Source organism: Microbacterium sp. HJ5, assembly GCF_054824025.1.
The window spans coordinates 1-57,671 of sequence record NZ_JSYE01000014.1; the positions used below are offsets into that span (position 1 = coordinate 1).

Annotated in this window: 35 protein-coding genes (1 of these 35 running past the window's edge); 19 read left to right on the forward strand and 16 right to left on the reverse strand. The window is 69.8% G+C overall.

Annotation, left to right across the window (positions count from 1 at the left end; all coding sequences use genetic code 11):
* Window positions 1-140 precede the first annotated feature (140 nt).
* Window positions 141-1,706: an SLC13 family permease gene (locus tag OB08_RS07890; protein WP_461473858.1), complete on the reverse strand. Its 1,566-nt coding sequence runs from the start codon at window positions 1,704-1,706 to the stop codon at window positions 141-143.
* A 116-nt stretch (window positions 1,707-1,822) separates the two neighbouring features.
* On the opposite strand from OB08_RS07890, the gene OB08_RS07895 reads away from it, so the two are divergent.
* Window positions 1,823-3,472, forward strand: a complete 1,650-nt coding sequence (locus tag OB08_RS07895; protein WP_461473860.1) for an MFS transporter — start codon at window positions 1,823-1,825, stop codon at window positions 3,470-3,472.
* Window positions 3,469-4,974 (forward strand): leucyl aminopeptidase, encoded by a 1,506-nt coding sequence (locus OB08_RS07900; protein ID WP_461473862.1) that lies wholly within the window; start codon window positions 3,469-3,471, stop codon window positions 4,972-4,974. Before OB08_RS07895 ends, OB08_RS07900 begins: the two co-directional genes overlap by 4 nt.
* A 199-nt stretch (window positions 4,975-5,173) precedes the next feature.
* On the opposite strand, the gene OB08_RS07905 is transcribed toward OB08_RS07900, so the two are convergent.
* A complete protein-coding gene (locus OB08_RS07905) occupies window positions 5,174-5,755 on the reverse strand; it encodes a hypothetical protein (RefSeq protein ID WP_461473864.1) in 582 nt (193 codons plus the stop codon).
* 92 nt (window positions 5,756-5,847) lie between these two features.
* Between OB08_RS07905 and OB08_RS07910 the strand changes: the two genes are divergently transcribed.
* Complete coding sequence (locus tag OB08_RS07910) at window positions 5,848-6,501, forward strand: amidohydrolase family protein (protein ID WP_461473946.1); 654 nt, start codon at window positions 5,848-5,850, stop codon at window positions 6,499-6,501.
* A 79-nt stretch (window positions 6,502-6,580) separates the two neighbouring features.
* Here the strand turns inward: OB08_RS07910 and OB08_RS07915 are convergent, their stop codons facing one another.
* Window positions 6,581-8,698: a M60 family metallopeptidase gene (locus OB08_RS07915; RefSeq protein ID WP_461473866.1), complete on the reverse strand. Its 2,118-nt coding sequence runs from the start codon at window positions 8,696-8,698 to the stop codon at window positions 6,581-6,583.
* Between the two features lie 146 nt (window positions 8,699-8,844).
* Window positions 8,845-10,233 (reverse strand): Ig-like domain-containing protein, encoded by a 1,389-nt coding sequence (locus OB08_RS07920; RefSeq protein ID WP_461473868.1) that lies wholly within the window; start codon window positions 10,231-10,233, stop codon window positions 8,845-8,847.
* Between the two features lie 279 nt (window positions 10,234-10,512).
* Here OB08_RS07920 and OB08_RS07925 point away from each other — a divergent pair, with 279 nt between their 5' ends.
* On the forward strand, window positions 10,513-11,550 hold the full coding sequence (locus OB08_RS07925; RefSeq protein ID WP_461473870.1) for a hypothetical protein: 1,038 nt from the start codon (window positions 10,513-10,515) through the stop codon (window positions 11,548-11,550).
* A gap of 28 nt (window positions 11,551-11,578) precedes the next feature.
* Here OB08_RS07925 and OB08_RS07930 read toward each other — a convergent pair whose 3' ends face one another.
* Complete coding sequence (locus OB08_RS07930) at window positions 11,579-12,394, reverse strand: hypothetical protein (protein WP_461473872.1); 816 nt, start codon at window positions 12,392-12,394, stop codon at window positions 11,579-11,581.
* A gap of 421 nt (window positions 12,395-12,815) precedes the next feature.
* On the opposite strand from OB08_RS07930, the gene OB08_RS07935 reads away from it, so the two are divergent.
* The 5 genes from OB08_RS07935 (at window position 12,816) to OB08_RS07955 (ending at window position 34,145) form a co-directional block, all read left to right on the forward strand.
* Window positions 12,816-14,585 carry a sigma-70 family RNA polymerase sigma factor gene (locus tag OB08_RS07935; protein ID WP_461473874.1) on the forward strand — a complete coding sequence of 590 codons (1,770 nt, stop codon included), beginning with the start codon at window positions 12,816-12,818 and terminating at the stop codon, window positions 14,583-14,585.
* A 464-nt stretch (window positions 14,586-15,049) separates the two neighbouring features.
* Window positions 15,050-24,196 carry a beta strand repeat-containing protein gene (locus OB08_RS07940; protein WP_461473876.1) on the forward strand — a complete coding sequence of 3,049 codons (9,147 nt, stop codon included), beginning with the start codon at window positions 15,050-15,052 and terminating at the stop codon, window positions 24,194-24,196.
* A 225-nt stretch (window positions 24,197-24,421) separates the two neighbouring features.
* Complete coding sequence (locus OB08_RS07945; RefSeq protein WP_461473878.1) at window positions 24,422-31,168, forward strand: DUF5979 domain-containing protein; 6,747 nt, start codon at window positions 24,422-24,424, stop codon at window positions 31,166-31,168.
* A 150-nt stretch (window positions 31,169-31,318) separates the two neighbouring features.
* Window positions 31,319-31,936: an RNA polymerase sigma factor gene (locus OB08_RS07950; protein ID WP_461473880.1), complete on the forward strand. Its 618-nt coding sequence runs from the start codon at window positions 31,319-31,321 to the stop codon at window positions 31,934-31,936.
* 43 nt (window positions 31,937-31,979) lie between these two features.
* Window positions 31,980-34,145 carry a LuxR C-terminal-related transcriptional regulator gene (locus OB08_RS07955; RefSeq protein ID WP_461473882.1) on the forward strand — a complete coding sequence of 722 codons (2,166 nt, stop codon included), beginning with the start codon at window positions 31,980-31,982 and terminating at the stop codon, window positions 34,143-34,145.
* Between the two features lie 69 nt (window positions 34,146-34,214).
* Here the strand turns inward: OB08_RS07955 and OB08_RS07960 are convergent, their stop codons facing one another.
* Window positions 34,215-36,413, reverse strand: a complete 2,199-nt coding sequence (locus tag OB08_RS07960) for a LuxR C-terminal-related transcriptional regulator (protein WP_461473884.1) — start codon at window positions 36,411-36,413, stop codon at window positions 34,215-34,217.
* A gap of 837 nt (window positions 36,414-37,250) precedes the next feature.
* On the opposite strand from OB08_RS07960, the gene OB08_RS07965 reads away from it, so the two are divergent.
* The gene (locus OB08_RS07965) at window positions 37,251-37,517 is read left to right on the forward strand and encodes a DUF7241 domain-containing protein (protein WP_461473886.1); all 267 of its coding nucleotides are present in this window, start codon (window positions 37,251-37,253) and stop codon (window positions 37,515-37,517) included.
* Here OB08_RS07965 and OB08_RS07970 read toward each other — a convergent pair.
* The 4 genes from OB08_RS07970 to OB08_RS07985 form a co-directional block, all read right to left on the reverse strand.
* Window positions 37,475-38,923, reverse strand: a complete 1,449-nt coding sequence (locus OB08_RS07970) for a rhamnulokinase (protein WP_461473888.1) — start codon at window positions 38,921-38,923, stop codon at window positions 37,475-37,477. The two genes, OB08_RS07965 and OB08_RS07970, sit on opposite strands and share 43 nt — an antisense overlap.
* 109 nt (window positions 38,924-39,032) lie before the next feature.
* The gene (locus tag OB08_RS07975) at window positions 39,033-41,069 is read right to left on the reverse strand and encodes a bifunctional aldolase/short-chain dehydrogenase (protein WP_461473890.1); all 2,037 of its coding nucleotides are present in this window, start codon (window positions 41,067-41,069) and stop codon (window positions 39,033-39,035) included.
* A gap of 83 nt (window positions 41,070-41,152) precedes the next feature.
* Window positions 41,153-42,319 (reverse strand): L-rhamnose isomerase, encoded by a 1,167-nt coding sequence (gene rhaI / locus OB08_RS07980; protein WP_461473892.1) that lies wholly within the window; start codon window positions 42,317-42,319, stop codon window positions 41,153-41,155.
* Entirely contained in the window at window positions 42,316-42,699 is a 384-nt protein-coding gene (locus tag OB08_RS07985; RefSeq protein WP_461473894.1) for an L-rhamnose mutarotase, read from the reverse strand. Before OB08_RS07985 ends, rhaI begins: the two co-directional genes overlap by 4 nt.
* A 100-nt stretch (window positions 42,700-42,799) precedes the next feature.
* Here OB08_RS07985 and OB08_RS07990 point away from each other — a divergent pair, with 100 nt between their 5' ends.
* A complete protein-coding gene (locus OB08_RS07990; protein ID WP_461473896.1) occupies window positions 42,800-43,819 on the forward strand; it encodes a LacI family DNA-binding transcriptional regulator in 1,020 nt (339 codons plus the stop codon).
* Between the two features lie 19 nt (window positions 43,820-43,838).
* Here the strand turns inward: OB08_RS07990 and OB08_RS07995 are convergent, their stop codons facing one another.
* A complete protein-coding gene (locus OB08_RS07995; RefSeq protein WP_461473898.1) occupies window positions 43,839-44,843 on the reverse strand; it encodes a LacI family DNA-binding transcriptional regulator in 1,005 nt (334 codons plus the stop codon).
* Window positions 44,844-44,979: 136 nt separating this feature from the next.
* Here OB08_RS07995 and OB08_RS08000 point away from each other — a divergent pair, with 136 nt between their 5' ends.
* The 5 genes from OB08_RS08000 (at window position 44,980) to OB08_RS08020 (ending at window position 50,360) form a co-directional block, all read left to right on the forward strand.
* Entirely contained in the window at window positions 44,980-46,506 is a 1,527-nt protein-coding gene (locus OB08_RS08000; protein ID WP_461473900.1) for a sugar ABC transporter ATP-binding protein, read from the forward strand.
* Window positions 46,503-47,543, forward strand: a complete 1,041-nt coding sequence (locus OB08_RS08005) for an ABC transporter permease (RefSeq protein ID WP_461473902.1) — start codon at window positions 46,503-46,505, stop codon at window positions 47,541-47,543. Before OB08_RS08000 ends, OB08_RS08005 begins: the two co-directional genes overlap by 4 nt.
* Window positions 47,540-48,601, forward strand: a complete 1,062-nt coding sequence (locus tag OB08_RS08010) for an ABC transporter permease (RefSeq protein WP_461473904.1) — start codon at window positions 47,540-47,542, stop codon at window positions 48,599-48,601. Before OB08_RS08005 ends, OB08_RS08010 begins: the two co-directional genes overlap by 4 nt.
* A gap of 72 nt (window positions 48,602-48,673) precedes the next feature.
* Entirely contained in the window at window positions 48,674-49,729 is a 1,056-nt protein-coding gene (rhaS, locus tag OB08_RS08015) for a rhamnose ABC transporter substrate-binding protein (protein WP_461473947.1), read from the forward strand.
* Between the two features lie 247 nt (window positions 49,730-49,976).
* A complete protein-coding gene (locus OB08_RS08020) occupies window positions 49,977-50,360 on the forward strand; it encodes a RidA family protein (RefSeq protein ID WP_461473906.1) in 384 nt (127 codons plus the stop codon).
* A 9-nt stretch (window positions 50,361-50,369) separates the two neighbouring features.
* Here the strand turns inward: OB08_RS08020 and OB08_RS08025 are convergent, their stop codons facing one another.
* Window positions 50,370-51,032: a hypothetical protein gene (locus OB08_RS08025; RefSeq protein WP_461473908.1), complete on the reverse strand. Its 663-nt coding sequence runs from the start codon at window positions 51,030-51,032 to the stop codon at window positions 50,370-50,372.
* Window positions 51,033-51,066: 34 nt separating this feature from the next.
* Window positions 51,067-51,693 carry a hypothetical protein gene (locus tag OB08_RS08030; protein WP_461473910.1) on the reverse strand — a complete coding sequence of 209 codons (627 nt, stop codon included), beginning with the start codon at window positions 51,691-51,693 and terminating at the stop codon, window positions 51,067-51,069.
* A 113-nt stretch (window positions 51,694-51,806) separates the two neighbouring features.
* Here OB08_RS08030 and OB08_RS08035 point away from each other — a divergent pair, with 113 nt between their 5' ends.
* Window positions 51,807-52,796 carry an NADP-dependent oxidoreductase gene (locus tag OB08_RS08035; protein WP_461473912.1) on the forward strand — a complete coding sequence of 330 codons (990 nt, stop codon included), beginning with the start codon at window positions 51,807-51,809 and terminating at the stop codon, window positions 52,794-52,796.
* A gap of 29 nt (window positions 52,797-52,825) precedes the next feature.
* Here OB08_RS08035 and OB08_RS08040 read toward each other — a convergent pair whose 3' ends face one another.
* Both OB08_RS08040 and OB08_RS08045 read right to left on the reverse strand, forming a co-directional pair.
* Window positions 52,826-53,680, reverse strand: a complete 855-nt coding sequence (locus tag OB08_RS08040; RefSeq protein WP_461473914.1) for a hypothetical protein — start codon at window positions 53,678-53,680, stop codon at window positions 52,826-52,828.
* Between the two features lie 118 nt (window positions 53,681-53,798).
* Window positions 53,799-54,554, reverse strand: coding sequence for an alpha/beta fold hydrolase (locus OB08_RS08045; protein WP_461473916.1), 756 nt, complete (start codon window positions 54,552-54,554; stop codon window positions 53,799-53,801).
* Window positions 54,555-54,658: 104 nt separating this feature from the next.
* On the opposite strand from OB08_RS08045, the gene OB08_RS08050 reads away from it, so the two are divergent.
* Entirely contained in the window at window positions 54,659-55,414 is a 756-nt protein-coding gene (locus tag OB08_RS08050) for an EI24 domain-containing protein (protein ID WP_461473918.1), read from the forward strand.
* Here the strand turns inward: OB08_RS08050 and OB08_RS08055 are convergent.
* On the reverse strand, window positions 55,411-56,172 hold the full coding sequence (locus OB08_RS08055; protein WP_461473920.1) for a hypothetical protein: 762 nt from the start codon (window positions 56,170-56,172) through the stop codon (window positions 55,411-55,413). The two genes, OB08_RS08050 and OB08_RS08055, sit on opposite strands and share 4 nt — an antisense overlap.
* A gap of 287 nt (window positions 56,173-56,459) precedes the next feature.
* Between OB08_RS08055 and OB08_RS08060 the strand changes: the two genes are divergently transcribed.
* Window positions 56,460-57,671, forward strand: the 5' portion of a protein-coding gene (locus OB08_RS08060; RefSeq protein ID WP_461473922.1) for an MFS transporter. It continues 93 nt past the right edge of the window; only the first 1,212 of its 1,305 coding nucleotides appear in the window; the start codon lies at window positions 56,460-56,462; its stop codon lies off the right edge, out of view.

The window sequence follows — 57,671 nt, forward strand, 5'->3', positions numbered from 1 at the left end:
TTACGAATTCGTTACACAGTGGACAAACGGACGCGGACACTCAGCACGATCCCCAGCGCGAGGGCGATGACGGACAGCGCGGCGTTGAGCCACAGCGAGACGCGGAGCGCTCGGACTTCATCTGCGCGCGCCACCGTTGTTCACCCGAAAGGCCAGACGAGCGGGACGAGGAACACGGCGACGAGCACGAAGAGGATGGCGAGTGGCAGTCCGAGCCTCCAGTAGTCGCCGAATTTGTACCCGCCTGGCTCCATCACCATGAGGTTCGCCGGGGTGGCAACAGGCGTGAGGAACGATGCGGCTCCTACGACGGTGAGTGCCATCATGAATGGCTGAACCGACAGCCCGAGCGTGCTGGCGATGGCGACCGCGACGGGTGCGACGATCAATACCGTCGCGGTATTGCTGATGAGCTGGCCGAGGACGAGTGTCAGGACGCACGTGGCAAGGAGCGCCGCGTGAGGGCCGGCAGCACCCACCAGGGTCAGCACCCACCCGGCTACGAGGTCGGCGGTGCCCGTCTCGATGAAAGCGGTGGACAGCGGAATCATGCCAGCCACGAGGACGACGGTCGTCCAGGAGATGGCGTGATAAGCCTGCGTCACGCCGACCGCGCGGGACAGCACGAGCGCGCATGCCGCAAGAAGCGCCGCGACGGCAGGAGGAACGGCTCCAGTGGCGAGGAGGAGGACCATCGCGGCGAGGATGATGAGGGACCGCTTGGCGCCACGGCCCAGAGGCACGGAGCGCCGGATGCGCTCAGGCTCGTCCACGACGAGCACGTCCGGGGAGTCGGTGTGCCGGGAGAGGTCCTCCCAGGTGCCCTGGAGAAGGAGGGAATCGCCGGCCTGCAACGTGAACTCCTGGCCCCGCAGCTGGTCGTCGCCTCTACGGGCCGCGAGTACGACCAGGTCTCCGCTGGGCGTCGTCATGCCCGGGCACAACCGCTTGCCGATCAGCGGCGAGCGGGGCGCAATGACCACCTCGGTGACCCCGTTGACGGGACCGAGCAGCACTCCGGTGTCCAAGGTCAGCGCGTATTGCGTGCGAAGGAGCCGGGCGTGCCGTGCAAGGTCGACGGGCATCATCGCACCCGTGCGCCTAGGGAGCAGTGACCTGCCGAAGAGGAGGACCACGATGACGGTTCCCGCCAGCAGCGGCACGCCGACGACGGCGAACTCGAAGAAGCCGAACGCCCTGCCGCCGTTGTCGGCCGCGAATTCCGACACGATGATGTTCACGGGCGTGCCCGTCAGCAGCAGCAGTGAGCCGGCGTGGGCGGCGAATGCGAGCGGCATGAGCAACAGCGACGAGGGGAGTCCCGCGCGCGCGGCGACGACGACCACCAGGGGCAGGAGGGCGGCGACGGCGCCGTTGACACTGATGAGTGCGGTCGTGGCCGCCACGAGGAGGCAAATCACCACCGTGAGGACGTCTCGGCGGCTGCCGGCTTTGCCGATGACCTTCTGTCCCGCCCACGCCGTGACACCGGACGCGTCCAGCGATTCGCTCACGATGAAGAGCGCGGCGATGAAGAGCACGGTCGGGTCGCCGAAGCCGGCGAGCGCCTGGGGGAGTGTGAGCACGCCTGTGAAGTAGAGCGCGAGGGACACCCCGATGGCGACGATTCCCAGAGGGATCCGGTTCGACACGAAGCCAGCGATGGCCAACATCAGGATCAGCAGCGTTGCGACGACGGGGTCCACGGGCATCACTGTAAGACAATGAGCGTTATTGCATCATCTTGATTGTGAAAGGCATTTCAATGTCAAGGCAATCCCTCGCCGGCGAGACCACGCGCGCGTCGTGGCTGCCCCTTATCGTGGTCGTGCTCACGCAGATCCAGGCATCGTTCGCCGTGAATGCGCTGACCGTCTCCATGGCGGGCATCACAACGGACTTGGACACGCCGGCCACCTCTGTGGGCACCGCTATCACGGCGGGGACATTCGCGATGGCGGCATTCATCCTGCTCGGCGCGAAGCTCGGCTCGCGGTTCGGCACGCGCGGAGTGTTCCAGATCGCCGTGGCAATCCACGCGGCGGCGATGGCAGGTGTCGCACTGAGCCTCAGCCCGGCCATGCTCTTCATCGCCCAAGCGTCATCCGGCGCTGTCATCGCTCTCATCGCGCCAGCGCTGACAGTGTTCATCGCCACGAACTATCACGGTGACCGCCAAGCCAAGGCGATCGGGCTTCTGGCAGCCGCCATCCCGTTGGCTGGCGTGCTGGCGCTTGTCATCGCCGGCTGGTTCGCCGAGACGATCGGCTGGCGGTGGTCCTTCGCTCTTATGGTGGCGCTGGGGGCGGTGAACCTTCTGCTGAGCTTCGGGATCCGCAAGGTCCCCGCCCAGAAGAACCTCTCCATCGACTGGACCGGTGCCCTCCTGGCCGCAGCGGCCATCGTCCTGCTGAGCTTCGGATTCTCAGGCCTCAACTCCTGGGGCATCTGGCTCGCCTCCGAGCAGGCGCCGTTCAGCATCCTCGGTGTGTCGCCCGCGCCGCTGCTCGTCGTCGCGGGGCTCATCGTCGGTCAGGTGTTCTTCGTGTGGGTCTCCACGCGTCAGCGGAACCATCGTCCGCGCATCTTCGACCTGCGGGTGCTCGCAACCCGCAGCGAGCTCGCCATCACGGCCTGCATGGCGATCATGCTGTTCGTCGGCACCGCTGCGAACTTTCTGATTCCGCTCTACATGCAGGTCGTGCAGGGATTGTCGGGCATTCAGACGTCGTTCTCCATCATCCCGTACACCATTTCCATCTTCCTTGCCTCCACGTTCGTTGCGTACCTGTACAAGTACGCCACCCCGCGAGTGCTCGGGTCTGTCGGGTTCGTCGTGGTCGCGGCGGCGCTCACCCTCATCGCGTTCACGATCCGTGCCGACTGGGGGCAGTCCTTCATCGTGCTGGGGCTCGTGCTCTTGGGGCTCGGCCAAGGGGCGATCGTCGCGCTCGTCTTCACCACGCTCCTCTCCTCCGCGCCGAAGGAGCTTGCTGGCGACGTCGGGGCTTGGCGCGGCTTGGTCCACAACCTCTCCGGCTCGATAGGCATCGCCGTGGTGAGTGCGTTCGCCGTGGGCATGCTGGCCATCACCCTTCAGACTTCAGCCGAGGAGCACCCTGAGATCTCGTCGCAGCTGATCAGCGAAGTGAACTTCGACAACGCCGACTTCCTGACCAACAGTCAGGTGGAAGCGTTCCTCGAGTCGACGAGCGCCACATCGGCCGAAGCAGCCGCGGCCCTCGTCATCAACGAGGAGGCGCGGCTTCACGCCCTCAAGGTCTCTCTGCTGGGCTTGGCGGCATTGGCGCTGCTGGCGATCGTTCCCGCGACGCGCATGCCCGGGCGTATCGCCGGCGAGCTGCCCGAACGCGTCGAACCCGACGACAACGACGCGATCGACGAGACGCTGCCGCTGAATCCCACCATGCAGGACGAGTCCGCACCGACACCTGAGAAGAGGGCCCGATGACCCGCAACCCCGCAAAGCTCATCCCCGCGGACTTCCCCGCACTGCCTGGCCTCGACTTCCTGGAAGGGGTGAGGGTCATCTCGACGCCAGATGGAGGAGCCGAGGCGCTCGGGTTAGCGGTGTTCGAGGACGGCGACGTTCCCGGCCAGTTGGAGCTGTCACGCGAGGCGCTCACGCGAGCCGGCTTCGACCCCAAGGTCGGCAAGACCCTGGTTGTCCCCAGGCCGTCGGGGCCCGACCTCGTCGCCGTCGGTGCCGGCAAGCGCGCCGACCTGGACGCGACCGGCCTCCGGGACCTCGCTGCATCGTTCTCTCGCGCAACATCGCGTCGGGAACACGTCGAACTCGTCATCGACCACGAGTTCGCCGATCCCGCGGGGGCTTCCCAGGCTCTCACCGAGGGCGCGGTTCTCGCGCGGTACCGGTACACGCCGCTCAAGTCCGAGCGCAAGGACGTACCGCTGCGCACCCTCTCGCTCGGGCTCACTCGTGCCCTCGACGCGCATATCGCGAAAGGAGCCGCTGCGGGCCTCGTGTCTGCCCGAGCGGCGGTCATCGCGCGGGACCTGGCCAACACACCTCCGGGGCACCTCACCGCGACCGATATCGCTAACATCGCCGACCGGCTCGGACCGCGGTTCGGGTTCGACGTGGAGGTCTTCGATAGGAAGGCGCTCATCGAGCTCGGGTGCGGCGGCCTTTTGGGCGTCAACCAGGGCTCGGCCGAAGAGCCACGGATGGTGAAGCTCACATACCAGCCTCAGGGAGCTCCGTCAGCCCATCTCGGTCTGATCGGCAAGGGCATCATGTACGACTCTGGCGGCATCAGCCTCAAGCCATCCGACCCGATGCATCTGCTCATGAAGATGGACATGGGCGGGGCCGCCGCCGTACTAGGAGCATTTACAGCCCTGCGCGACGCGGAGGTCACCGCGAACGTGACCGGCTGGCTGATGTGCACCGACAACATGCCTTCCGGCACCTCCTACAAGCTCGGCGACGTGCTGGTCGCCCGCGGCGGCACAACCGTTGAGGTCAAGAACACCGACGCTGAAGGTCGCCTCGTCATGATGGATGCCATCGTCCTCGCCAACGAAGAGAAAGTGGATGCGATCATCGACATCGCCACGCTCACCGGCGCCGCGCTGATGGCGCTCGGCCCGTCGACGGCAGCGCTCTTCGGCAACGACGAGACCACCGTGCGCCTAGTGAAGGAGGCATCCGCCCTCACCGACGAGCCGGTCTGGGAGCTTCCGCTCGAGCAGAAATACCGGGCCCAGTTGGACTCGGCGGTCGCAGACATCTCCAATCTCGGAGGCAAGTACGCGGGCGCCACGACCGCCGCACTGTTCCTATCGCATTTCGTCGGCGAAACGCCCTGGGCGCACCTGGACATCGCCGGCACCATGCAGACCGAGAACGACGACTCGTGGAGGTCCGCAGGCGCCACAGGCTTCGGAGCGCGCCTGCTCCTGCAGGCAGCGAGCGCCTTTCGCCGCTGACGGCGGGTGGATGAGAGATCCTGGATCGGGGTCGCCTTTCGCGTAATGCGATCGGTCTCGAGCGATCTGGAGGGCAGGGAGTCCCGCGACTCCCCGTCACCCTGTTCGGCAACGAGTGACGGTCTGCGCCCCGGGGGATACGCAGACAGCGGCCCCGCCTACTGTGCACCGTGGGCGGGGCCGCTCCTCTCGCGTCGCCTCAGCCTTGGGGGACGGGAAACGCGACCTGGCTGATCCTCGTCTCGGTGAGAAAGTCCCAGCTCTCGACGACGACCTGATTGCCGTATACCTTCACACGAAGGCCGGTCGCGCTCGCGCTCGTGATGTTGGTCTCGCTGTAGTCGCCGGACGGGCCGTACACGTTCGCGAGCGCCCCCGTGTTGACCATCGGGATGCCGCGCACGCTGGCGGCGTTGGCGGCGCTGCCGCGGTAGTTCACGGCCCAGTCCTGCAGGTCGAGTCGCCAGTGCGTGTGCGAGACGAACGTGATCACGTTCGGATGCTTCAGCAGGAGCTGCTCGAAGGCGTCGCGAGAAGCACCGAAATCGTTCTTGTAGAACGTCGTGTAGCTGCCCGAAACGGAGTTCGCGAACAGGTGGTGGCTGAAAAGCAGGACCGGCTTGTCCTGCGCCGACCAGTAGTCGAGCCGGCTCTCGAGCCAGTCCAGCTGGGCCGCTGTGAACTCAGCGAACGGGGCGTTCCCGGTCTTCGCGACGTAGTCGTAGAACTCGACGCCGACGGTGATGAGCGGCACGCCGTCGACGATCCGCTCCTCCCACACGGTGTCCCTTCCGCGGCGCCCACGATCCCGCGCAGCTGCGCGGAATCGACCTGGCCGACGTCGACCGACTGATCCAAGCCGGAGCCGGTGCACTGAGACAGATCACGCTCGCACCAGAGCTCACCGGCGCGCTGGCAGCGGTCCACCGCTTCGCCGACAGCGGCATCGCCGTCGCCCTCGGACACACGTCGGCCGACGACGTCGTCGCGTCCGCTGCGTTCGTCGCGGGGGCGTCGATGCTGACACATGCCTTCAACGGAATGCGCGGCATCCACCATCGCGCGCCCGGTCCTGTCCTCGCCGCCGTGCGGTCGGCGGGTGTCACGCTGGAGGTCATCAACGACGGCGTGCACGTGCATCCCGACATCGTCCGTCTGGCCTTCGATCTGGCACCCGAGAGGGTCGCCCTGGTGACCGACGCCATGGCCGCGGCGGGAGGCGCCGATGGAACCTACGTGCTCGGATCCGTCGACGTGGTCGTGTCGGACGGGGTCGCGCGGCTCGCCGACGGCAGCTCCATCGCGGGGTCCACGCTCACCCAGGACCTCGCGCTCCGGCGGGCGGTCATGGACTGCGGCATCGCGATCGAGAGCGCCGTTACGGCGGTCACGTCGACGCCCGCTCGAGCCATCGGGCGCGCGGGCGACCTCGGGCGGTTCGAGGTGGGCTTCGCGGCCGATGCGGTACTGCTGACGGACGACCTGATCGTGACCGGAGTGTGGTCGATGGGATCACGCATCGTCTGATGCCGCCCGGTCGCCGGCAGGCACACAGTGAAGCGGCGCGCAGCCCCGGATGTGCTGCGCGCCGCTTCGGATCATGCGGTCAATCGCCGGTCCACGACTCGACTTCGTCCCACGATCGGGTCTCCGTCACCGGCTCGACCTCGTCGACCTGCACGAACGTCCCGTCGACGATCCTGAAGAGGGCGTCCGTGTCATTCTCCGCGTTCGCGGGGTAGGGGATGCCATCGGCGTAGACGCGCAGTGCCGAGGAGGCGTTGGCGTGGTAGACCCTCACGTACCCGCCCTCGATGTACTCCGCGCCGTCCAGCGCATTCGCCAACTGGTCGGAGTAATCGGTGCCGCGGATCGAGTGGCTCTGCACCGCGAATCCTTCGTGGTCGAGGAACTCCAGCCGCAGGAACTCCTCCTTGAAATTCCTGTCTGCCTGCCACGCGCCGCCCTGTGCCCGGTAGTAGCCGGGATTGTCGGGATCGATCGTGAGCGAGAGGACGAGACGACGCGTGCCATCCGAGTACGCGATTCCACGGGCGATCAGGCTGTGCCCGTGGTGTGCGGAGGTCGCGAGGCTGACCACGTCCCGCGTGCCGGTGTCGTTCACGACCGCCACCTTCGCCGGCGAGGCGGACACTCCCGTGGTGCTGAGCTTCGTGGTCACGCGGCCCGATTCGAAGCGCGCGGGCCCGCCTGCGGCGTTCGGGTCTGACACGAGGAGCGGGTCCACCTGCTCGGCGGTCAGGTTCTCCTGGTGGAGCGGGACGGCAACTGTCCCGCCGGGAACGACGTCGGCTGCGGGAACCACGTACGGCGCCACATCGTGATCGTGACGAGCGGGGAGCGCGTCGGTGAACGAGCGCCAGATCTCGGTCGCCAGCGCCGGATGCTGCGCGAGCTCATCACGCGTCTCCTGCGTGAGCGGGATGCCCCACTCTCGGAAGAACTGCGTCAGGTCGCGCTCGGCGACCTTCCCCGCCGTCCGGGCGAAGAGGTCGACCGAGGTGATCCGTGTGGGCGCCGGGGTGCCCAGTGCCTGTTCGACGCGCAGCTCTTGGAACAGGCGGGGATAGAACCCCGGCCCGAACGCCGAGCGGAGTTGCTCCCACATCGCCAGACGCGTGAAGTTGTCGTTGAGCTCCCCCTCGCCAGGGAAGTCGGCCTCTGTCGTGAAGTAGCTCCGCTCGTCCACTGGGCGGGCGAAGAACTTGGCGACGTCCGCACTGTTGAGCAGGCGCGGTGGGTTGCCTGCTCGCTCCCGCAGGAACGAAGCGCTGATGTTCACTGTCACCTCGCCATTGAGATTGGCGCCGCGAGGTGCGGTGACGTCGTCCCATCTGAGCCACGGGCTCTGGTACGTGTGCCCGATCTCGTGATCGGTCATCCACCGGTCGCTGTAGCGCAGGAGCTTTCGCGCGCCCTGGGTGCTGACGGGGAAGATCATGCGGTACTCGGTCGCCGCTGCGAGCGCAGTGGGACTGTCGTAGGTGTCCGGGGTCGTCATGTGCAGGAGATGGCCGCTCTTCGACGAGGCCCCGGTGGAGCCTCGTTCGAACCCGTAGACCTCCTCGGTGCCCTCCACTGCCGCGTCGATCTGCTCGAGGTAGAGCGTGGGCGATCCCGCCGCGCCGAGTGCGTCGACGTACGTGCTCCATCGAATGGTGGTGAGCGTCTTGTCGCTGACGAGCTCGACGAATCGCTCCGCCGCCAGTCCGCTGGTCTTGGTCGTCCACTCGTGGATGTCGGTCTCGCCGAGGGTGAAGGTAGGCAGATCGGCCTCGGTGTCGAGCGTCGCCAAGGCGTTCGTCGACGAAGACTTGTTGACGAGGTACACCGGGCCCGTCATGGGCGCCGTCACGCGCGCGCTGCCCACGGACAGTGGGACGCGCTGCAGCGCGCCGTTCTTCGCTCCGTCGTACAGGTCGTTGTATGCACCGTAGAGACCGAAGGCGAGCTCGACTTTCCCGGCTTCGCCGGCGGTGAGTTCGACGTCGAACACATCCCCCTCTTCTGCCCAGACGCCTGTGGGAGTCAGATCGCTGTGTGGGAAGCTCCGCAATTCGGCGGCTGCCCGCGCCTTCACGTCACCGTATGCGGGGGCGGTGACCTCGACGCCGCGCTCGGCTGCGTAGGCCGCCCCGACACCTCCGACGACCAGCCCGGCAGTCAGTCCGAAGACACCTGACGCGCGGATGATTCTGTGCATGTGGTTCCCTCCCGAGGCCGAGGCCGCGCGGAAAGCGGCCGATACGCATCCCTGACGACAGGGATGCGTATCGGCGCTCACGCTAGCGGAGGGGAACCGTGTTGCGTCTCACACGATTCTTGCGAAGCGGCGCACCGCGTGTGCGGCTATGCGCGTCGGCGAACGCTCGCGACCGCCGCGATTCCGAGCAGCAGAACCAGGCCGCCCGCGGCAGGGATCGTCCATGCGACACCGCCGCCCGTCTCGGCGAGCGTGGTCGCATGGCCCACCCGCTCTGTGGCCTCGCCCGCCGGCGTGCGCACCGCGCCGTGGCCGACGCGCTCGGGCTGCGGGCCGGCATCGGGAGCGGCATCCGCCTGATCCTCGCCTGGCTCGGGCGCGATCGCGCCGCCCTCGGGGATCTCCGGCGCGTCGGCCTCGGGCGAGCTCGGCGCGGACTCCGCGGGCACCTCCGGAGCATCCGGCTCGGGGGTCGGTGCGATGGGCGTGGTCATGTCGGGGGCCGGCGCGGCGGGGGCTCCGGCGTCGGGTGCGGGGGTGGGCGGAACCGTGCCGCTGCCGTTCCCGCCACCGGCAACCGTGTACTTGTATGTCGAGGTGAGCCGGATCCCGCTGACGTCGGCGGAGTTCCGGTAGCGCGTTCCCGTCGTCGCGTCGCTCGGTGTCGTGTCGTACGAGACCATGTAGCCGTACGAGGGATCGAAGGGTCCGGCGATCGTGATCGTGAATTCGGTGCCGGTGCTGTTCCAGCCGCCCGTGAAGGGCATGCTCGTCCAGTAGATCGACTCGGGCGTGCGGTACTTCACCCGGATCTTGCCGTCGGTGTTGTGGTGCTCCGCCAACGCCTGATCGGGGGCGGCGATCACATCGTGCACGACGACCTCGTCGAGTCCTGCGATGTGCGAGCCGCCGAAGAGCACCTGCCAGCAGAGGTTCCCCGCCCGCGTCTGGTAGGCACCCTTCGAGGGCTTCTGGTTGACCGGAGTCGGCTTGTCGACCACTGCGCCGATGCCCCCGCCCGGAACCTCGACGAGCACCTCATCGCCGGCCACCGCGAACGCGACGGCGCTGGCGGTCGTCGTCTTCTGCGCCGATGCGGTGAACCAGAACACGCCGCCGACCGACGTCCGGCCGTTCACGTAGTCGGTCAGGGTGCAGGTGAGCACCGATGGGGAGCCCGCGACGGTGCAGGTCGCCGCGGTCAGGCTCGGATCGTCGGCAGCGGGGAGCGTGATCGTGCCCGCGTACGCCTCGAGCTCGGCGGGCAGTGTCATGCCGAAGGTATCGCCCGCGCGGGCGCCATCCGGCACGGACCACGCGGCATCGACGCGGAGCTTGTCGCCCTTGATCACAGTGCTGTCGCCGTCCGTCGTCGACAGCGTGATCGACGACGGATCGATCGCCGACGGGTACGTGTACTCAGCGGCGGACGCCGCCTGGACCGGAGCGGCGGTGACGAGCAGCACGATCACGGCGGCCGGGACGGTCATCGCCATCGGGCGGCGACGGGCATCGCGAATTCGGGCGCGTTTCATGGAGGTTCCTTTCGAGGGCGCGCGTCAGCGCGGATGCGCGTCAGCGGCTCGGCACCAGCGCGTCTTCGGGTCTGAGTCGGATGGCCGCTGCTGGGCGGCTTGCTGATGCTCTGGAGATTGAGATATCGGACGCCGCTGTCCGTTACGCGGAAAGAGAGAGAAGTTCTCGCATCGACGATCACCGACATCGTGCGTGGTGCGGATTCGCGAAGCGTGAGTACGATGCCCCAACCGCGGCCGGCCGCATGGCCGGCGCGGCCCGCGACATCGGAGTCGGTGATGACAACGTGGTACTGGAGACCCCTTGTGGCGATGGCGATCGTCGCGACCGCGGTGGTGTCGGTGGGAAGCGAGGTCTCGGCCCGCCAGCGGGTCGTCGCCCGAGCGGCAGAGGCCGCTGCGGCCTCGGCGGTCGCCGACATGTCCGCCCGGTTCGATCGGGCAGCGACGGCGGCCGGCGCGGCGGTGCACGCGCACGACAGCGCACTGGAGGCTGCGCGCGCGGCGGTGGCGTCGACCGAGGGGAGGGTCCTTCCCGACGACGAACCGGCGCGGGAGCGATTGGCGGCCATCGTGGTTCTGGCGCACGTCGAGATGGCGCGCGACCTGATGGACGCCGTCGCGATGCGCAACGCCGCGATGCGCACGCCGCGGATCGTGCGGGCCATAGCGGACCCGGTCGAGCGGGCCTACGCCGCCGCACGGAGCGTGCCAGCGTCGCTCGACCCCGTCTCGCCGTGGCTGCTCGCCCAGGTGGCCGCCGTTCCCGAGGAGGCTGCCGAGATCGTCGGCCGATGGGATGCCGAGCAGGCCCGCCTCAAGGCGGAGGCCGAGCGCAGGGCCCGGGAGGCCGCCGAGCGGGCGGCGCGCGCCGCCCGGCAGCAGGCGGACGCGGCAGCGCGCGACGCGCGCAGCCCCAGTCCGCCCACCGCGGCAACCGGGTCACCCGCGCCACTCGCCGCGCCCCGGATCGACAGGACCGCCGAGATCGCCGCGCTCGTCCGCAGCCTCAGCGGCAGGACGGTGACCGTCGTCCTGGGCGGGGGTGGGATCTCAGCGGTGGTGCGCGAGGGGGGCACCCTGACCATTTCGCAGGCCGCCGTGGACGCCTGGCCTCGGTCGGATGTGCGAGCGCTCGTCGCGCACGAGGCCGCGCATCTCTACGCGTGGGCCCGGTGCGATCTCGCAGGGCTGGACGGCGAGCAGGTGGCGCAGGCGATCGCGGGCTACGCCTGGGGCTTCGACGTCGGCGTGCTGGTCTACGGCTGGCCCCCTCGCGCCGTGTACGACGCCCTGTCCGCGCAGGGCTGCGTCTGAGTCCCGGCCGCCGCCGGCCGGGTACGGATCACCGCCCGCTCCCACGCGGGGCGGCGCTCGCGAGCTCGCAGTCGAGGTAGCGGAAGAGCGCCAGCGCGACCCCGGCGTGACCGGGCGGGATGCCGATCAGGTCGATCGCCCGGGCGACAGCGCCGAGCACGCCCACGCTTCTGTGCGTGTGGTCCCGCTCTGGGTGCGCCTCGGCGTGCGCGGTCTCGACGATCCGTGCGAACTCGTGCGCTGTCGGAGCGAGACGGCCCGTGGGGGCTACTCGTCGCACGACGTCGTCCAGCGGGATCCGCGTCGCTCCCGCCGCGTCGACCGCGCCCCGCAGCAACCGGTGCAGATCCGGCGCGGAGTCGAGACGAGCGCCGCGGGGAAGACGGTCGCGGTCGATCGCGTCGAAGATGCGATCGCGCATCGTGGCCGACTCCGCCATGTCGGCGACGACCGGTGAAAGGTGGGCGTCCCGGAGCATCGGATCGGCAGAGCTGACGACCCCGGAATCCACCCAGCTCCATACGGCCTCCGCGGCCTGTGCGAAGGTCCAGCAGGCGTCCTGCGGCAGCGCACGGTCCATTCCCGACCAGCAGCAGGCGGTCGTGCGGCGGGGGACGGGGCGCAGCAGGAATCGGCACGTGAGGGATGCCGCCTCCACCGCCAGCAGAGCGGGTCGCGCGACGGCCGGCCCGATGGTCAGGATCGCGGCGGTGCGCGGCCCTGACGGCGAGATCTCGAGCCGTCGCACCCGCTCCCACGGAAGACGGCTCAGTGCCTCCGAGAGCCCCTCGACCGGCGAGGGGAGGTCGCGAAGATCGTCGACGGCGAGCGGAATGACGGTCACGTGGCTCTCCTGTCGGTCGGGTGCGGGGGTGTTCGGATCGGCAACTCTGCGGACGACGGCGTGCGCGCATCGATGACCGCCCGCTCGCGGGGGTTCGGGAAGGGGGCGGTCCGGAGCCCTCGGCTCACGGACCGCCCGGTGCGTCGAAGCGCACAGATGTCCTCTTGGGGAGTTGGACATCGCGGAAGTGCTCTGGGGATGCGCTTCCGCCTGAAGAGAGACGGCGACGGCGCTTCTGTTACGCGATTCGCCGGAACGGCTTCTCGGTGATCGGCTTGCCAGCAGCGTCCGCCGGAACCCGTCGCCGGTTTCGCGTAACGAATCGCCCACGACGGAGTCCTTCTTCCGAACCTTCCGCACGCCCTCTTCCGACAGGCCACGCCATGACCCTCGCGTCTCCCCAGCGCAACGACGGATCGCTGTGACAGACCCGACCACCGAACCCGGCGCGGAGACCGTCAGAGTCTCCGACGCCGATCTCGTCGACGCGACACGACGCGGCGATCAGGCGGCGTTCGCCGAGCTGTGGCGTCGCCACCACCGTGCGGGTCTCGCCGCCGCGCGGTCGGTCACGAGCACCTTCGATGCCGACGATCTCGTGCAGGAATCGTTCACCCGCATCTACGAGGCCATCCAGCGCGGAGGCGGCCCGACCCTCGGGTTCCGTGCCTACCTGCTCACGTCGATCCGCAATACGGCCGCCGGGTGGGGCAAGGCTCGCCGCGAGGTGGCCTTCGAAGAGCTCGACCTCGTCGCCGAGCCGCAGGTCGACAAGGCGATGACCGACGAGGCGCTCGACGGCAGCTTCACGGTCCGCGCGTTCCGCTCGCTGCCCACCCGGTGGCAGGAGGTGCTCTGGTACTCCGAGATCGAGCAGCTGAAGCCGGCCGACATGGCACCGCTCCTCGGTATGAAGCCTTCCGCGGTCGCGCAGCTCGCCTTCCGGGCGCGCGCCGGGCTGAGGGATGCCTGGATCCAGGCGCACCTGCGCTCGCTCGATGACAACGAGGAGTGCCGCTGGACCGTCGAGCGGCTCGGAGCGTATTCGCGTCGCAACGTCTCGAAGCGGGACTCCGCGAAGGTCGAAGCGCACATCCTGGACTGCGCCCGATGCGCGATCATCTTCGAAGAGGCGAAGCAGGTCGGCAGTCGGCTGGCTCTCGTCCTGCTGCCACTGGCGCTCGGCGGCGTCGGCGCGACAGGGTACCTGTCCTACCTGCAGGGCGCCGCGACCGAATCCGTGGCCATGGCTTCGGGCGAGGGCGCCTTCTCCGGCCCGGCCCACAGCACCCCGTCACCGGCTCCGTCGCGCCCGTCGAGGTTCCGCCGTCCGCGGCGTCCCGACGGCCAGGGCGCGGGCGCGGCGGGAGTCGCCGGGGTGGCGGGTGCGGCCGGCGTGTTCGCCTCCCTCACATCAGGCGGAACGGCGCACGCGGCCATGATCGCGGTCGCGGTGGTGGTCGCTGTCGGAGGGGCGGGCGTCGGCGGCGCCGCGATCATCGCCGCGGTGAGTTCGGCATCGTCCACATCGCTCGACGCCTCCGGCGCCACCTCATCCGGCCCCGACGCAGACTCCGACCGATCCTCGGGCTCACCGGCGGTCACGCCTGGCGCCGTTCCCACGGCGACCCCGGAGCCCGCGCCCAACGCGACGCCGACCGAGCCGGTCCCGCCCCTCGAGCAGGTCCCCCCGCCCGCCCCCCAGCCGCCGGCCGTGCCCGGGCCAGGCTCGGCTCCGCCGCCGCCGCACGCCGAGGAGCCGGCGCCGACGGAGCCCTCCGAACCGGCGGAGCCCTCCGACCCGACGGAGCCCTCCGACCCGACGGAGCCGACCGACCCGGAGGAGCCGGAGGAGCCGGTGCACCCCGAGCCGCCCGTCGACCCCGAGCCCACGGATCCACCCGAGCTCCCGATCGACGCCCCGATCATCTCGAGTTCGCAATGGTGGTGGGACGCCACGCCGAGCCTCAACGTGCACGTGGTGGTCGCCGGCGTTGCAGGCGAGAGCGTCGAGCTGGCGATCGACGGGCGGATCGTCGCCGTGCAGAGCATCGACGAGACCGGAACGACCGGATTCACCTTCGTCCCGGCCATCGCGGAGTTCGTCGCGAACGCGCCGGTGAGCTTCACGTACGTCCGCGGCGACGTGCGCGGCGCGGTCGTCACGGTGCCGCTCGCCACGCTGCTCTGAGCGATCGGGAAAAAGTTCTCCGAGATCGCGTAATGAAGTTCGGGGCGCGCGCTCTTTAGGGTCATGAAGCTCAGCCCCAGTGACCTTCATCGGAGGGTCGCACTCCCACCGCGAGCCTCCGCGCGCTACAGCGCGCCGGAGCGGTCCGCAATCCGGGGGGATGCGGACCGCTCCACATCAGCAGGGCTCTGCCGCACTCCTCACCGACCGGAGTGCGGTGGCGTCCGTGGACGCGACGACGGGCGCAGTGACGCGTGCAGTGAGAGCTCGATCCACCCGCACCACCCGCAGGCGCTCGTCAGCGCCGACAGCGGATCCCCCACGGGCACCGGGCTGCGCAGCTTCGCAGCGATGAGAGGGCAGGGAACACCATGAGGCGACTCGTCAGCACTTTCCCCAGGTTCGCGGCTGCGGGCGGCGGTGCCCTCCCAGCCGACCGAACCTCGCCTCCCCGCCATCGTGCGATGCGTATCGTCGCGATGGCGGTCGCGACGGTGCTCGTCGCTGTGGGCATCGCCGTCGTCGCGCCCGCAGCGCCCGCCACCGCCGCCGACAACACGTACCTGATCGACGACTACCGCATCCTGAACGACGCCGTTCCCGGCAACGGCGTGTGCGCGACCTCGTCGAACACCTGTACGCTCCGCGCGGCGATCCAGGAGGCCAACGCGACGCCGGCCGAGACGACCACGATCGGTGTCGCGCCCGACGTCGATCCGCTCACCGCGGGCGTGCAGTCCACCGGGACGGTGTGGCAGGGGCGCATCATCCAAGGTGACGCGCCCGCCCCGCTCGCGACGTTCAACCCGGGCGCCCTGCTGCCCATGGCCAGCCTGACGTCCCCCGGCACTCTCGACGCCTCGGCGTGGAACGTCATCTCGGCGCCTGTCACGCTCGACCTGGGCAATCGCCTGGCCGTCGCACCCGTCGACGATGTGTGGGACGCCGGAGCCGCCTTCTACGTGAATGCGCCCGACGTCACGATCCGCAACTTCCAGCGCATCAGTGCCAGCGAGACGGCGATCGTCGCGGGCCCGAACGCCGACCGGCTCACGATCGAGAACGGCCGTACGGCCGACACCACGTCGAGCTACCTGGAGCGATTCCTCTACCTGAACGGCGGGGCGGACGGCACCGTCGTCCGTGAGGTGACCCTCGCGAGCCTGTCCGAGTCGGCCGTGATGGTCGCCGCCGGTGCCACGATCAACGGCCTCACGCTCGACCGGATCACTCTCGACAACATCGCAGACACCCCGGCCGATGCGTACGACGGCCTCGAGAAGCTCTTCGGCGCAGCATCCACCCTCAACGATCTCGTCGTGACGGGATCGCGCTTCGCCGGCTCGCGGACGGGAAAGTCGGTCTTCAACATGGACGACCTCGTGCTCAACGACGCGGTCTTCGAGGGCAACAGCTTCGTGGGAGGCCGCTACGGCCTCACCGACAACCTCGTCGCGTACATCTACTACTCGTCGAGCTCGGGTGCCAACAACGTCATCCGCGACAACCTCTTCGATGTCGGCGACAAGATCAACGGACACGCGATCACGCTGGACGGCGACCTGGCCATCACCGACGGTCGCCGCGGGGCGTTCGCGATCGTCGACAACACCTTCACGGGTGAGACGATCTCGAGCTGGCCGATGATCCAGCTGTACTACACCGGGCTCATCGAGGTCCGCCGCAACATCTTCACCAAGACGAACAGCGGCGACGGGCCGGCGAGTGAGAACCGCACGTATCAGGACACCGTTCTCTACAACGAGAACTATGCCAACAACCGACCCGGAGCGACCCTCGGGTCCGGCATCGACACCTGGTACCCCGTGGCGACGACCGTGAGCACCACCGACTGCCTGGTCGACCTGACCCTGCGCTACCCGGCCGCGAACATCTTCTATCCGAACACCCAGCCAGAGGCGACTGGCACGAGCGAGATCGACGTGTACTGGACGCCGACGACGAGCGTCGACGCCGACCTGTTCCTGGGTACGCGGACGATCCCGGCGGGTACCGCCGACGTCGTCCTCGACGACGTGCCCGTGCCGCCGGGCGCCGGCAAGCTGCGCGTCCAGACGTACGACTCGGGGGGCCGCACCTCCCAGCACTCGCGCTCGATCGCCGTCGACCTCATCGACGTCTGCGCGCCCGATGTGCAGCTCGAGCAGGCGGCTGCGCAGGCGGATCCCACGTCGGTCCGTGACCTGCGATTCGTCGCGACCTTCACCGAGCCGATCGACGACGGCCAGCTGGTCCCGGCCGATTTCGCGGTCGTCGGCTCCACTGCCACCAACGCCCGCGTCACGGGCGTCACCCGAATCGGCCCGTCGTCGTTCGAGATCGTCGCGCGCGCCGACGCGAGCGGTGACGTCGTCCTGACGCTTCCCGCCGGCGTCGTGCAGGATCCCGCGGGCAACCCGTCGACCGCGTCGACATCGACCGACAACACGGTCGCCTACGTCTCGCCGCTGTCAGTGACCCCCGCGTCGCTGACGGTGGCTGAGCCCACTGGCTCGTCCCCGTACACCGTCACCCGCAGCGGCCTGCCCGCAACGGCCGACATCGTCGTGACGCCGACGGTCGCCCCTGCCCTCGCAGCGGCCACCCCCGCCACGGTCGTGATCGCACCGCTCGCGGACTCGGCGCAGGGGGCGATCACCGCCGTCGACAACCTCGTGATGGACGGCACTCGCGCGACCGTGCTGTCGTTCGCCGTCGCGTCGGCCGACCCCAACTTCGACGGGCTGCTCCTTCCGCCGATCTCCGTCGACGTCCTCGACGACGACGTCCCGGATGCGACCACGAGCTCCCTCACGGTCGACCCCGACCCGACTGCGGGCGAGGTCGTGGCCGACGGTGCCTCCGCGTACACGCTGACCGCGACCGCCCGCAACGCGGCCGGGACGATCGTCCAGGGCGCGCTCGTCTCGTTCGACCCGCAGGACGCTGAGGCCGAGCTCTCCGTCAGCTCGTGCACGACGTCTCCGGCGGGCACCTGCTCGATCACGGTGACGAGTTCCGTCCCGGGCGTGTGGGACGTGAGCGCCCGCGTCGTGGGCGCCGACATCGCCGACAGCCCGGTCGCTCTCGAGTTCACGCCGCTTCCGGCGTCCGCCGACGACTCGCGCCTCGACGTGCTGACTGCCGGGCCGCTCGTCGCCAACTCCGGTGACGCGTACGACGTGCGTGCGACGCTGGAGGACTCGCTCGGCAACCCCGTCGCGGGCGAGACGGTGACGTTCTCGGGCGCGGGCGTCGAGTTCTCGGCAGTGACGTGCGACACGGATGCCGCCGGCCAGTGCGTCGTGCAGGTGAGCGGCCTGGCCCCGGGCACCTTCTCGGTCGCGGCATCCGTCGCCGACGGCGCTCTGGGCAACAGCCCGGTCGACGTCGTGTTCTCCGTGGGGGCGCCCGACGCGGCCGCGTCCTCCCTCACGGTGACCGCCGGCGACCGCCTCGCCGACGGCGCGGCCGCGCACGAGGCGACGGTCGAGCTGCGGGATGCCTCAGGGAACGCGCTGACCGGAGCGGCATCGTCCGTCGAGTTCGCACTCAGCGGAGTGGGCGTGCTGGGCGCGGTCGTAGAGACCGTGCCGGGCACCTACCGCGTGACGATCACATCCGACGACATCGGCACGGCGACGGTCACCGCCCAGGTGGGCGGCGAGGACGTGACCGGCAGCCCGGCCGACGTGGACTTCGTCGCCGGGTCCGCCTCCGCCGCGGACTCGGTGCTGTCGATCAGCAGCGGTCCGCAGACGGTGGGCAGCGGCGCGTACGACGTGACCGCGACGATCCTCGATGCGAGCGGCAACCCCGTCGAGGGCGTGGAAGTGACCTTCGCCACCTCGGGCGACGCCGACCTCGCGCAGACTACAGCCACGACCGACGCCGCAGGTGTTGCCTCCGTGGTGCTGACCAGCGAGCGCGCGGGCACGCACCCGGTGTCCGCGACCATCGTCGACGCGGGCTCCGGCTCGGCCGTCGACATCGGCGGCAGCCCCGTCGACGCCGTCTTCCAGGCGGGTCCCGCCGACCTCGGCAACGCCGGCACGGCTCTGTCCGTGACGGGCAACCCGGCGGAGGCGAACGGAACCGCGGCGGTCACCGCACGCGCGACCGTGGTCGATGAGTTCGGCAACCCTGTGGCGGGTGTTCAGGTCGACTTCGCCGTGGACGCGCCGGCAGTTCTCGGCTCGGCCTCGGCGACCACCGATGCCGACGGGCTGGCCACGACGACGGTCACGTCGTCGACTGCCGGATCGTTCGATGTGACGGCGCAGATCGCGGGCAGCGCGCTCACGGGCAGCCCAGCGGCAGCCCAGTTCGTCAACGGCGCCGCCGACCCCGGCTCGTCGTTCTTCACCGTCACCTCGGGAACGCGCACGGCCGATGGCGCCGACGCGCACACGATCACCGTGACCCTCCTCGACGCGAGTGACAACGCCGTCTCGGGCGGCGAGGCCGGCATCGCCGTACAGCCGGGGCCGTTCACCGTCTCCGGCTTCACCGAGACGGCGGCTCCGGGCGTCTACGAGGCGACGGTGACGGCGACGCAGGCCGGGACGAAGAACCTTACGGTCGTGGTGCTCGGCAGCACCCTCACCGGCGGCGACGGCGTCAATCCGAAGTCCGTCGCGTTCATCGCCGGCCCGCCGTCGGCGGGTGACTCCACCCTCACCACCACCACGGGGACGCGCGTAGCGGGCGTGGGCACGCACACCGCGACGGCGAGGGTGCTCGACCCCGAGGGGAATCCCGTGGCGGGCGCCTCGGTGACCTTCACGGTCTCGGGATCCGCGGTCGCGACGCCTGCGACAGCGACCTCCGATGCCAGCGGCAACGCTGTGGCCGCCATCTCCTCGACGGCGGCCGGAGCCGTGATCGTCTCGGCGTCGCTGGGCGGCGTCACGGTCGGCGGAGACGGGACCTCGCGCACGGTGACCTTCGTCGCCGGCCCGGTCTCCGCGGCCGCCTCCGGGCTCGCCGTCTCGCCGGCCGGCCCGATCGTCGTGGGCGCCGACTACACCGTCGTCGCGACCACTCGTGACGCTTTCGGCAACCCGGTCCAGGGCGCCTCGGTGACCTTCGGCGGCCCGGCTGCGCTCGACCTCTCCTCGACGAGCGGCACCTCGGGTGCCGACGGCACCGTGACCATCACGGTCACGTCCGAGGTCGCCGGATCGCACTCCCTCACCGCGCAGGTGGCCGGGGCCCCCATTACGGGCAGCCCCGCGCCGCTCGCCTTCGTCGCGGGCGAACCGGATGCCGCGGCATCCGCCCTCTCGGTGACGACGGGCGACCGCGTGGCCGACGGCACAGCGACCCACGTCGCCACCGCCGCGGTGGTCGACGGGTTCGGCAACCCGCTGCAGGGAGCCGTCGTGGACTTCGGCCTTCCCGCCGCCCTCACGGGCGCAGCCACGTGCACGACCGACGCAGCGGGCACGTGCGACGTCGCGCTGACCAGTGCGACGGCCGGCGCGTTCGCGCTCACCGCCGCGATCGACGGCGAGCCGATCAGCGGGTCCGGTGCGACCGTGCGCTTCGTCGCCGGTGGCGCCGACGCGTCGCAGAGCTCGCTCACCGTATCGACGGGGACGCGCACAGCGGACGGCGTTGCCTTCCACACCGCGCAGGTCACCGTCCGCGATGCGAAGGGCAACCCGGTCGGCGGGCACACTCCCGTGGTCACGGCCACCGGACTCACGGCGTCGGGCGGCTGCACGACCAACGCCGCCGGCGTCTGCACGGTGCAGCTGCGCACCACGGCCGCGAGCGACTACCCCGTGACGGCAACGGTGGCGGGGTCCGCGGTAGGCAGCGGCAGCCCGTCGTCCGTGCAGTTCGTGGCCGGCGCACCGTCCGCCGCGCAGTCCACCATCGCCGCACTGCCCACCCAGATCACGGCGGACGGCGCCTCGACGAGCGAGCTGACGGTGTCCCTGGCGGACGCGTTCGGCAACCCCGTGACGACAGACGCCGCGGTCGTCGTCATCGCCGCCTCGGCGTCCACCGGCACCCCGGGAAGCCTCCTCGGCTCGCCCATGTACGTCGGGAACGGCATGTACCGGCAGACGGTGGTCGCTCCCATGACGGTCGGCGTCGACACGTTCTCGTTCACGGTCGGCGGAGCCGCGTCGGGCGACACGGCGACGGTGTCCTACACGGTGGGAGCACCGTCGGCGGCGACGTCGACGATCGTGGCCGCCCCGTCGGTGCTCACCGTCGGCGGCAGCGACGGCAGCGTGACCGTCACACTCCGTGACGCGGCCGGCAATCCGATCACGACCGGCGGAGCCGATGTCGACATCGTCCAGTCTTCCGGCACGGCCGTCCTCGATCCCGCCGGAATCGTCGATAACGGCGACGGCACGTACTCCCTCGCCTTCACGTCTCCCGCCCTGGTGGGCACCAGTGAGTTCGGCTTCACGATCGGCGGCGTCCCGGGCACGGCGACGGCGTCGGTGACCTACGTCGCCGGACCGTCCTCGGCGAACGACCACTCCACCATCGAGGCCACGCCCACCCAGATCGAGGCGGACGGCGCGACCACCAGCGAGATCGTCGTGACGATCCGTGACGCATTCGGCAACCTCCGCGCGACCGGCGGCGACTCCGTCGTCTTCGCGCTCGAGGCGGGTTCCACCGGGATCCTCGACCCTGCAGGAGCGACCGACAACGGCGACGGAACCTACTCGATCACCCTCACCTCGCCGACCGAGATCGGAACGGCCACCGTGACGTTCACGGTGAACGGAGAGCAGGCGGACGCTACCGCAGCAGTCGACTTCGTCTCGGGCATCGCGGATGCCGCGACCTCCGAGATCGCCGCGTCGCCGACCTCGATCGACGCCGACGGCGCATCGACGAGCACCGTGACCGTGACCCTGCGGGACGCGAACGGCAACCTGATCGGCGGCGACGTCGACGATGTCACGATCGGCCTGAGGTCGGGAACCGGCACGGTCGGCGGCGTGACGCCGCTCGGCGACGGCCGCTACCAGGCCACCGTCACGGCACCGCTGGCAGTGGGCTCCGGCGAGTTCGAGTTCACCGTGAACGGTGCCGCAGGCACCGCCACGGCGACGATCGACTACGTGGCCGGCGCCCCGAGCCTCGCGCAGTCGCTGATCACGGCCGACCCGGTGACGACGACCGCTGATGGTGCGGCCACGAGCACCGTGACCGTGACGCTGAGGGATGCCGCGGGCAATGTCGTGACCGACTCCGCCGCCGCAGTCGTCATCGTCGTGACCAACCCCGGCGGCACCGCCGGAACGGTCGGCGCGACCACCGACAACGGGGACGGCACCTACACGGCGACCCTGACAGCGCCGGTCCTCGTGGGCGGAACGGTGGTGGGATTCACCGTCGACGGCTCGAACGCCGACGCGACGGCCACCGTGAGTCACACCGTCGGAGCTCCGTCGCCGTCGGAGTCGACCATCTCCGCCGCGCCGGGCAGCATCACCGCGAACGGCTCGGCGACGAGCACGGCGACCGTGGTCCTGCGCGACGCGAACGGCAACGCGTTCACAGCTTCGGCCGGAGTGCCTGTCGTGATCAGCCTCGTGAACGGCACGGGAACGGTCGGCGCGACCACCGACAACGGCGACGGAACCTATTCGGCGACCGTGACGGCGCCGTCCGCTCCCGGCTCGGGTGAGGTCGGCTTCACGATCGACGGGGCGAGCGGCACGACGACGGCGACGGTCGACTACACGATCGGCGCTCCGTCCGCTGCCACCTCCACGATCACCGCGGCGCCCCCGACCATCACCGCGGACGGAGTGTCCACGACCACGGTCACCGTGCAGTTGCGCGATGCCGCGGGGTCGGCTCTCGGCGCCGGCGACGCCGACTACTCGGCGCTCACCGTGACGATCGTGTCGGCGGGCGGCACCGCCGCCGGTGCGATCGGGGCGGTGACGGACAACGCGGACGGCACGTTCTCGGCCGTGGTGACCGCGCCCAGGACCGTCGGCTCGGAGGACTTCGGCTTCACGGTGGACTCCGTCGCCGGCGGCAGCACCGCCGCGGTCGAGTACGCGGTCGGAGCGCCCGATGCGTCGACCTCGACGATCGACGCTTCTCCCGGATCGGTCGTCGCGGACGGAGTCTCGTCGACGACACTCACCGTGACTCTGCGGGACGCCTCCGGGAACCTCTATGCAGGCGCGGCGGCGGTGGCCATCTCGCACGTGTCCGGCCCCGCCGGCACGATGTCGGGGACCCCGACGCAGAATCCGGACGGCACCTGGTCGGTGACGGTCGTCTCGCCCGCGACGCTCGGCACCGAGATCTTCGGGTTCAGCGTCGACGGGGCAGCCGCGAGCGACGAGGCATCCGTCGACTACACCGTCGGACCCCCGTCCGCGGCGACTTCCACCATCGCCGCGGCGCCGGATACCCTCCCGGCAGACGGTTCGAGCACGGCCGTGGTCACCGTCACCGTGAACGACGCGGCGGGCCGCCCCATCACGTCCGGCGGCGCGACCGTGCAGATAATGCTGGCGTCGGGCGGAGGCACCGTGGGCGCCGTGACCGACAACGGCGACGGCACCTACACCGCGACTCTGACCGCACCCACGTCGGCCGGCGCAGCCGAGGTCTCGTTCACGGTGGCCGGCGTGCCCGGAGCGGCCACCGCCGCGGTGACCTTCGAGGCGCTGCCGGTGGCGGCGGAGCCGACCGTCACGGCACCTGCTCCCGGTGACCTGACGAACGACCCCACGCCGACGTTCGCGGGGGAGGGGCAGCCGGGCGCCACCGTCACCGTGCGAAACGACTCCGGCGCGCCGGTGTGCAGCACGACCGTCCAGCCCGACGGTTCGTGGACCTGCACGCCGACCACGCCGCTCCCCGAGGGCACGACGACCCTCACGGTCGTCCAGACTGTCGACGGCATCGAGAGCGAGGGTGTCGGCGTGACGCTGACGGTCGACACGACCGCACCCGCGGCTCCGAGCGTCGCACCCAGCGACGGCACCACCGTCTCGGGAACGGGCGGTTCGCCCGGTGGGAGCGTGGTCGTCACCGACGCCGACGGGAATCCCGTGTGCACCGCCGAGGTGGCGGCGGACGGCAGCTGGTCGTGCACGCCGGCGACGCCGCTCGAGCCGGGCACGAGCCTGACCGTGGTCTCGATGGATGCCGCGGGCAACGCGTCACCGCCGGTGACGCTGGTCGTCGCAGCCCCCGAGCCGGAGCCGCAGCCGGAGCCGGAGCTGACACTCGACATCGAGATCGACCGCATCGCACGAGGCACCGTCCAGTCCGCCATCGCGCGGGGCTTCCAGCCCGGCGAGGAGGTGTCGGCGACGATGTACTCCGACCCGATCGACCTCGGGACGCAGATCGCCGACGCCAACGGGACGGTCGAGTTCGAGTGGTACATCCCGACCTGGGTCGACCTGGGCACGCACACCCTCGAGGTCACGGGCAGCGTCTCGGGCATCGTGAGCGACGAGTTCGAGGTGTACGACTCCACCTTGGCGGCGACGGGTGCCGACGGCATCCCGCGCCAGCTGGGCTGGGCATCGCTGCTCCTGGGGGCCGGCGTGCTCGTGCTGGCGGTGTCACGCCGCCGCGGTGAGAAAGAGGCCTAGCCGTTCCGCCGCCGGCCCAGGGGCCGCCGACGGAAGACGACCCGCGAGGGATGAGATCCGTCGGCGGTCTCTCCGCCGTCGTCGACGTGCGGTAGACGCGAACACTCGCCGGAAGAGCGTGCGCCCGTTTCGCGTAACGATGGGCCCTGTTTCGCCTCTAGTAAGGAGACCCGCGCCGAAGGGGTCGACCCGAAAGGCGGCGCGGGCGTCGAAATGGGGAAAGTCTTGCACGCACCGATCCGTCGAACCGTCCTGGCCGCCGTGATGGCGCTCGCACTTGTGGCTGCGACCGTCGCCTCACCCGCTGCGGCGGCCCCGGTGCTTCCCGACCCCGCGCCGGCAGACGTGACGGCGGTCGCCTCCCTCGAGAAGACCGCGTCGGTCACGACGATCACGCCAGGCGGGACCTTCCTCTACACGCTCACCGTCGGCTGCTCGTCCATCACCGACGCCGGGTGCCGAGGAGCCGTGCTGACCGATGCTGTTCCGGCGCCCTTCGAGGTCGTCGGCGCGGTAGTCGGCGCCGGCGCCAACACGGCGTCGACACCTGTCATCGTCGGCAACACCGTCACGGTGGAGTGGACCACCCCTCTCGGCGACGACACCACGGGCATCCTCGATGCAACGACCGCCATCGTCGAGGTCGAGGTTCGACTCCCGGACGACGTGTCGCACGACGTCTCCGGTGTACCGGTCGTCAACAACGCCGATATCGAGGGCGTGAACTTCAGCGATGTCGACGCCGAGGTGAGCGTCACCCCGGACATCCCGCTGGATCTGAGCGCCGCCGCGAATAAGGTGCTCGCGCCTACCACCGCGCTGGCGACTCCCGGGACGGCCGTGGCGGCTGAGCTCCGAGGGACCAACACCTCGAACGCGACCGTCGACCAGCTCGTCCTCCAAGACCCGATCGATCCGACAGCCGCCGCCAACCCGTTCGAGCGGCTGGGCTTCGCGGGCTTCGGCGCCGTGTCGGCACCGGCCGGGGCCACGCCGGGCCTCACGCGCTACGAGGTCTTCGTCGGCGGCGGCTGGATGGACGCGCCGGGCGGCGTTCTCCCCGGCGGTGTGTCGGCACCCGAGGTGCGCGGGACGCGGGTGACCTTCGGGGGGTCTATCCCGTCAGGTGCGGTGGGCGTCGTGCCGCTCGATCTCGCTGTCACCGCCGACGCCGCTGCGGAGCCCGACGGCACCGTCGTCACCAACACGGTGTCCTCGAGCGTCACGATGGGCGACGCGTCTGCGACGGCGACGGCGGAAGCCACTTTCACCCTTCGGCAGAACGAGGTCGCTGTCACCGCAGGCAAGGCGTTCGAACCGCATGTGGTCGTCGCCGGTCAACGCACGGCAGCGACGCTCGACGCGCGAAACAGCTCCGTGGTGCCGATCGAGACGTTGGCGATCCGCGAGCCGTCTTCCGGGACGTTGCCGGCCGCCTATGCGTTCGCCGGAATCGGGACGGGTATCCCATACCCGGCTGGCGCGACCTCGGGACGAGTGGTGTATCACACGGCTGCAGGGGCCGAGGAGGTGCCGTTCGGCAACGGCACTGTGCCTGGCGAACCCACGGCAGGGATGTCGGGCGTCGAGTGGTTCGAGGTGATCTTCGATGGTGCCATCCAGCCGGGCGGCGAGACGTCGGTGGAGTTCGAGCTGCTGACCGATGGCGACCTCGCAGACAGTATGGCCCTCCCGGCGACCATCACCAATGAGGCGCTGGTGACGGGAAGCAACCAGGGAGTTCAAGGGACTGCGTCCGCCGCCGATCGACTGTACGTGTACGACGAGGTGATCGAAACCTACATCGCCAAGTCGCTCCGGCCGTCCCGGATCCTCGCCGCCCCCGGCCAGATCGCGACGGTGTCCCTACAGGGCGGGCTCACCGAGCGCCCCGATCCTCCTGCGACCGTCACGGGATCCACCGGCAACGCGGACCGCATCGTCCTCCAGGATCCGGTGGATCCCGTCGCGGGCGACCCGTGGTGGAACGCATTCGATCTGACCGCTATCGCCCAGACCCCCGTGCCGGGCGGATCGACCCTCACCATCGAGTACTACGACACCTCCGTCGGCACGTGGCGGACGCTCACTGCCGGAATCACCGGGCCCACCATCCACGCGGAGCCCGTACCCACCAGCGTCCGTGCGGTCGCGGGCGGCATCAGGTTCGTATACGACTACACCGATCCCGACTCTCGCGGCCTCCCGCCTGGCACCGATCTGGCACCCAACTTCACGGCCGAGCTTCGCGACCACGGCCGGGACACGGGCACTCCGCCCTTCGACTCCGACGCCCCCACGCTCGTGCCGAACTGCGCTCAGTCGAGCGCGGTGGCCTCGACGACGGGCGTGCAGCCCGCCGCCTCGTCGATGCCTTCGGACGAGTGTCCCGCTATCGAGCTGATTCCGGTGGACCCTACCGCGGTCGACCTCATCGACAAGGAGTTCGGCACCTCCAGTTCGGGCGGGGTCAAGTCGGTGATCGCACGCTCCGGCAACACGATCCCCTCGACGCTCCGCTGGTCGACAGGCGGCTACGCCGGGTTCGAGCGCCTGGAGATCACCGATGTCGCGACCCCCGCGACGACGCCGATCGCGCAGAGCCTGTACGACGCCTTCGACCTGCGGCAGATCCAGCCCATCACGGTGGAGACCGACCCGCTGATCGCGTACGACCAGGTGACGAGCGTGCAGTTGTGGCGCGGGGGAGCGTGGGTCGCAGCGACCGACGACCCGTGCCCGGAAGCCTGCGTGGGACAGTTTCCCGGTGTGACGCTCACGACCGGCGAGCGGTCGAACACGACGGGCGTGCGCCTGACGCTCGCCGAGAGTCCTGATCGGCTGGCTGCCGCCGATGGCGACCTCGACGCCCCACCCGTCGGGTCAGGCGTCGCGCGATCGTTCGCCAACGAGCGTCCCGTGACCCTGGTCTGGCAGGTGCGCGACACCCGGCGTTCCGATGGCGTCCCCGTCCTCGGCGACGTCGCTTTCAATACCGGCGATGAGGGGGTCGTTCGAAACACTGCGCGCGCCGAAGGTTTCCCGGACTCCGGCACATCGATAGCTGCGGTCGACGCGGACGACGTCGTGATCGTCGACGTGCCACTAACCACCACCACCGACAAGAACTGGCAGGGAGGTCCGCTGGCCGTCCCGCCCAGCGCAGACATTCCGGATGCCGCGTTCCCCCACAGCCGCGTCACCGTGACGACGCGAAACACGACCCCCGCGCGCGTGGACCGGATGGTGATCACCGATCCGGCGCCCGGTTCCGTGACCGGGCGCCGGTTCGGACCGTTCGATGGATTCGTCCTCACCAATTTCTCGTCCATCTCGAATCCGGGTGGGGCCGTGCTGTCCTCGACGACGGTGACCCTCTTCTGCCCCGATGGCACGTCGGTGGACTACACCCGGGCCGAGGCTCTGGCGCTCGTGCCTACCACGATGCCCTGCGACGTGATCGGACTCCAGGTGTCCTTCGAAGGGCGCATCGCAGCCAACGAGGCAGGAAGAGTGGCGTTCGACGTGCGACTTCGGCCCTTCTGGCGCGGGACGGACGAGCGCGTTTCGATCGCGGATTCTCCGGTCTTCAACACGGCGGAAGGCATCGTGGCCGACATCGATCCGGTGGGTCCGTGCCCGCCGCCGGCCGGGGCGCGCTGGGCGTGCGATCGTGGCACCGCCAACATCGGGCTCGCCGAGCCGACGTTCGGCATCGCGGCGACCAAGGATATCTCGCCGGGTGAGCAGAAGGCCGACGATTTCGAACCCGTCACGGTGACGCTCGGAGCCCAGCCCACCGGGACGCTGCGAACCCGCACGGCGACGCTGACCGACAGCGACCCTTCGTTCTGGAATGCGTTCGACTTCGTCGGCATGGACCCGACGTGGGACTTCGTGCCACCCGTCGGGCGGGTGCAGGCCTGCTACCTCGCGGGAGGCTCGTTCACCGCAGACAGCGTCGCGAGCGACACCGTCGGGGGGCAATGGACGTGCCAGTCCACAGCCGACCAGTCAATCGCCGCGGCAGTCGCCTTCCTCGCCGGCGCCCCGGACGATGTCCACGGGGTGAGCTTCCAGTTCTGGCAGGCCGTCGACATCGGCTGGTTGAACCCGACCCATCCCTACGTCACGGTGCCGTTCCTGGTCCAGAGGCGCACCGACCTCCGCTCGGGTGGGGCGGTGCCCACCACACGCGCCGACCAGGCGGCGGCTCCCGGAGAGATGCAGGCGGGCATCTTCGTCGACACCGTCGTCGTCGAAAGCGTCTCAGCGCCGGTGTCCGCGGGGCAGGCGCTCACTGCCCGCGCCACCGCCGACGACGAGTATCGGCACGTCCATCTCGAAGCGAGCGTGAGCGTGACCAAATCGCCGAGCGGGCACGTGCAGCCGGGCGCGGCGATACCCTTCTCGCTCCAGTTCACCAACACGGGCGAGGCGCCGCTGCGGGACCCGGTCTTCTCGGACCGCCTGCCGGTCGACGCCGTGGGACGCCAGCTGATACTGGACCCCGATCGCGATCCGGCCGTCTCGCCGTACTCGTTCCGGCTGACCGGCGCGGCTCCCGCCTCGCCGAACGGCTCGAGGCTGCCGATCGACCCAGGAGACGTCGTCGTCGACGAAGTGGGCGACACCGTCTTCTTCCGGATGCCGGCGGGCTCGGTGCTGGAGCCGGGCCAGACGTACACGATCGGGGCCACCTTGATGCTCCGGCCCGGGTTGACTCCGTCCGACGAGGTGCAGAACTGGGCGGCCGTCGGGGTCGACGTTCCGCTCGACCAGTGCGTCCCCACCCGGGACCCCGAGACCGGTGAGTGCCTCGACGACGCGATCGTCTCGCCGCTGCCGGTCCCCGCCCTCAGCACGGTCAAGTACGTCAAGGCGGACACGCCTCACGGCCAGAGCGGCATCCCCGAGGTGCACAGCGTCGCCAACGGCTTCTCGTGCGAGGCGGCTGCAACGGCGGCAGGATTCCACCGCGGGCCATGCGTTCCGGTGACCTTGCCGGGGGGCACCGAGACATGGCGCTTCACGGTGACCAATGCCGGCACGCTGCCGATGGATCGGTTGGTCTCCATCGATAACCTCCCCACGCCCGGCGACCAGGGGCTCATCGTGACCCTTCCGCGGGAAAGCCAGTGGCAGCCCAGGCTGCTCACCACGGGAACGCTCGTCGGCGCGCCGACGGGGAGCACCCTCAGGACCTATGCGTCGTCGGCCGAGGTCCCGTGCGTGACCGACCTCAACCCGCTGACCGCGCAATGCACGCCCGGAGCGTGGACCGAAGTCACCCCAACCACCGATCTGAGTGCGGTCCGCAGCCTCAAGTTCGTCGTCGACTTCGCGGCAGACGCCCTCTTTCTGCCCGGGCGATCGCTCGCCATCGAGTTCCGGACGCGCACCGTCGCGTCTGAGCGCATCCGGACCGCGCTGCCCGTCGCATGGAACACAGTCGTCACCGGAGGCTCGGCGATAGCCGCATCCGGCCGCATCGCAGTGCCGGCCACCGAGGGAAGGCGCGTGGGGGTCGCGTACGCGACCGGAACGATAGGTCTTCAAAAGACCCTGAGCGGACCCGCCCAGCATCTCGCGCCCGAAGAGTTTCCCGTGACGCTGCAGTGCAGGGCAGATGATGTGCCCGTCGTCGGGCTGCCGGACGTCGTCTTGGTGCCCGGCGCCGATGCGGTCACCGTCGATGGGCTACCTCTCGGAGCGGTATGCACCGCCGTAGAGGGCCACTACGGGCAGACCGCTGCGCGTATCGACACGGCAACCGTAGGCGGACCCGATGAGGAACTGGGCGTGGTTTCGATCGGGAACGTCTACGAGGTGGCGGATCTGACGATCCGCAAGGCGATCGCTACGCCCGCGCGAGACCATCGCGGCGCCCCAATCGTCTACGGTCCCTTCGACTTCGCCGTCGAGTGCACCTTCCGGGGGCAGCCCGTCTACGCCACTGGATACGGTCCCGACGAGCCGATGACCGCCGCGCTCGACCCTACGGAGACCTGGGCCTTGGATGGGCTGGTCGTCGGGGCACGATGCGTCGTCGAGGAGACGAAGGATCTGGGAGCCCTTTCGACCTCGATCGAGGTCGACGGCGTGCGCAGCGACGGCGCCGCGGCCGAGACGGTGATCGCGCAGGACCACACAGTGAGGGTGGTCGCCACTAATGAGTTCGGTGCCGGTGCTCTCGATCTCCGCAAGGCGGTTGTCGGTGCCGCCGAGGAGTTCGCCCACGGCCCGTTCGAGCTCGAGGTGACGTGCGTTCTCGACACAGGCGCCGGGCCGGCGCTCGTCTGGGCGGGACACGTGATGGTCGGCGGCAACCGTGCGCTGGACCACACGATCGAGCGCATCCCGTCCGGCGCCGAATGCACCGTCGAGGAGACGGATGACGGCGGGGCTACCGAAACTGTCATCCACGGCTCGCCTGCTCGCATCCCGCTCGACCAGTCCACCGCTGTGACGATCACGAACACGTTCGAGGCGGGCAGCATCGTCGTCACGAAGTCGCTCTCGGGCGTGAATGCGGGGACCCATGCAGACGACGTGTTCGAGGTGACGGCGCGCTGCGAGTGGAACGGACGGGAGATCGACATACCCGGCAGTCCGACCCGCTCCCTTTCTGCAGACCACCCGGCCGTCTACGAGGGGCTTCCTGCGGGCGCGGCGTGCGCGATCACCGAGACCGATTCCGGCAGCGCGGACGTAGTGATGTACTCGCCGGCTGCGCCGGGCGGGGACGCCGCGGTCGTGACCGTCGAAGCATCGACCGCGGCGCAGGTCGCGATCGACAATCGGTTCGACGCGGTGGGTACCCCCCTCCCGCCCTCGCTGCCTGCGACCGGCGCGGACCTGTGGCGCGTTGGCGTTCTCGGGCTGGTCGCGCTCGCGATCCTCATGGGAGGCGCGCTCGCTCTGCTCGCGACTCGTGGGCCGCAGGCCCATCGGGTGCGGCGGACACGGTGAGCACCTCCTTCACGACGCGATCACCACGCTCTCGCCCCCGCAGCGGAGATCGCAAGAATCACGCGATGTGTCGCGGAGACCGTCTTCCTAAAGTGACGCCATGCGGTCCGGTTCGGGACCGCGCACCAGCGTCTCTTGAGGGGGAGCGACGTGAAGACCACCACGCTGCACAGGGTGCCTACGTCAGATCGCACGCCACTGCATATCGCGCGCGAGTGCGATGCGTGCACCACTTCGACCGTGACGGAGGCGATGGCGCTGGCCCACGCTCGCACGGGTTGTCCCGCCGCGGTCGAGTGGCTCTTCCGCACGCACTTCGGCGCGCTTCGACGGTGGGCATCCCGAGTGACGACTCGGTTCGATCCCGACGATCTCGCGGCCGAGGCCTTCACGGCGATGCTCGAGGCTCTCAGGCGAGGGCATGGCCCCGAAGTCGCCGCAGGGGCCTACCTGCGAGTGAGTGTGCGGAATCTCTCGATGACCTGGGCAAGGCGGACCGTGACCAGTCTCGAATCCTTCGGCGGCGATCGTCTCCCGGACCCGTTCGACCGGTTCGCTGTCGTCGACTCGGCGCAGGACCTCACGGTCGTGAGGGCGGCGATCGGGGCGCTGCCCGAACGCTGGCAGCGGGTGATCATCCTTCGCGAAGTCGAGGGCCTTTCGGTCACCGAAGTCGGTTCGGAGTTGAACCTCTCTGCGAACGCGGTATCGCAGCTCCACTGGCGCGCACTGCAAGGGCTCAGAAAGGCGCTCGCAAAGGCGGTGTGACAGCGGCTGCTCGGTCGTTCGGGCACCGAGCTGGGAACGACGCGTGAGCCGGACGACGATCCGTGCTCTTCCCGGCGACGATCTCGTCTCGCGTGGTCCGCTGATCAGGCGGACGATCGCACGACGCCCGCGCATCGTGTTCGTCACAGCGCCGGCCGGTTACGGCAAGACCACCCTCCTGTCGGAATGGACAGCCATCGACGAGCGTCCTGCGGTCTGGGCGACCCTGCGTGGGTGCGACGATGATCCCGCCGAACTGGCCGCGTTGCTCGCGTCCTCGTTCAACGCATCCCGACAGATCGCTCCGAGCGGCCGGGCATTGCTCCGGGGCCTCGGCGTGGCGCCGCTCGGGCAAGCCGCCCCGACGACGGAGGCGGTGCTCGAGCCACCCGAGCCGTACCTCTTCATCCTTGACGATGTGCAGGTGGTGGAGTCGACGGCCGGTCTCGAGCTGCTGGAGGTCGTGCTGTCCCGGATTCCAGACGGTTCGACGGTTGTGCTCTCGAGCCGTGTCCGCCTCGCCCGACTCGAGCGCGCATTCCGACCGGCAGAAGCGGTCGTCATCGGTCTACCCGATCTGTCGTTCGACGGCAGCCTCGCTCGTCGAGTGTTCGCCCAGCGGAGCGTGGACATCACTCTGGAATCCGCTTCGGCGCTTGCCGCGAGAGCTGGGGGCTGGCCGATGGGCGTCGTTCTGGCGGCTCGGGTGGCCGACGACGCAGGTCAGATCGTCGATGTGAGCGGTTCGTCGCAGCCGGTGACAGCGTACCTCGCCGAAGAGGTCTTCTCCCTCACCCATCCGAGAGATCGTCGCTTCCTGATGGCGACGTCGATCATGTCCGATCTGTCAGGCCCCGATTGCGATTCCCTTCTCCGGACCGAGGGCTCCTCCGATCGGCTGGACCGATTGGCAGCCGGTCACGTTTTTCTGATCCGGACGGCGTGCGGTCACCGCTACCGCCTCAATCAGCTCGTCCGTGAGTCCTTGCTCGCCGAGTTCGAGGTCGAGGATCCCGACAGCGTACGGGAGCTGCGTGGGCGTGCCGGCGACCTGTTCATCGAAACCGACCGCCCTACGCTCGCGATGGACCAATTCATCGCGGGAGGCCATCGGCGGCGAGCGGCGATCCTGCTGGCCGAGATCGGTCGGCGCATGTTCTCGACCGGGCGGTACGCCACCATCGATCGATGGGCGAAGGCCATCGGCGACGCGGAGATACATGACCACCCGTCGCTGATCATCCTCAGCGCATGGAATGCCTCGCTGCAGGGGCGGGACGAGGAGGCCGATCGGTGGATGGCCCAAGCCGAGTCGATCGCCGTCGACGTTGCGGGTCCCGAGAGCCCCGGTTTCCACTCGATGCTCTCGATGCTGCGCGCAGGACGCTACGAGTCGGGCGCCGAAGCAGCGCACCTCGAGGCGCTGGCGGCGCTGGAGGCTGAGGGGCCGCAGAGCCCGCTGCGCGACGGTGCGTTGTGGTTGCTCGGGCAGGCGCAGGTGCTCCTCGGGCAGCGAGTGGAAGCGGAGGCGTCGTTCAAGCGCGCCTCCACTGCCGCGACCCGCCTCGGGCACCCGAACGGAGTGGTGTACGCCGAGTCGGATCTGATGATCCTCGCGATGGACGACGGTCGCTGGGACGAAGCATCGGTTCATCTCGACGCAGCAATGTCCAACATCGAGCGTTTCGGACTCTGGGAATACCAGTCTGGGGCACTGACCTTCGCTGCTGCGGCGCGGCTGGCTGCCTACCGGCCTGAGGCGACGGCCGATCTCGGGGTGCCGATGGCGCGCGGGATGCGGTCGCGGTTGGCAGCGACGGCGGCCTTGCCATCGCTTGCCGTGCGCACGCGGCTGCAGTTGATCCGCGCCGCGTCGGAGCCGAGCATGATCCTTCGTCTGCTCTCGGAGATCGACGACGTCTACGAGCGGCGCCCCTCGCTCGGTGTGCTGGACGCTGTCGTTGCGGAGGTTCGAGAAGCGTATTGTGCGCAGCAGATGTCAGGCTCGGGCCTCGCGCCGCTCACGCCGGCCGAGCTGCGGGTGCTTCCGTACCTGCAGACCCACCTGACCGTCGATGAGATCGCACATCGCCTCCAGGTGTCGCGCCACACCGTTGGCTCGCACATGCGCGCTATCTACGCCAAGCTCCTCGTGACCAGTCGGAGTGAGGCCGTCCAGCGCGCGATCGCGGTGGGACTGCTGGGCTGATCGTGGGGCATGACGGGGCCGCATCCGCAGTCCGCCGATCCGTCGCTGCTCGCTGCCGACACGGTTCCGTCAGCCGAGCAGGCCGACCGCGGTGGCTCGCTCGACAGCGTCGCCGCGACTCGTGACCAGGAGCTTGGCGTAGATCGCGCGCAAGTGAGTCCCGATGGTGTGGCGCGATACCCCGAACCGCGAAGCGAGGTCGTCAGCCGTCAGGTGCGTCTGAAGATAAGGGAGGATCCGCAACTCCGTCGGAGTAAGCGGGTCCAGTCCCGACCCGGTCATGCGCTCGGCGGAGTATGCCTTCCTCAATTTCGCCACTTCGTCGCTGAGCGCCCCTAGTGAAGGACGATGCTCGCACACGTGGTCGATCTCGGTCAGCAATTGACGAATCACGCTGCTGTCCGAGCTCGCTCGAATCAGCTGCACGCGCGACCGCACTGCAACGAAGGGCCGCACGGGTGTACACGACACTCTCGCCCGCAGGCCGCGCGCCAGCGGCGCCGCGAGTACGTCATCGGTGTTGCCCTGGTGAGCTGCCAGCCGGGCGGCCGCCGCGAACGCGAGAGCGCTGGCCTGGTAATCCCACAGACCATGGCGCTCGATGATAGCCATGGCCGCGCGCAAATGCACCGAAGCCTCGTCCCATCGACCCGCATCCATAGCGAGGATCATGAGTTCGGACTCGGAGTAGACCACGAGCCCTGGGTGCCCGAGCCTGGTGCTGGCCGTCGAAGCTTCGCGGAACGACGCTGCAGCCGCGAGCGACTGACCGCGCAGCACCTGGGTCTGTCCGAGCAGCCACAGCATGCCGTCGCGGCGCGGGCTGTCGGGGCCCTCGGTCCTGAGGGCCGCCGCCGCCTCGGCATAGGCCGCATCCGGGCCGTGATCCAGCCGGCTCACCCGCAGCATCGATCTCATCGTCTCGAACGCGGTGCTCCACGCGGCGCTGGAGTCGACCTCGACCTCTTCCATTTCGGTCGCCCATCGGGTCGCCTCATCGTCGCGGCCCTGCAGCGCGGTGTACCAGCTGACGAATGCCAGGAGCGGGGGGTAGCCGCGGACCATGTCCTCTCCGATGGAGCTCGTCCATCGATCGAGCGAGTCATACCGCCCCGACGCGTAGATCTGGCGACCGATCTCCGCCAGGAGGGTCGCGGCTTCCCGCTGATGACCGCCCGCAAGGTACTGCTCCATCGCGGCCGCGGGGTTTCCCGTCCGCTCGCACCACGCGCCTGCCCGGAGGCGAAGGCCGGACGCGCGCTGGCCGCCATCGTCGTCGAGGAGCGCGAGAAGCGACTCGCGAACGAGCTGGTGCAGTCGATACACGGGGGGCTCGTCGCTTACCCGCGCCAGGAACACGTCGCGTGCCGCGAGTGCGTCGAGCCGCTGGGCCGCTTCCGTGGAATCGAGGATCGCGTTGCACCCGACCTCCGTCAGATCCGTGAACACCGAGGTCGACATCAAGAAGTCGAAGTCCGCCGGATCGATTCGCCGGAAAACTTCCTCTGCGAGGAATGCCGACACTGAGCCCGCGGCCCCGGTGACTCCGACCAACTGATCGGCGCCGTGCGCCGCGCGGGCGGCGAGTGTGACGCCCATCGGCCAGCCCTCGACCTTCGCGACGATTGCGGATGCCGACTCTGTAGTTACATCGACGCGGAGGTGGCTGAAGACCTGCCGGGCGGCGGTGGCATCGAAGGTGAGATCCGACTGGTCGATCACCACGGTTCCCAGGCCCGCGAATGCGTGCTCCAGGCGCGGAAGTCGCGTCCTACTCGCGAGCACCACGGCCGAGCCGTCCGGGACGGACGCGAGAGCCACTTCCAGAACATCCGTGCTCACGGGTGACGTGAGTTCTTGCACGTCATCGATGAAGAGGACGAACGCCTCAGACGTTGCCATCGCCTTGGCAAAGGTCGGAGCGCCACGACCGAGGGGCGAGACGCCCTGTCCGTGAAGCACCGCCGCCACCTCGGCGTCGAGCGGATGCGCGCCATCGAGGCCGTCGGCAAGCCGGGCAAGCAGCTCCGCCGGATCGTCATCTTGCGATCGCAACGTCATCCGGCCCGACGGGCGCGATTCGGTTGCAGCCCACTCCGCCAGCAGCGTCGTCTTGCCGAAACCGGCGGGAGCGCAGACGAAGATCACGCGAGCACGGCTCGCGACCGCCTTCGCGATGAGATCGGCGCGAGAGACAAGCGACGCCGCCAGCGGCACCGATTGCGCCGGCGGCGAAAACGCTGCACCGGTCGCCGAATCGGTATTCACACCACGGATGATAGTCGCGCCGTGGGAACGCGCCCAGCGTTCTGCGCGTTACGTCGCGGTGTTGAGGGGATCGTTCCGTCCACCCGAAAGGGCCAGACCGCTGTGGCAGGCACGACTCGCTGATCCCCGACATCGCGCGCGGCATCGGCTGCGGAGTGCGCCGGGAGACGGGTCACCGGGGGAGGCATGCCGCCTCCCGACGCTTGCCGTGCCGGGAGATGAAGCGGGAGCAGACCACTCGCGGGCTCGACAGGAGGGAATGAGCCACCCTCCGATGAAAGGACCACTCACGCCGAGTTCCTTACGCGCGAATCGTCACGGGAGATCGGGGTTCGCACCGATGCAAGACGAAGTCGGCCGCCGAAGAGACGCGGGGCGGTTCAAACTCGCCAGCGAACCGCCCCGCACTGCGGGATCCCGCACACGTGGCCGTTGGGGGAGGGCCACGAACGTCGCATTGGGGTGCGACGGGGAGGAAGTGCTCTGGGGAAGCACTCGAAGAGAAGGATCAGCCATGCGCCGTTTCCTTACGCAGATCCCCGCATTTCGCCGGCAGCGCGATTCGACCGGTGAATTCGCGTAACAGATGGGCCTGCCGAATCTCTTGAGAAGCGGAGGCGGATGCGATGCGCAGGTTGAGCAGGCGATGGAGCGCGAGGGACGGATTCGGCGTCGGGCGTGCCCGCGCCCGGCGAATGATCGAGCATATGCTTCGCCGACGGCGCGACCGGGCGATCGCCGGTGGCGCGCGCCCGCCGGTATTCCAGGGCTGGCGTGCGCGGCGGCGGCGGGCGACCTTTCGCCCGCTGTGATCGTCGGATGAAGGGATACAGCGCCGTGAGCACTGCCGCCGAGATCGCGCGCCGCTATGGATGGGTCCCCGGGACGGTCCTGTGCGGTCACTTCACCGGCACGTCGGGCACGGCCGCACAGATCACGCATCGCCTCATCACCGCCGTTGGTGAGGAACGAGTGCTCGTTCGCGACAGGCCGTCGGTGCACGAGCCTTGGGGGAACGAGATGGTCGCCGTCTTCGACGACCGCATCTGGGAAGTGGTGGGTCACCGCCCGCCGACGCGAAGTGAGCACCTCCGGGCGGGCTGATAGCAGATCGGGGGAAACGCGGCGGCGACCGCTTCGCGAAGTGTCTCGAGCGAGGCATCCGCTCCGAACCACCCGTGCGAGCGGGCCTGCACCAGCACGTTGCCGATCGCCGTGGCCTCGACCGGTCCTGCCAGCACCGGGAGACCCGCGCGGTCGGCGGTCGCCTGGCACAGCAGGCGGTTGAGCGCGCCGCCGCCGACGACGTGGATGACGTCGACCTCGCGGTCGGTGAGGTGCCCCGCGGTGGCGACGGCCGCGGCGAACGCCTGGGCGATGCTCTCGACGATCGTCCGCGCGAATGCGGCGCGCGAACCCGGCACCGGCCGGCCGGCCTCGTCGAGGAGGGCCGCGATGCGCGCGGGCATGTCGCCGGGGGCGGACAGCCGGGGGTCGTTGGCGTCGAAGAGCGGGATCTCGCCCTCGACGGATGCCGCGGCCTCGAGCAGCCCGGGCAGGTCGATCGACGTGCCGTCTTCGGCCTCCCATGCGCGCACGGACTCGCTGAGGAGCCACAGGCCCGTGACGTTGTGCAGGAACCTGACCCGCCCGTCGACGCCGCCCTCGTTGGTGAAGTTGGCCTCGCGGGCGGCGTCGCTCACAACCGGCGCATCGAGCTCGACGCCGACGAGTCCCCATGTGCCGCACGAGATGTAGGCGGCGTTCGGCGAGGTCAGCGGCACCGCGACGACGGCCGACGCGGTGTCGTGCGAGCCGACCGCGACCACGTCGAGGGCAGCGCCCACGCGTTCCCGCGCAGCACCCTTGAGCGAGCCGAGGTGCGCGCCGGGATCGACCAGCGGCGGGAGTACGGATGCCGCGATCCCGAGCCGCTCGGCGAGCTCGAGGTCCCACTGTCCCGTGCGCACGTCGACCAGTCCCGTCGTCGAGGCGTTCGTGCGCTCCGCGACCTGCGCGCCTGTCAGCAGGAACGCGACCAGGTCGGGGATCAGCAGCGCCAGCTCGGCGTCGGCCAGGCCGCGCTCGGTGACGTACTGGTAGAGCGTGTTGAAGGGCAGGAACTGCAGGCCGTTGCGGCGGTAGAGCTCGCCGAACGGCATGCGCGCGTGCACGAACTCGACACCCCGCGCGGTGCGCTCGTCGCGGTAGTGGAACGGCTCGCCGAGCAGCTCGTCACCGCTGACCAGGCCGTAGTCGACGGCCCACGAGTCGATCCCGATGCTGGCGATGCCCGGCTCCCGGCGCAGCGCCTCGGCGAGTCCCTCGACGACGTGCCGGTACAGGGCGGTGAAGTCCCAGCGAAGTTCGCCGTCGGCGCCGGGCACGGGCCCGTTCGGGAATCGCGAGATCTGCTCGAGCCGCAGCATCCCGTCGCCGACGTAGCCGAGCATGACCCGGCCGCTCGTCGCGCCGAGGTCGACCGCCGCGACGACCCCGCCCTCGCTCATCGCGGAACCTCGTGTGCGCGACCGCTGCACTTTCCTGCGAGTGCTGCACCGATCGACGCAGCGCTCGCAGGAAACAGGCGCACTCGCGACCGGATGCCGGACCGGATGCTCATCGCAGGAAGGCGGCGGCGACGCCGGAGTCGACGGGGATGTGCAGACCGGTGGTGCGGCTGAGCTCGGGGCCGGTCAGCACGTAGACGGCGTCGGCGACGTTCTCGGGTACGACCTCGCGCTTGAGGATGGTGCGGTTGGCGTAGAACTGGCCGAGGTCCTTCTCTTCGACGCCGTAGGTCGCGGCGCGGTTGGCGCCCCAGCCGGCGGCGAAGATGCCCGAGCCGCGCACGACACCGTCGGGGTTGATGCCGTTGACGCGCACGCCGTGCTCGCCGAGCTCGACCGCGAGCAGGCGCACCTGGTGGGCCTGGTCGGCCTTGGTCGCCGAGTACGCGATGTTGTTCGGGCCGGCGAAGACGGAGTTCTTCGACGAGATGTAGATCACGTCGCCGCCCAACTTCTGCTCGATGAGGGCCTTGGCGGCGGCCTTGGCGACGAGGAACGAGCCCTTCGCCATGACGTCGTGCTGCAGGTCCCAGTCCTTCTCGGTCGTCTCGAGCAGCGGCTTCGACAGCGACAGGCCGGCGTTGTTGACGACGAGGTCGATGCCGCCGAACGCGAGCACGGCCTGGTCGATCGCGGCCTGCACGCCCGCGGCGTCGGCGACGTTCGCGGCGACGCCGATCGCGACGTCGGTGCCGCCGAGCTCGGCGGCGGCGGCCTGCGCCTTGTCGAGGTCGAGGTCGGCGACCACGACGCATGCGCCTTCGGCGGCGAGGCGGGTCGCGATGGCCTTGCCGATGCCCGACGCGGCGCCGGTGACGAACGCGATGCGGCCCTGGTGGGTCTTGGGCTTCGGCATGCGCTGCAGCTTGGCCTCTTCGAGGGCCCAGTACTCGATGCGGAACTTCTCGGCATCGGAGATGGGGGTGTAGGTCGATACCGATTCGGCGCCGCGCATCACGTTGATCGCGTTGACGTAGAACTCGCCCGCCACGCGGGCGGTCTGCTTGTTCGCGCCGTAGCTGAACATGCCCACGCCCGGGATGAGCACGATGAGCGGGTCGGCGCCGCGGATCGCGGGCGACTCGGCGGTGGCGTGGGCGTCGTAGTACGCCTGGTAGTCGGCGCGGTAGGCCTCGTGCAGCTCGACGAGGCGGGCGACGGATGCCTCGACCTCGGCGCCGGCCGGCAGGTCGAGGATCAGCGGCTTGACCTTGGTGCGCAGGAAGTGGTCGGGGCAGCTCGTGCCCAGCGCGGCGAGGCGCGGCGCCTCGGCCGAGGCGAGGAAGTCGAGCACGACATCGGAGTCGGTGAAGTGGCCGACCATGGGCTTGTCGGTCGAGGCCAGCCCGCGGATCGTCGGGGCGAGGGCTGCGGCCTTCGCGCGGCGCTCGTCCTCGGGGAGAGCCTCGAAGCCGGCGCGGACGCCGCCGAACGGCTCGGCCTTGCCGTGTGCGTCGAGGTACGCCTGCGCGGTCTCGATGATCCACAGCGAGTTCGCCTCGGCCTCGTCGGACGTGTCGCCCCACGCGGTGATGCCGTGGCCACCGAGGATGCAGCCGATCGCCGTGGGGTTCTGCGCCTTGATGCCGGCGATGTCGAGGCCCAGCTGGAAGCCGGGGCGGCGCCACGGCACCCACACGACCCTGTCGCCGAAGATCTTCGGCGTGAGCGCCTCGCCGTCGGCGGCGGTCGCGATTGCGATGCCCGAGTCGGGGTGCAGGTGGTCGACGTGCGCGGCGTCGACCAGGCCGTGCATTGCGGTGTCGATCGACGGCGCCGCACCGCCCTTGCCGTGCAGGCAGTAGTCGAACGCGGCGACCATCTCGTCCTCGCGGTCGATGCCCGGGTAGACGTTCACGAGCGCGCGCATCCGGTCGAGGCGCAGCACGGCGAGACCCGATTCGGTGAGGGTGCCCAGGTCACCGCCGGAGCCCTTGACCCACAGCAGCTCGACGGGCTCACCCGTGACCGGGTCGGTCTCGGTGCCCTTGGCCGACGTGTTGCCGCCGGCGTAGTTCGTGTTCTTCGGGTCGGCGCCGAGGCGGTTCGACCGCGCGATGAGGTCGGCAGCTGCCTGGTTGGTCATGAGGGTTCCTTCGAGATGGAGAACGGTGGTGCGCCGGGGCCGCGGGGATCGGCATCCCGCGACCCCGGCGGGTCGGGAGAGGGCTACGCGCCCCAGCCGGCCTGGGTGCCGCCGACGCGGTCGGCCGCGATCTGCTGCTGGTAGCCGGATGCCGCGTACGCGGCCATCGGGTCGGCGGGAAGCCCGCGCGACTCGCGCCACTCGGCGAGGGCCGGGCGCACATCGGTGTAGAACGCGTCCATGAACACGGCCTGCGCGCCGAGCACGTCGTTCGCAGCCTGTGCCGCCGTCAGTGCGCCGCGGTCGACGAGCAGCGCGCGCGCCGTCATCTCCTGCACGTTGAGCACCGACCGGATCTGCCCGGGGATCTTGTCCTCGATGTTGTGGCACTGGTCGAGCATGAACGCCACGTCGGGGTTGTTCAGGCCGCCGCCGCGGATGACCTCGTAGACGATGCGGAACAGCTGGAACGGGTCGGCGGCACCGACGATGAGGTCGTCGTCGGCGTAGAAGCGCGAGTTGAAGTCGAACGAGCCGAGCTTCCCGAGGCGCAGCAGCTGCATGACGATGAACTCGATGTTGGTGCCGGGTGCGTGGTGGCCGGTGTCGAGGCACACCATCGCCTTGTCGCCGAGCGCGGCGACCTGGGCGTAGGAGGTGCCCCAGTCCGGGACATCCGTGTGGTAGAAAGCCGGCTCGAAGAACTTGTACTCGAGCACGAGCCGCTGCTCGTCGCCGAGGCGCGCGTAGATCTGCTGCAGCGAATCGGCCAGGCGATCCTGACGTGCGCGCATGTCGTTCTGGCCCGGGTAGTTCGAGCCCTCGGCGAGCCAGATCTTGAGGTCGCGCGACCCGGTCGCGTGCATGATGTCGATGCACTCGAAGTGGTGGTCGATGGCCTTTCGCCGGATCGCGTCGTCGGCGTGGGTGAGGGCGCCGAACTTGTAGTCCTCGTCCTGGAACGTGTTCGAGTTGATCGTGCCGAGCGCGACGCCGAGGTCTTCGGCATGACGGCGCAGGTCGTCGTACGACTCGACCTTGTCCCACGGGATGTGCAGCGCGACACTCGGCGCGAGCGCCGTGAACTCGTTGACCTTCGCCGCGTCGGCGATCTTCTCGAACGGGTCGCGCGGCGTTCCCGCCGTGGTGAACACGCGGAAGCGGGTGCCCGAGTTGCCGAAGGCCCACGAAGGCAGCTCGATGCCCTGACCTTCCAGCTGGCTCAGGACGTCGGGGGAGAGAGTGGTCACGATGGGTCGCTTTCTGCTCCGGCTGCCGCGGCAGCCGTGAGCTGGTCGTCCAGGTTGAAGATCTCGGTCAGTGCCGGGGCGGCCTGATCGGGGCGGCCCTCCAGGCCGACGAAGTACGGGGCCATCTCGGCCTCCCACCGGGTCGCGACCTCCGAGGCGGCGAGGTACGCCTGCGCTGCCGCGTCGTCGTCGGTTTCGTAGTAGCCGATCAATCGGCCGCCGTCGGCGAGGAAGAGGGAGTAGTTGCGGCGACCGGATGCCGCGATCTCGGCGAGCATGTCGGCGCGGACGGGCGTGTGGCGGGCGACGTACTCGTCGAGGAGCTCGGGCTTGACGCGAAGCTCGAAACACACGCGCGTCGTCGCGGTGGTGCTTGTCATCGAGATGCTCCCGGGTCGAATGAACTATGAATCGTTTCAAACGATAACTCGCCTGTATCGTTTCACGCAACCCCGGACCGAAATCGGAAGGCGACGCGGCGTGTCAGTGAGCGTGAAGGACGTGGCTGCCCTCGCGGGCGTCTCGGTCGGCACCGTCTCCAACGTGCTGAACCGCCCCGGCAAGGTCGCCCCCGCCACTGTCGAACGGGTGCAGGACGCGATCGAGCGGCTGGGCTTCGTCCGCAACGACGCCGCCCGCCAGTTGCGGGCCGGTCGCAGCCGGAGCATCGGTCTCGTCGTGCTCGATGTGCGCAACCCGTTCTTCACCGATGTCGCGCGGGGCGCCGAGGGGCGGGCGGCTGCCGAGGATCTCTCCATCCTCCTCGGCAACAGCGATGACGACCCCACGCGCGAGTCGGGCTACCTCGACCTGTTCGAGCAGCAGCGGGTGCACGGCGTCCTGATCACGCCGGTGGACGACGTCCCGGAACGCCTCGCGCGGCTGCGGTCCCGCGGCATTCCCGCCGTGCTGGTCGACCGGCTGAGCGAGGGAGGCGATTTCTCATCCGTATCCGTCGACGACGTCGCCGGAGGCCACCTCGCGGTGAGGCATCTCGTGCAGACGGGCCGCCGGCGCATCGCCTTCGTCGGTCCGACCGGTGTCCGGCAGGTCATGGATCGCCTCGAGGGTGCGCGACGCGCGGCGGGCGAGCAGGAGGGCGTCTCGCTCGAGGTGATCGAGACCTCCGCACTGAGCGTGCTCGAGGGGCGCGCGGCGGGCGAGCGCATCCGCGATCGTGACCCGCAACACCGGCCGGACGCCGTCTTCGCCGCGAACGACCTGTTGGCCCTCGGGGTGCTGCAGGCCCTCGTCATGCTCGGATCTGTCAGCGTCCCCGACGACGTCGCGATCATCGGCTATGACGACATCGACTTCGCCGCCGCCGCCGTGGTGCCGCTGTCATCGATCCGGCAGCCCAGTGAACTCATCGGCGACCGCGCCGTCGAGCTGCTGCTCGCCGAGGTGCAGGGTGCCGAGGAGCGCGAGCAGGTCGTCTTCCAGCCCGAGCTCGTGGTGCGCGCGTCGACAGCGACGGACGCGGGGCGATCCCGCCGCTGAGCACAGGAGGTGCCGCCGCCTAGCGGTGCCGGCTCGACGCCCGTTCGACCAGCTCCGGCTGGAAGACGGTCTGCCGGGCGATGCTCTCGGGGTCGGCCGCCTCTTCGAGGACGATGCGCAGCGCGGTGCGGCCGATCATCCTGCTCGGCTGCCGGATCGACGACAGGGGGACAGCCGCCGCCGCCGCGAACGCGATGTCGTCGAACCCGATGATCGCGATGTCGTCGGGCACCAGCATCCGTCCGTCCACCACGAGTGACTGCAACAGCCCGAGCGCGAGCAGATCGTTCGCGGCGAACAGGGCATCGGGCCACTCCCTGCGGGGCCGGGCGAGGATGCGCGCACCCGCCGCGACGCCGTCCGCGACCGTCATGGCCGCGGTCGCCACCACCTCGAGGTCGACGTCGGCGTTCTCGGCGGCGACGCGCGCGCCGGCGAGTCGATCGTTCACCTGGCGGATGTCGAACGGGCCTCCCACGAAGGCGATGCGACGCCGTCCACCCTGGATGAGGTGGTCCACGGCCATGCGTCCGCCGATGACGCTGTCGACGGAGACGGAGGAGAACCGCCCGTCGCCGCTGAAGCGATCGACGAGGACAGCGGCGATCCCTCGGGAGCGCAGCCGCTGGAGGCGCGACGTCACGTCGCCGTAGGGGGCGATGAGCAGGCCGCGCACCTGCTGCTCCTCGAACAGGTCGAGGTAGAGCTTCTCGCGGGCGACGTCTTCGTCGGTGTTGCCGTAGAGGATCGCGATGCCGTGCTTGGTCGCCTCGTCCTCAGCGCCGCGGACGACATCGTTGTAGAACGGGTTCTGCCCGTCGAGGACGACGAACCCGACGGTCGTGCTGACGCCGGCGCGGAGCTTGCGGGCCGCGTCGTTGCGCACGTAGCCGAGCTCTTCGATAGCCCGGCTCACCCTATCGACGGACTCCGCCGAGACCTCGTCAGGGCGGTTGAGGACGTTGGACACCGTGCCGACGGACACACCCGCGCGCAGCGCGACATCACGGATGCTGACCGGCACGTACGCCCACTTCCTCGTCGGATCACGATTCGGTCACTGTCGATTCTCGACTTGACCGATTTCGTCGGTGTACATACAGTAGCCTGAAATCGACTGAATCGATTCATCCATTTTCACCCTCAACGAGGAGGCCGCCGTGGCAGCAGATGTCGCCCCCGCCGCGCCGCACCCCGCCCTGCAGCTGCGAAGGGTGGTCAAGTCGTTCGGACCGGTGGTCGCCCTGCGCTCCGGAAGCCTCACGCTCGAGTCCGGCTCCATCCACGCGCTGATCGGCGAGAACGGCGCCGGCAAGTCGACGCTCGTCAAGATCGTCGCCGGTCTGTACCGTCGCGACGCAGGGGAGTTCCTGCTCGACGGGGAGTCCGTCGACTTCACGAGCACCGCGCAGTCCAAGGCTGCGGGCATCGCCGTGATCTACCAGGAGCCGACGCTCTTTCCGGACCTGTCGGTCACCGAGAACATCTTCATGGGCCGCCAGCCGCACAACCGGTTCGGACGGATCGACCGCAAGGCGATGCGCGCCGAGGCGGTCGAGATCTTCCAGCGTCTGGGTGTCGCGCTCGACCCCGACCGCGTGACCGAGGGTCTGTCGATCGCCGATCAGCAGATCATCGAGATCGCGAAGGCCATCTCGCTCGACGCGAAGGTGCTCATCATGGATGAGCCGACCGCCGCGCTCTCGGGCGTGGAGGTCGAGCGGCTCTTCGCCGTCGCACGCAGCCTGCGCGACGAGGGCCGGGCGCTGCTGTTCATCTCCCACCGCTTCGACGAGGTGTTCGCGCTGTGCGACACCGTCACCGTGATGCGCGACGGCTCCTACATCGACACGACCGCCATCGCCGAGACCACGGTCGACGAGCTGGTCCGCCAGATGGTCGGCCGCGATGTCACCGAGCTCTTCCCCAAGCTGCCCTCGGAGGTCGGCGACGTCGTGCTCGACGTCGAGGGGCTCACCCGCAAGGGCGTGTTCCGCGACGTCTCGTTCCAGTTGCGGGCGGGGGAGATCGTCGGCCTCGCGGGGCTCGTCGGAGCCGGCCGCAGCGAGGTCGCCCGCGCCGTCTTCGGCGTCGACCACTACGAGTCGGGTCGCGTGACGCTCGCCGGAAAGGCGCTCCCGAAGGGCAACCCGCGCCTGGCCACCAACCGGGGCATCGCGCTCGTGCCCGAGGACCGCCGCAAGCAGGGGCTCGTGCTCGACGACGGCGTCTCACGCAACATCACGCTCGCCATCCGCTCGAAGCTCGCCAAGTGGGGGCTGCTGTGGAACGGACTCGAGAACGAGTCCGCGAAGGTCTGGGCGAGCCGACTCGAGGTGAAGACGGCGGCGCTCGACGCCGAGGCCGGCACCCTCTCGGGCGGCAACCAGCAGAAGGTCGTCCTGGGCAAGTGGCTCGCGACCGAGCCGACCGTGCTGATCGTCGACGAGCCCACGCGTGGCATCGATGTCGGCACCAAGGCCGAGGTGCACCGCCTGCTCAGCCAGCTCGCCCAGCAGGGCATGGCGATCCTCATGATCTCGTCCGAGCTCCCGGAGGTGCTGGGAATGGCCGACCGCGTCCTCGTCATGAGGGAAGGACGACTGACCGGAGAGTTCACCCGCGAGGAGGCGACCCCCGAGGCCGTCATGTTCGCCGCGACCGCCGACGCGGAGGTGGCACGATGACCGCCACGATCACCCCCACCGTCGAGCCGGGGTCGAGCGCCGCGTCCAAGCTCGTGCGTCGCATCGCGACCGCCCGCGAGACCGGCATCCTCGTCGCACTTCTGCTCGTCATCCTCTTCGCGACCATCAGCAACCCGACGTTCCTGTTCTCGGGAGACGGCTTCCGCGATCTCCTGCTGACACCGTCGCTGCTGCTCCTCGTCGCCGTCGGATCGGCGATCGTCATCATCACGCGCAATGTCGATCTCTCGGTCGGCTCGATCGTCGGACTCACGGCCTACCTCACCGGTCGCCTGTTCATCGACATCCCCGGCATCCCGCTCATCGGCGTCTTCTTCGGCGGCGTGCTGCTCGGCGGCCTTCTCGGACTGATCAACGGCGCGCTCGTCGCATTCGCGCGCGTGCCCGCGCTCGTGATCACGCTCGGCACGATGTACATCTACCGCGGCATCAACGTCGCGTGGACGGGCAGCGACCGCATCAACGCGTCGGACCTGCCGCCGGGCTTCCGCGCGCTGGGCACCGACCGCATCCTGGGCATCCCGATCCTCACGATCATCGCGGTCGTGGTGCTGGTCGTCGCCGCGTGGTACCTCAAGAACCTCCGCAGCGGTCGCGAGCTCTACGCGATCGGCTCCGACCCCGCCGCCGCGCACCTGTACGGCCTGCGCGTCACCCGCCGTGTGATCGGCGCCTTCGTCACGAGCGGCGCGCTCGCCGGACTCGCCGGCGTGCTCTACGCCGCGCGTTACGGCACCGTGAGCTCCGCCGCCGGCTTCGGGTGGGAGCTGCAGGCGATCGGCGCCGCGGTGATCGGCGGCGTGGCCATCTCGGGCGGCGTCGGCACCGTGTGGGGCGCGGCGATCGGCGCGTTCCTGCTGCTGACCATCAACCGTGCCCTGCCGATCCTCGGCATCGACGACTTCTGGCAGCGCGCCGTGGTCGGCGTGCTCATCCTCGGCGCCATCGTCCTCGACCGCGTCCTCGCGGTCAGGCAGCATCGACGACTCATCGCGCAGAGGGAGGAGACCCGATGACCACGCTGACGGATGCCGCGCCCACGCGCGTCTACAAGGCCCACGCCAAGCCGGCCTGGCGCCGCGTCCTCCTCACCCGCGAGTCGGCGATCATCGCGATCCTGATCCTCGTCGTCGTCGTCGCCCTGGCCACCGTACGGAACTTCGACAGCCCGCTCACGGTCACGTACCTGCTGCGCGACATCGCGCCGATCCTGCTCATCGCGCTGCCGATGACGCTCATCATCATCACCGAGGAGATCGACCTCTCGGTCGCATCGATCGTCGGCCTGTCGAGCGTCATGACCGGCATCCTCACCCAGGCCGGGCTGCCGTTCCCGGTGGCGGCAGTCGCGGCGATCATCGTCGGGACCGTGGCAGGCGCCTTCAACGGGTTCCTCGTCACGGTTGTCGGGCTGCCCTCGCTCGCGGTGACCATCGGCACGCTCGCGCTGTTCCGCGGCATCGCGGTGGGCCTGCTCGGAACCACCGCGATCACCGAGTTCCCCGAGGAGTGGACCGACCTCGCGAAGGCGAACATCCCCGGCACCCCCGTCCCGGTCATCATGATCCCGTTCGTCGTGCTGGCGATACTCTTCGCCGTCCTGCTGCACTTCACCCCGTTCGGGCGCTCCCTGTACGCGATCGGCCTCAGCAAGGAGGCCGCGGCGTTCTCGGGGATCGACGTGGGTCGCACGAAGTTCCTGCTGTTCGTCATGAGCGGTGCCGTGTCCGGCTTCGCCGGCGTCTACTTCACGCTCCTCTACTCCAACGCCCGCGGCGACAACGCCATGGGCATGGAGCTGCAGGTGATCGCAGCGGTGCTCCTCGGCGGCGTCTCGATCTTCGGCGGACGCGGCGCGCTCCACGGGGTCATCGCCGGCGTCCTGCTGATCGGAACGCTCGGCAGCGCCCTGCGCCTCGCCGGCGTCACCAGCGACATCATCAACGTCATCACCGGCGTGCTCCTCATCGTCTCGGTGGTGTCGTCCAGCCTGCTCGCATGGCTGCAGGTCCGCAGGGCCGCCGCCATCGGGAAGAGGAAGGGGCGATCCGACGCGTCGGCGGACGCGGCCTGATCTCCCGAGAGCACCACACACACCACCGCAGCAACGCACCTCGCAGAGACTGCACCAAGGAAGGAAACAATGATGTTCGGAATGAAGCGCACGCGGCGCGCCGGCGTGGTCGCCGCTCTCACCGTCGGTGTCACGCTCTTCGCGGCCGGCTGCGCCGGCGGCGGCACGGGTGGCGGGGCCACGGATGGCGGCGACGGCGGGGACGGCGGCGACGCCAACCTGACGATCACGATGCTGCCCAAGAACCTGGGCAACGCGTACTTCGACACCTCGACCGCCGGTGCCGAGGCTGCCGCGGAGCAGTTCGGCGGCACGCTGGAGGAGGTCGGCCCGTCGGAGGCGTCGCCGACGTCGCAGGTGCAGTACATCCAGACCGCGGCGCAGCAGGGCGTGGGCGGTCTGATCGTGTCGGCGAACGACCCGGAGGCGCTGTGCGACGCGCTGGACGAGGCCCGCAGCGCCGGGGTGAAGGTCGTCACGTTCGACTCGGACACCAACCCGGAGTGCCGTGACCTGTACGTCAACCAGGCCACCGCAGAGGGCATCGCCAAGGCGCAGGTCGACCTGATCGCGGAGCAGATCGGCGACGCCGGTCAGATCGCGATCCTGTCCGCCAGCGCCAACGCGACGAACCAGAACGCGTGGATCGAGATGATGGAGGAGCTTCTCGCCGCCGAGCACCCCGACATCGAGCTCGTCGAGGTCGCCTACGGTGACGACGACGACCAGACCTCGTTCGACAAGACCGCCGCGCTGCTGCAGACCTACCCGGAGCTCAAGGGCATCATCAGCCCGACCACGGTCGGCATCTCGGCCGCGGCCCGCTACCTGTCGACCTCGGAGTACAAGGGCAAGGTCGCGCTGACGGGCCTCGGCACCCCGAACCAGATGCGCGAGTATGTCGAGGACGGCACCGTCACCGCGTTCGCACTGTGGAACCCGGAAGAACTGGGCTACCTCGCCGCGTACGCCACGCAGGCGCTGATCACCGGTGAGATCACCGGCGAAGAGGGCGACACGTTCGAAGCCGGCGACCTCGGCTCCTACGAGGTCGGTCCCGACGCGACCGTCCTCCTCGGCGAGCCGTACGTCTTCGACGCGGAGAACATCGGCGACTTCGACTTCTGAGCCGTCGAACAGTCAGGGGCCCGATCTACGCACGCAGGTCGGGCCTCTTCGTTCGCCGACATGAGCGCATCCTCGATTCGAGTGCAGTGCGGGCGAATGTCGCTAGCTAAACTAGCGAAATTTGTTACAGTGACCGTGGCGCCGTTCGCGGCGCTGGGGCCGCGCGGCGAACACGTCGCCCGGCCCCAGCCGCGCCCGACGCCGGCTCCCCTGTCGCGGGCAGGCGAGCGGGCATAGGCTCCCGGGCATGAGCAGGCAGATCATCAGAACGGAGAATGCGCCGAGCTCTCCGCTGTACAGCCAGGGCGTGCGGGCCGGTTCGACGGTCTTCGTGTCGGGAATGGTGGGGATGGATGCCTCGACCGGCGAACTCGCCGGGCCGTCGATCCAGGACCAGACCCGGCAGGCGCTGCGCAATTGCGAGGCCGTCCTCGAGGCGGCCGGCGCCACCCTGGCGGACGTGTCCCACGTCACCGTGCTGATCGCGCGACCGGAGGACTTCGCCGGGATGAACGAGGCCTACGCGGACGTCTTCGGCGAGGAGCCTCCGGCGCGCGCCGTCGCCCGGTTCGGCCCTGAGCTGCCCGGCATCCTGGTGTCGATCATGATGACGGCGCAGCTCGACAGCTGAATCGAGCGCTCACGCCGCCCGGCGGCGGAAGTTCTGCACCAGGATCAGGACGCTGACGACGAACACCCACACCGGGAAGATCAGGGTCGCCCACAGGCTGAGGGTCGTCACGACCAGCAGGACGAGCGCCACTCCGTACGTCACGAACGCGAGCCACCGCGGCATGACGCCGGTCCTCAGCCACATCGTCGCGACCGAGATCAGCAGCACCCCCGCCATCCGCAGGGCGTAGACATTGCTCACCTGGAGCATCACCGAGCGCCCGAACGTGGTGATGTCGGCGCGGCTCTGCTCGTCCGTGATGAGCGACGCCGTCGCGATCATGCCGCCGGCGATCGCCGCCGACACGAACAGCATCGCGAGGAACAGCAGGCCGCTGCCGATGAACACCGATGAGAAGAGCTGATCCTCGGCATCCCTGAACCGATCCCGGATGACGCCCAGGAACCAGAGGAAGGCGATGCCCGCGAACGGCACCAGCCCGACGCCGATGTTGATGCGCGTCGACGTCGAGTGGTCGAGCCAGTCGGTGGTGAGGGTGACGGTCTCGGGCAGTGCCGACCTGATGAGGGCGAGGGCGACGGTGAACAGCACGGCGAACAGCACGCCGGCGACCGCTGCCGCCCGGGGCGAGGTGAGCCGTCGGCCGGCGTGCGATGCGGTGTCGGACATGGCGTCTCCTTCGGCGTGGTCCCGGAGCGGGTCGTCAGAAGCGGATGGGGAAGGTGAGCAGCACGATGAGGCCGACGAGCGCGATGCCGCCGGCGAGCCACAGCACGATCCGTGAGGCGATCAGCGAGATCCCCCGCTGTGCGATCGCGGCGAGGAACAGCACGAGCGCGAACAGCACGGTCATGAGGGAGTAGTTGTCACCCTTGTCGTTGTACTCGATCGCGCGTGCCTGCAGCTCCTCGGCCCGCGCCCCCTCCGCCTCCGCCTCGGCTGCGCCCGGCGGCACGTACTCCGCCAGCCGGAACGGCGACTTCTCCTGCATCCCGTCCGCTCGCCAGGCTTCGAACGCCGGCGCGAGCTCGGCCGAGAACCGGTCCGAGATGTAGTCCGCGAGCTCGTCCTCGCCGTTCGCGTCGGCGATCACCCACTGCATGTAGAGCGCGATGTCAATCTCGCGCGCCGCGCGAGCCTCGTTCTCGTGATCCGCCTGTTCGATGCGGGAAGCGGATGCCTCGGCGAACGCGACGGACGAATCGCCACCCCATTGCGCCGATTCGAAGCCGCACCACGCCGTCAGGACGGCGACGAGCGACAGCAGGATCACGGCGACCAGCTCGTGGGTGTCACGGTGGTGGCGAGGGGGCCGGGCGGTTTCCGACATACGCGCAAGCGTATTGGCATGTGGGCGATCCCTCGCGTCTGCATCCGATCCGCGGTGCCGCGCCGAATACATGAGTGGAGCTCGGCGATATCGGCAGCGAAGGAGTGCGGATCATGAGGAAGCCCACCACGATGATGCGATTCGAGTACGCGTCGCCCGGATCACCGGCGGTTCTGACCGCCCGGACCATGCCGCTGACGAGTCCCGGACCGGGGGAGGTCACCGTCGAGGTCGTCTGCGCCGGCGTGAGCCACATCGACGAGATCATCCGCCGCGGCGACGAACCGGAGTGGGCCGACGAGCCGTGGCCGCGGCTCTCGGGCTCGGACTTCGCCGGCATCGTGCATGCGGTGGGGCCCGACGTTTCGGGCCTGCGCCCGGGAGTCGAGGTGATCGGGCATGTGCGCTCGGGGGCGCACGCCACGTTCATCACGGTCCCGGCTGGCTCGCTGGTCGTGAAGCCGCGACGGATGCCGTGGGAGACGGCCGGCGGGATCTTCCTCGCCGGCGCGACCGCGCTCACGACTCTCGATGAGCTGCGCATCGGCCGCGAAGACACGGTGGTCATCACGGCCGCGGCGGGCGGGGTCGGCAGCATCGAAGCCCAGATCGCCAAGCACTGGGGAGCAAAGGTCATCGGCACGTGCGGCGCGCGCAACTTCGACTATCTGCGGCAGCTGGGCATCGCCCCGGTCCAGTACGGCGAGGGAATGGCGGAACGCATCGCGCGGGCCGCCGGCGGGGCGGTGACGGCATTCATCGACAACTTCGGACAGGACGGCGAGGACCTCGCCCGGGATCTCGGCGTGCCGCCCGCACGCTATCGCTCCAGCGCCGACCGGCGGATCGTCGAGCTCGGCCTGCTCGGCGAGGAGCCCGACGCGGTCGCGACGGCGACGACGCAGCTCCAGCGCCTCGCCCGCCTGGTCGAGGACGGCGCGTTCCGCCTCCTGGTGTCGGGGGTGTACCGCCTGGTCGACCTCGACGAGGCGTACGAGGATCTCGAGAAGCTCCATGCCCGCGGCAAGATCGTGGTCACGACCCGGATCAGCGCGGCCTATCCGACGCTGAGAGCGCGCGACGTGCACGAGGCGATGGCCTGACCGGCATTCCGCGTCGGTACCCGCCGTGCTCACTGCTCGAGGAATCGGACGGTGAATCGGGCGACCGGCAGGCTCGAGGCGCGGATGCTCTCCTCGATCTCCGCACGCTGCCCTGCGGGTGCGACGATCTGCACCGTCGCCTCCTCATCGGTCCCCGTGTGATCGGTATCCGCCCAGAAGCTGGTCACCCCATGGTCGTCGACGAGGGCGGTCAGGAGCGCGCGGTACTCGGCCCCCTCGCCGGGGCCGAGTACGAGACCGAGATCGGCCGAGTTGATCTCGACGAACTCACCCATGTCCGGACCGGCGGCGGCGACCAGGTCATCGGCGTGTTCGACGAGGGGCAGGAGGTCGGCCAAAACTGCCGGCCGCCCTTCATCGACGGCCACCAGCACGAATCTGCCGGGGCTCCACGTCGATGGCTGGACGGCGAGACCGGGGGCGGTGCGGTCGAGCGCCTCGACGACGCGCACCGCATCGAACCCGAAGTCGGGACACTGCGGGAGCGTGCCGTCAACGCCGCGGGCGGCCGGCGTCGCATGCAGCGATACGGTCGCGGCGGCCGGGGTCCGCACCCGGATCGACCACGAGATCGGGTCGGCGTAGTCGGCCGCGCACGCTGCTTCGATCAGGCCGGGCAGGCCCGCTTGATCCACCGTCACCGACATCCAGGAGGTGGGGTCGGCGAACGTCGGAGCTTCGACCCACCGCTCCTTCTCGACGCTCTCGACTCCGGGCAGACCTTCGATCTGCGCGTGGACATCGTCGAACGCCTCGCTCGGGCGGTCGAAGTGCGTCTCGTCCGCCATCCAGCCGAGCAGGATCAGAGCGAAGAGCACGCCGATGGCCGCGACCACCGCCGCAGCGATCCACAGGCGCCTCACGATCACACGCGATTATCTCCCGCGTGCGGGTGCGCGGGAAGGGGTGCGGGGCATCGCGCTCGACGTCGACCGGCCTCGCGCGGGCACGCGGGCGTGCAGGCGGCGCCCGACGAAGCCGCTACGTGCAGCAGGCGAGGATGGCGGCGGCGACGGCACGCGGGCGCGACTGCTGCGCGACGTGATGGCCACCGGGGATCACGACGAGCGACCCGTCGTCGGCCCGGTCGCGGAGCAGCCGGCACCACTCCATGCCGGCGATCGGGTCCCGCGAGCCGCGCACGACGAGGAGCGGTCGGGTGAGGGCGGCGGCGCGGTCCTCGATGCGGTAGGCCAGCATGTGCCGCAGCTGGGCGAGGTACCAGCGCGGACCGCACCGCAGGTAGTCGGTGAAGACGACGGCGTTGATCGCCGGCGTCTCGCCCAGCGTGTCGACGGCGAGGGCGGCGGTCTGCGCGAAGACGGAGCGGTGGCGGGCATCGGCCACCGGGCCCATCGCGACGACGTGGGTGACGAGGTCGGGGCGCCGGGCGCCCACCTCGACGACCCACTGCGAGCCCATGGAGTGGCCGACCAGCACGACCGGCCCCACGTCGAGCGACGCCAGGACGGTCGCGATCCCTTCGGCCATCCTCGGCACGTCGACGTCGCCTACCGGCTTGGGGAGCCCGCCGAAACCGGGAAGGTCGAGCGAGTGCACGGAACGGGTCTGTGCGAGCTCGGCGTGCAGGCGCGACAGGTAGCGGTGCGAGACCCCGATCCCGTGCACGAGGACGACCGCCGGCTTTTCGCTGCGCGGCCGCGGCGACGACAGCACGCGGAACACCAGCTCGCCGGCGGCGAGTCGGCGTTCCGCGCGCTCGGTGCGACCGGTCACGCCCTCGAGGTCTTCCGTCTCCGCATCCGGCCACGGTAGCCCGCCCGCCCTGCGGGGCGGGTGGGCTTGCGCCGACCCGCCGACCCGCGCATAGGCTGATGCGGATGCGCGAGTTCGCCCGAGGGATGGGGATGCTGGGCCAGGGGTTCGCCTCGTGGCGACGGCGCCCGGGGCTGATGGCTCTGGGACTCGTGCCCGCCGCGATCGTCGGCCTCGTCTTCCTCGCAGGACTGGTGACCCTCGGCAGCTTCCTCCCGAGCATCGCCGAGGCGATGACGCCGTTCGCCGATGGCTGGCCCGGCCTGTGGGCGACGGTGTTCCGCATCGCGGTGGGGACGGCGCTCGTCGGGGCGGCGCTCGTGCTGGTGGCGGTCTCGTTCACCGCGGTCACCCTCGTCGTCGGCGAGCCGTTCTACGAGCGCATCTGGACCGCGGTGGAGCGCGAACTGGGGTCGACCGGCATCGAGGTCGGCTACGGCTTCTGGCGCTCGGTGGCCGACGGCCTGTCGCTCCTCGCGCGCGGCCTCGGCGTCTCGATCGTCGCCGCCCTGATCGGTCTCATCCCGGTGGTCGGCGGCGTGGTCGCCACGATCTTCGCCGTCACCGTGACGGGGTGGCTGCTCGCAGACGAGCTCGCCTCGCGCGGGCTCACCGCCCGCGGGATGCCGACTGCCGACCGCCGCCGGCTGATGAGGCGCCACCGCGCTCGCGTGCTGGGCTTCGGGGTGGCGACGCAGCTGTGCTTCATGGTTCCGCTCGGCGCCGTCGTCACGATGCCCGCGGCCGTGGCGGGCTCGACGATGCTCGCGCGCTCGCTGCTGGAGCCGGATGCCGCGCCCTCGCGTGACGGCAGCGCCTAGGTGCCCGTCACCTCGGTGAAGGCGGCGTAGACCCCGTACACGGCGAGACCGGCGAGGTGCCAGTCGGTCGGCCCCTCCGGACCCAGATCGACGGTCCGCGCGCGATCCACGAACGGCGGGTCGATACGGCGATGGTCGCTCATGCCATCGATCACCGACATGATCGCGAGCGCCAGGTCGCGCTCGGTGACACCCGCGCGCATCCGCAGGCCGACGGCGGCGTTGAGCTGCTCGTAGAGCGCGGCCATCCGCTCGAGGTAGCGCCCTTCGATCTCGCCCAGGAGTGCGCGGATCTCGTCGCCGCCGGGCACGGCGTCGCCGCTTGCGAGGGCCGCCGACATCGTGCGGTAGGCGCGCCAGGCGACGCTGCTCTCGACGGCGACGATGTTGTGGGCGACGGTGACCCTCACGGCGGAGCGCAGCGCGAGCTGACGCTCCTCGGCCGTGCCGGGTCCGCCCTCGCGGGGGGTCAGCACCTCGCCCAGGACGCGGAGCGTCTCACCGTCGAAGCCGGCGTCGAATCCCGGATCCGCCTCGAACAGGGCGCGGACGAGGTCGGCGATGAACGCCATGCGATCGGGCCAGATGCGGAACACGGTGGAGCGCGGGACCCCTGCCGTGCGAATGAGGTCCTCGAGCTCGAGGTTCGCGTAGTCGAGGAGCAGCCCGTCGGATCTGACGCGCTCGACGGCCGCCGCGAGCAGCAGAGCGCGTGTCTCGCCGGCGGGCTTCCGTGATCGAGGTTCGGGATCCCCCACGGTTCGATTATCGCCCCCGGCGACGAGGAAAGGGCGCCGAACGCGACGGGCAGCGGAAGAGTCTCCGGTGCCGGGCCCCCAGGACCCGGCACCGGCCCGTTCCGCCGGGCTGCGCATGCCTTCTGCGGATCGACTGTGCCCGATTCCCAGCGGGCACTCTGGACACTCTAGAGACTGGAAGTCTCATGTCTCAACTCGGATGTCGGAAGCTCTTCGATATCCGTGTCACGAGGCGCCCGCGCGCCCACCCCGCCTGCCAGAATGACCGACAGAGCACGGGGGGTGCCATGGTCGGGGCGGACGGCGCGGGGCGCGCTTGGTGGGTGGCGGTGGTGTGCGGCATGGCGTCGTACATCGACGCCTCGGCGATCGCGGGCTTCAGCAGCAGCGTCGTGATCTTCCAGGGCCTGGGTATGCTCTCGCCCGCGCAGGTGGGGATCGCTTCGGCCTGCCTCACGATCGGCATCGCCGTCGGCGCGCTGGTCGGTGGGCGGCTTGGCGATCGCCTCGGCCGGCGCCCGCTCTTCCTCGCCACCGTCGGCATGATCGTCATCGCGGCCGCCATGCTGCTCTTCGCCGACACGGTCACGACGATCATCCCCGCCGCCCTCGTGATGGGTCTCGGCGTCGGCGCAGATCTGCCCGTTTCGCTCGCGACGATCTCGGAGGCCGCGGGGGAGGAGCGTCGAGGCCGGCTGCTGGTCTTCTCGAACATCCTCTGGATCACCGGCATCGCCGCGACGCTCGGCCTCGTGACGATCGTCGGCGACCGCGGGGCGGACGCCGTGCGGATCATCTTCGCCCACGTCGGCGTGGTGGCGGCCGTCGTCCTGCTCGCGCGGCTGTCGATCCCGGAATCCCGGGCGTGGCGGATCGCGCGTGAGGAGCGGCGCGCGGGGCTCGCGACCGTGCGGGCACAACAGCATCGCGCGCGCGCCCTCCTGGCGCGCCCGTACCTCGCGCCGTTCCTCGGTCTCATCGTGTTCTACGCGATGACCAATCTGATCGCGAACACGAACGGCCAGTTCGGCCCCTACGTGCTCGTGAACTACGGCGGCACGACGGTCGCCGAGGCGGGACGCATCCTGATCATCTCGATCCCGCTGGGCATCATCGGGTTCCTCTGGTTCATGCGCATCGCCGATCGCGGCGTGGTCTTCGCGTACTTCCGCGTGGGCGCCGTCTGCGGTGTGTCCTCTCCGCTCGTGCTGGCGGTCTTCGGGGTGAGCCCGGCGAGCTACATCGCGGCGCTGGTGCTCGGCGCGGTGGGCAACGTCTTCGCCTTCGAGGCCGTGATGAAGATCTGGACCCAGCAGTCGTTCCCCACCCTCCTGCGCGGCACCGCGCAGGGCGCGATCATCGCCACGGCACGTCTCGTGGCGGCCGGCTTCGCCGCGGTCACGCCGCTCGTCCTCCAGGTGGGGCCCGCCGTGCTCTACGTCGTGATCGCGACGGCCGGCGCGGTCGGTGTCGTCGTGGCCTGGATCGTCTTCCGCGAT

Excerpts from the sequence above, each read along its gene's own strand:
- OB08_RS07900 (WP_461473862.1), top strand. The coding sequence starts at position 3,469 with ATGACCCGCAACCCCGCAAAGCTCATCCCCGCGGACTTCCCCGCACTG.
- OB08_RS07915 (WP_461473866.1), bottom strand. The coding sequence starts at position 8,698 with ATGCACAGAATCATCCGCGCGTCAGGTGTCTTCGGACTGACTGCCGGG.
- OB08_RS07920 (WP_461473868.1), bottom strand. The coding sequence starts at position 10,233 with ATGAAACGCGCCCGAATTCGCGATGCCCGTCGCCGCCCGATGGCGATG.
- OB08_RS07925 (WP_461473870.1), top strand. The coding sequence starts at position 10,513 with ATGACAACGTGGTACTGGAGACCCCTTGTGGCGATGGCGATCGTCGCG.
- OB08_RS07940 (WP_461473876.1), top strand. The coding sequence starts at position 15,050 with ATGCGTATCGTCGCGATGGCGGTCGCGACGGTGCTCGTCGCTGTGGGC.
- OB08_RS07970 (WP_461473888.1), bottom strand. The coding sequence starts at position 38,923 with ATGAGCGAGGGCGGGGTCGTCGCGGCGGTCGACCTCGGCGCGACGAGC.
- OB08_RS07975 (WP_461473890.1), bottom strand. The coding sequence starts at position 41,069 with ATGACCAACCAGGCAGCTGCCGACCTCATCGCGCGGTCGAACCGCCTC.
- OB08_RS07985 (WP_461473894.1), bottom strand. The coding sequence starts at position 42,699 with ATGACAAGCACCACCGCGACGACGCGCGTGTGTTTCGAGCTTCGCGTC.
- OB08_RS08005 (WP_461473902.1), top strand. The coding sequence starts at position 46,503 with ATGACCGCCACGATCACCCCCACCGTCGAGCCGGGGTCGAGCGCCGCG.
- OB08_RS08010 (WP_461473904.1), top strand. The coding sequence starts at position 47,540 with ATGACCACGCTGACGGATGCCGCGCCCACGCGCGTCTACAAGGCCCAC.
- rhaS (WP_461473947.1), top strand. The coding sequence starts at position 48,674 with ATGTTCGGAATGAAGCGCACGCGGCGCGCCGGCGTGGTCGCCGCTCTC.
- OB08_RS08020 (WP_461473906.1), top strand. The coding sequence starts at position 49,977 with ATGAGCAGGCAGATCATCAGAACGGAGAATGCGCCGAGCTCTCCGCTG.
- OB08_RS08025 (WP_461473908.1), bottom strand. The coding sequence starts at position 51,032 with ATGTCCGACACCGCATCGCACGCCGGCCGACGGCTCACCTCGCCCCGG.
- OB08_RS08030 (WP_461473910.1), bottom strand. The coding sequence starts at position 51,693 with ATGTCGGAAACCGCCCGGCCCCCTCGCCACCACCGTGACACCCACGAG.
- OB08_RS08035 (WP_461473912.1), top strand. The coding sequence starts at position 51,807 with ATGAGGAAGCCCACCACGATGATGCGATTCGAGTACGCGTCGCCCGGA.
- OB08_RS08050 (WP_461473918.1), top strand. The coding sequence starts at position 54,659 with ATGCGCGAGTTCGCCCGAGGGATGGGGATGCTGGGCCAGGGGTTCGCC.